50 protein-coding genes (2 of these 50 running past the window's edge) are annotated in these 56,257 nt (G+C 67.7%); 28 read left to right on the top strand and 22 right to left on the bottom strand.

From position 1 onward, the window contains the following. A protein-coding gene (locus AC0IZJ_RS02780; protein ID WP_471846428.1) for an efflux RND transporter permease subunit crosses the window boundary here: on the top strand, positions 1-2,358 show its 3' portion. The gene continues 810 nt to the left of window position 1, outside the view; 2,358 of the gene's 3,168 nt are visible here — the last part of the coding sequence; the start codon falls outside the window, past its left edge; its stop codon occupies positions 2,356-2,358. A 98-nt stretch (positions 2,359-2,456) separates the two neighbouring features. Next, positions 2,457-2,912: a hypothetical protein gene (locus tag AC0IZJ_RS02775; RefSeq protein WP_471846426.1), complete on the top strand. Its 456-nt coding sequence runs from the start codon at positions 2,457-2,459 to the stop codon at positions 2,910-2,912. Between the two features lie 208 nt (positions 2,913-3,120). On the opposite strand, the gene AC0IZJ_RS02770 is transcribed toward AC0IZJ_RS02775, so the two are convergent. After that, the gene (locus tag AC0IZJ_RS02770; RefSeq protein WP_471846424.1) at positions 3,121-3,528 is read right to left on the bottom strand and encodes a DUF305 domain-containing protein; all 408 of its coding nucleotides are present in this window, start codon (positions 3,526-3,528) and stop codon (positions 3,121-3,123) included. 64 nt (positions 3,529-3,592) lie between these two features. Beyond that, on the bottom strand, positions 3,593-5,692 hold the full coding sequence (locus AC0IZJ_RS02765) for a multicopper oxidase domain-containing protein (protein WP_471846421.1): 2,100 nt from the start codon (positions 5,690-5,692) through the stop codon (positions 3,593-3,595). Positions 5,693-6,591: 899 nt separating this feature from the next. Here AC0IZJ_RS02765 and AC0IZJ_RS02760 point away from each other — a divergent pair. From AC0IZJ_RS02760 to AC0IZJ_RS02745, 4 genes are all read left to right on the top strand, one after another. Next, positions 6,592-6,918: a four-helix bundle copper-binding protein gene (locus tag AC0IZJ_RS02760; protein WP_471846419.1), complete on the top strand. Its 327-nt coding sequence runs from the start codon at positions 6,592-6,594 to the stop codon at positions 6,916-6,918. A gap of 56 nt (positions 6,919-6,974) precedes the next feature. Continuing rightward, positions 6,975-7,670: a DUF305 domain-containing protein gene (locus AC0IZJ_RS02755; protein WP_471846417.1), complete on the top strand. Its 696-nt coding sequence runs from the start codon at positions 6,975-6,977 to the stop codon at positions 7,668-7,670. A 202-nt stretch (positions 7,671-7,872) separates the two neighbouring features. Beyond that, positions 7,873-8,022, top strand: a complete 150-nt coding sequence (locus tag AC0IZJ_RS02750) for a hypothetical protein (protein WP_471846415.1) — start codon at positions 7,873-7,875, stop codon at positions 8,020-8,022. Further along, a complete protein-coding gene (locus AC0IZJ_RS02745; protein ID WP_471846413.1) occupies positions 8,019-9,314 on the top strand; it encodes a tyrosine-type recombinase/integrase in 1,296 nt (431 codons plus the stop codon). Before AC0IZJ_RS02750 ends, AC0IZJ_RS02745 begins: the two co-directional genes overlap by 4 nt. 36 nt (positions 9,315-9,350) lie before the next feature. Here the strand turns inward: AC0IZJ_RS02745 and AC0IZJ_RS02740 are convergent, their stop codons facing one another. The 6 genes from AC0IZJ_RS02740 to AC0IZJ_RS02715 all read right to left on the bottom strand — a co-directional run bounded on the left by AC0IZJ_RS02740 (position 9,351) and on the right by AC0IZJ_RS02715 (position 16,296). Then, complete coding sequence (locus tag AC0IZJ_RS02740; protein WP_471846411.1) at positions 9,351-12,302, bottom strand: Tn3 family transposase; 2,952 nt, start codon at positions 12,300-12,302, stop codon at positions 9,351-9,353. Between the two features lie 124 nt (positions 12,303-12,426). Beyond that, the gene (locus AC0IZJ_RS02735) at positions 12,427-13,644 is read right to left on the bottom strand and encodes a response regulator (RefSeq protein ID WP_471846409.1); all 1,218 of its coding nucleotides are present in this window, start codon (positions 13,642-13,644) and stop codon (positions 12,427-12,429) included. A gap of 91 nt (positions 13,645-13,735) precedes the next feature. Then, entirely contained in the window at positions 13,736-14,236 is a 501-nt protein-coding gene (locus AC0IZJ_RS02730; protein WP_471846407.1) for a DoxX family protein, read from the bottom strand. A 17-nt stretch (positions 14,237-14,253) separates the two neighbouring features. Next, a complete protein-coding gene (locus AC0IZJ_RS02725) occupies positions 14,254-14,925 on the bottom strand; it encodes an HvfC/BufC N-terminal domain-containing protein (protein WP_471846405.1) in 672 nt (223 codons plus the stop codon). After that, positions 14,922-15,791 (bottom strand): MNIO family bufferin maturase, encoded by an 870-nt coding sequence (gene bufB / locus AC0IZJ_RS02720; RefSeq protein WP_471846403.1) that lies wholly within the window; start codon positions 15,789-15,791, stop codon positions 14,922-14,924. The genes AC0IZJ_RS02725 and bufB overlap by 4 nt, the downstream gene beginning before the upstream one ends. Before the next feature lie 238 nt (positions 15,792-16,029). Further along, positions 16,030-16,296 carry a BufA1 family periplasmic bufferin-type metallophore gene (locus AC0IZJ_RS02715; RefSeq protein WP_471846401.1) on the bottom strand — a complete coding sequence of 89 codons (267 nt, stop codon included), beginning with the start codon at positions 16,294-16,296 and terminating at the stop codon, positions 16,030-16,032. A 101-nt stretch (positions 16,297-16,397) separates the two neighbouring features. Here AC0IZJ_RS02715 and AC0IZJ_RS02710 point away from each other — a divergent pair, with 101 nt between their 5' ends. Together AC0IZJ_RS02710 and AC0IZJ_RS02705 are read left to right on the top strand one after the other, a co-directional pair. Then, positions 16,398-16,967: a sigma-70 family RNA polymerase sigma factor gene (locus AC0IZJ_RS02710; protein WP_471846399.1), complete on the top strand. Its 570-nt coding sequence runs from the start codon at positions 16,398-16,400 to the stop codon at positions 16,965-16,967. After that, positions 16,964-17,158, top strand: a complete 195-nt coding sequence (locus AC0IZJ_RS02705; protein WP_471846397.1) for an anti-sigma factor family protein — start codon at positions 16,964-16,966, stop codon at positions 17,156-17,158. The genes AC0IZJ_RS02710 and AC0IZJ_RS02705 overlap by 4 nt, the downstream gene beginning before the upstream one ends. A gap of 1 nt (position 17,159) precedes the next feature. Here the strand turns inward: AC0IZJ_RS02705 and pcp are convergent, their stop codons facing one another. After that, positions 17,160-17,804: a pyroglutamyl-peptidase I gene (pcp, locus tag AC0IZJ_RS02700; RefSeq protein WP_471846394.1), complete on the bottom strand. Its 645-nt coding sequence runs from the start codon at positions 17,802-17,804 to the stop codon at positions 17,160-17,162. A gap of 100 nt (positions 17,805-17,904) precedes the next feature. Here pcp and AC0IZJ_RS02695 point away from each other — a divergent pair, with 100 nt between their 5' ends. The 17 genes from AC0IZJ_RS02695 (at position 17,905) to AC0IZJ_RS02615 (ending at position 38,465) form a co-directional block, all read left to right on the top strand. Then, the gene (locus tag AC0IZJ_RS02695) at positions 17,905-20,427 is read left to right on the top strand and encodes a GspE/PulE family protein (RefSeq protein ID WP_471846392.1); all 2,523 of its coding nucleotides are present in this window, start codon (positions 17,905-17,907) and stop codon (positions 20,425-20,427) included. After that, positions 20,424-22,145, top strand: a complete 1,722-nt coding sequence (locus AC0IZJ_RS02690; RefSeq protein WP_471846390.1) for a GspE/PulE family protein — start codon at positions 20,424-20,426, stop codon at positions 22,143-22,145. Before AC0IZJ_RS02695 ends, AC0IZJ_RS02690 begins: the two co-directional genes overlap by 4 nt. A gap of 247 nt (positions 22,146-22,392) precedes the next feature. After that, entirely contained in the window at positions 22,393-23,622 is a 1,230-nt protein-coding gene (locus tag AC0IZJ_RS02685) for a type II secretion system F family protein (protein WP_471846388.1), read from the top strand. Between the two features lie 163 nt (positions 23,623-23,785). Continuing rightward, positions 23,786-24,184 (top strand): prepilin-type N-terminal cleavage/methylation domain-containing protein, encoded by a 399-nt coding sequence (locus tag AC0IZJ_RS02680; protein ID WP_471846386.1) that lies wholly within the window; start codon positions 23,786-23,788, stop codon positions 24,182-24,184. A 3-nt stretch (positions 24,185-24,187) separates the two neighbouring features. Then, positions 24,188-24,643, top strand: coding sequence for a prepilin-type N-terminal cleavage/methylation domain-containing protein (locus AC0IZJ_RS02675; protein WP_471846384.1), 456 nt, complete (start codon positions 24,188-24,190; stop codon positions 24,641-24,643). A gap of 38 nt (positions 24,644-24,681) precedes the next feature. Continuing rightward, positions 24,682-25,251, top strand: coding sequence for a type IV pilus modification PilV family protein (locus AC0IZJ_RS02670; protein ID WP_471846381.1), 570 nt, complete (start codon positions 24,682-24,684; stop codon positions 25,249-25,251). A gap of 94 nt (positions 25,252-25,345) precedes the next feature. Beyond that, positions 25,346-26,128: a PulJ/GspJ family protein gene (locus AC0IZJ_RS02665; protein ID WP_471846379.1), complete on the top strand. Its 783-nt coding sequence runs from the start codon at positions 25,346-25,348 to the stop codon at positions 26,126-26,128. Further along, a complete protein-coding gene (locus tag AC0IZJ_RS02660) occupies positions 26,125-26,580 on the top strand; it encodes an agglutinin biogenesis protein MshP (RefSeq protein WP_471846377.1) in 456 nt (151 codons plus the stop codon). Before AC0IZJ_RS02665 ends, AC0IZJ_RS02660 begins: the two co-directional genes overlap by 4 nt. Further along, on the top strand, positions 26,577-30,200 hold the full coding sequence (locus AC0IZJ_RS02655; protein WP_471846375.1) for a DUF6701 domain-containing protein: 3,624 nt from the start codon (positions 26,577-26,579) through the stop codon (positions 30,198-30,200). The genes AC0IZJ_RS02660 and AC0IZJ_RS02655 overlap by 4 nt, the downstream gene beginning before the upstream one ends. After that, positions 30,200-31,195 carry a hypothetical protein gene (locus AC0IZJ_RS02650; RefSeq protein WP_471846373.1) on the top strand — a complete coding sequence of 332 codons (996 nt, stop codon included), beginning with the start codon at positions 30,200-30,202 and terminating at the stop codon, positions 31,193-31,195. The genes AC0IZJ_RS02655 and AC0IZJ_RS02650 overlap by 1 nt, the downstream gene beginning before the upstream one ends. Next, positions 31,195-31,872: a hypothetical protein gene (locus AC0IZJ_RS02645; protein ID WP_471846371.1), complete on the top strand. Its 678-nt coding sequence runs from the start codon at positions 31,195-31,197 to the stop codon at positions 31,870-31,872. The genes AC0IZJ_RS02650 and AC0IZJ_RS02645 overlap by 1 nt, the downstream gene beginning before the upstream one ends. After that, complete coding sequence (locus tag AC0IZJ_RS02640; RefSeq protein ID WP_471846369.1) at positions 31,869-32,585, top strand: hypothetical protein; 717 nt, start codon at positions 31,869-31,871, stop codon at positions 32,583-32,585. The genes AC0IZJ_RS02645 and AC0IZJ_RS02640 overlap by 4 nt, the downstream gene beginning before the upstream one ends. Beyond that, positions 32,582-32,989, top strand: a complete 408-nt coding sequence (locus AC0IZJ_RS02635; RefSeq protein ID WP_471846367.1) for a hypothetical protein — start codon at positions 32,582-32,584, stop codon at positions 32,987-32,989. Before AC0IZJ_RS02640 ends, AC0IZJ_RS02635 begins: the two co-directional genes overlap by 4 nt. Continuing rightward, on the top strand, positions 32,986-34,767 hold the full coding sequence (locus tag AC0IZJ_RS02630) for a secretin N-terminal domain-containing protein (RefSeq protein WP_471846365.1): 1,782 nt from the start codon (positions 32,986-32,988) through the stop codon (positions 34,765-34,767). The genes AC0IZJ_RS02635 and AC0IZJ_RS02630 overlap by 4 nt, the downstream gene beginning before the upstream one ends. A gap of 467 nt (positions 34,768-35,234) precedes the next feature. After that, positions 35,235-36,509 carry a hypothetical protein gene (locus AC0IZJ_RS02625; protein WP_471846363.1) on the top strand — a complete coding sequence of 425 codons (1,275 nt, stop codon included), beginning with the start codon at positions 35,235-35,237 and terminating at the stop codon, positions 36,507-36,509. Between the two features lie 15 nt (positions 36,510-36,524). Then, positions 36,525-36,920: a hypothetical protein gene (locus AC0IZJ_RS02620; protein WP_471846361.1), complete on the top strand. Its 396-nt coding sequence runs from the start codon at positions 36,525-36,527 to the stop codon at positions 36,918-36,920. 36 nt (positions 36,921-36,956) lie between these two features. Then, the gene (locus AC0IZJ_RS02615) at positions 36,957-38,465 is read left to right on the top strand and encodes a methyl-accepting chemotaxis protein (protein WP_471846359.1); all 1,509 of its coding nucleotides are present in this window, start codon (positions 36,957-36,959) and stop codon (positions 38,463-38,465) included. A gap of 49 nt (positions 38,466-38,514) precedes the next feature. On the opposite strand, the gene AC0IZJ_RS02610 is transcribed toward AC0IZJ_RS02615, so the two are convergent. The 9 genes from AC0IZJ_RS02610 to AC0IZJ_RS02570 form a co-directional block, all read right to left on the bottom strand. Beyond that, complete coding sequence (locus tag AC0IZJ_RS02610; RefSeq protein WP_471846357.1) at positions 38,515-39,732, bottom strand: glucuronyl esterase domain-containing protein; 1,218 nt, start codon at positions 39,730-39,732, stop codon at positions 38,515-38,517. Then, the gene (locus AC0IZJ_RS02605; protein ID WP_471846355.1) at positions 39,732-40,145 is read right to left on the bottom strand and encodes a VOC family protein; all 414 of its coding nucleotides are present in this window, start codon (positions 40,143-40,145) and stop codon (positions 39,732-39,734) included. Before AC0IZJ_RS02605 ends, AC0IZJ_RS02610 begins: the two co-directional genes overlap by 1 nt. Before the next feature lie 20 nt (positions 40,146-40,165). Continuing rightward, entirely contained in the window at positions 40,166-42,022 is a 1,857-nt protein-coding gene (locus AC0IZJ_RS02600) for a right-handed parallel beta-helix repeat-containing protein (protein WP_471846353.1), read from the bottom strand. Between the two features lie 86 nt (positions 42,023-42,108). Then, the gene (locus AC0IZJ_RS02595; RefSeq protein ID WP_471846351.1) at positions 42,109-42,990 is read right to left on the bottom strand and encodes a DMT family transporter; all 882 of its coding nucleotides are present in this window, start codon (positions 42,988-42,990) and stop codon (positions 42,109-42,111) included. After that, positions 42,987-43,478: a methylated-DNA--[protein]-cysteine S-methyltransferase gene (locus AC0IZJ_RS02590; RefSeq protein WP_471846349.1), complete on the bottom strand. Its 492-nt coding sequence runs from the start codon at positions 43,476-43,478 to the stop codon at positions 42,987-42,989. Before AC0IZJ_RS02590 ends, AC0IZJ_RS02595 begins: the two co-directional genes overlap by 4 nt. After that, positions 43,475-44,929 carry an Ada metal-binding domain-containing protein gene (locus AC0IZJ_RS02585; protein WP_471846347.1) on the bottom strand — a complete coding sequence of 485 codons (1,455 nt, stop codon included), beginning with the start codon at positions 44,927-44,929 and terminating at the stop codon, positions 43,475-43,477. The genes AC0IZJ_RS02590 and AC0IZJ_RS02585 overlap by 4 nt, the downstream gene beginning before the upstream one ends. A 77-nt stretch (positions 44,930-45,006) precedes the next feature. Then, positions 45,007-45,771, bottom strand: a complete 765-nt coding sequence (locus AC0IZJ_RS02580) for a substrate-binding periplasmic protein (RefSeq protein ID WP_471846345.1) — start codon at positions 45,769-45,771, stop codon at positions 45,007-45,009. Between the two features lie 49 nt (positions 45,772-45,820). Then, positions 45,821-46,573 carry a LytR/AlgR family response regulator transcription factor gene (locus AC0IZJ_RS02575; RefSeq protein WP_471846343.1) on the bottom strand — a complete coding sequence of 251 codons (753 nt, stop codon included), beginning with the start codon at positions 46,571-46,573 and terminating at the stop codon, positions 45,821-45,823. 2 nt (positions 46,574-46,575) lie between these two features. Further along, complete coding sequence (locus tag AC0IZJ_RS02570) at positions 46,576-47,700, bottom strand: sensor histidine kinase (protein ID WP_471846341.1); 1,125 nt, start codon at positions 47,698-47,700, stop codon at positions 46,576-46,578. Positions 47,701-47,837: 137 nt separating this feature from the next. Here AC0IZJ_RS02570 and AC0IZJ_RS02565 point away from each other — a divergent pair, with 137 nt between their 5' ends. Genes AC0IZJ_RS02565 through AC0IZJ_RS02555 form a run of 3 tightly spaced genes read left to right on the top strand, consistent with a single transcriptional unit; the run spans position 47,838 to position 51,319 of the window. Beyond that, complete coding sequence (locus AC0IZJ_RS02565; RefSeq protein ID WP_471846339.1) at positions 47,838-49,235, top strand: phosphomannomutase/phosphoglucomutase; 1,398 nt, start codon at positions 47,838-47,840, stop codon at positions 49,233-49,235. Positions 49,236-49,286: 51 nt separating this feature from the next. Continuing rightward, positions 49,287-50,042, top strand: coding sequence for a tetratricopeptide repeat protein (locus AC0IZJ_RS02560; RefSeq protein WP_471846337.1), 756 nt, complete (start codon positions 49,287-49,289; stop codon positions 50,040-50,042). After that, entirely contained in the window at positions 50,042-51,319 is a 1,278-nt protein-coding gene (locus tag AC0IZJ_RS02555; RefSeq protein ID WP_471846335.1) for a 3-deoxy-D-manno-octulosonic acid transferase, read from the top strand. Before AC0IZJ_RS02560 ends, AC0IZJ_RS02555 begins: the two co-directional genes overlap by 1 nt. On the opposite strand, the gene AC0IZJ_RS02550 is transcribed toward AC0IZJ_RS02555, so the two are convergent. The 4 genes in view from AC0IZJ_RS02550 to AC0IZJ_RS02535 are tightly spaced (at most 37 nt apart) and all read right to left on the bottom strand, a layout consistent with a single transcriptional unit that may run on beyond the window. Beyond that, on the bottom strand, positions 51,309-52,646 hold the full coding sequence (locus AC0IZJ_RS02550; protein ID WP_471846333.1) for a serine hydrolase: 1,338 nt from the start codon (positions 52,644-52,646) through the stop codon (positions 51,309-51,311). The two genes, AC0IZJ_RS02555 and AC0IZJ_RS02550, sit on opposite strands and share 11 nt — an antisense overlap. Positions 52,647-52,683: 37 nt before the next feature. Next, positions 52,684-54,096 carry an efflux transporter outer membrane subunit gene (locus AC0IZJ_RS02545; RefSeq protein ID WP_471846331.1) on the bottom strand — a complete coding sequence of 471 codons (1,413 nt, stop codon included), beginning with the start codon at positions 54,094-54,096 and terminating at the stop codon, positions 52,684-52,686. A gap of 14 nt (positions 54,097-54,110) precedes the next feature. Next, a complete protein-coding gene (locus AC0IZJ_RS02540; RefSeq protein WP_471846329.1) occupies positions 54,111-55,694 on the bottom strand; it encodes a DHA2 family efflux MFS transporter permease subunit in 1,584 nt (527 codons plus the stop codon). Between the two features lie 10 nt (positions 55,695-55,704). Further along, a protein-coding gene (locus AC0IZJ_RS02535) for an HlyD family secretion protein (protein ID WP_471846327.1) crosses the window boundary here: on the bottom strand, positions 55,705-56,257 show its 3' portion. It continues 530 nt past the right edge of the window; 553 of the gene's 1,083 nt are visible here — the last part of the coding sequence; its start codon lies off the right edge, out of view; the stop codon is at positions 55,705-55,707.

Below are 56,257 nucleotides of genomic sequence, written 5' to 3'. Positions count from 1 at the left end.
CGCCGCGGCATCGCGGAGCTTGACGGCGAAGGCGAGGTGGCGGGGGGCGTGGTGATCCTGCGCTCGGGGAAGAACGCCCAGGAGACCATTGCCGCCGTCAAGGCCAAGCTTGCGGAACTGCAGAGCAGCCTGCCCAAGGGCGTCGAGATCGTCACGACCTACGACCGCAGCGCGCTCATCGAGCGCGCCATTCGCAACCTGACGACCAAGCTGGGCGAGGAATTCCTGGTGGTGGCGATCGTCTGCGCCATCTTCCTGTGGCATTTGCGCTCGGCGCTGGTCGCGATCATCTCGCTGCCGCTGGGTGTGATGACGGCCTTCCTCGTGATGCGGTACCAGGGCATCAACGCCAACATCATGTCGCTGGGCGGCATCGCGATCGCCGTCGGCGCGATGGTGGACGCGGCCGTCGTGATGATCGAGAACGCGCACAAGAAGCTGGAAGCCTGGCAGCACCAGCATCCTGGGGAAACGCTTCAGGGCGCCGAGCACTGGGAGGTCATCACGCAGGCCGCCGAGGAAGTCGGGCCGGCCCTGTTCTTCTCCCTGCTCATCATCACCTTGTCCTTCGTGCCCGTGTTCACGCTGGAGGCCCAGGAGGGGCGCCTGTTCGGACCGCTGGCATTCACGAAGACCTATGCGATGGCGGCGGCGGCGGGCCTGTCCGTCACGCTGATCCCCGTGCTGATGGGCTTCTGGATCCGCGGCCGCATCCCCGACGAGCACAAGAACCCGATCACGCGGGCGTTGATTGCCGTCTACCGGCCGTGCCTGGAATGGGTGCTCGGGCGTCCGAAGACGACGCTGATCGTCGCTGTGCTGGCACTGTTGACGACGGCCTGGCCGCTCAGCCAACTGGGCGGAGAGTTCCTGCCGCGCCTGGACGAAGGCGATCTGCTCTACATGCCGTCGGCGCTGCCGGGCTTGTCCGCGCAGCGGGCCACCGAGCTGCTGCAGCTGAGCAACCGCATGATCAAGACCGTCCCTGAGGTAGAGCGGGTCTTCGGCAAGGCCGGCCGCGCCGAAACGGCGACCGACCCTGCGCCGCTGGAGATGTTTGAGACGACCGTCAAGCTCAAGCCGCGCGAACAGTGGCGCGTGGGCATGACGCCGGACCGTCTGGTCGAAGAGTTGGACAAGGCGGTCAGGATTCCTGGCCTGTCCAACATCTGGATCCCACCCATCCGCAACCGCATCGACATGCTGGCCACCGGGATCAAGAGTCCCATCGGCGTGAAGGTGACCGGCAGCGACCTGCGCGTCATCGACCGGATTGCGAGCGAGGTCGAACAGGTGGCCAAGGGCATCCCCGGTGTGACGTCGGCCCTGGCGGAACGGCTCACGGGCGGGCGCTACATCGACGTGCGTATCGACCGCGTGGCGGCTGGCCGCTACGGGCTCAACATCGCCGAAATCCAGTCGGTGGTCGCCGGTGCGGTGGGCGGTGAAAACGTGTCTGAGACCATCGAGGGCCTGGCGCGGTTTCCCATCAACATCCGCTACCCCAGGGAATGGCGGGACTCGCCCGAGCGGCTGACGCAACTGCCGATCTCCACGCCCATGGGCCAGCAGATCACGCTGGGGACCGTGGCGACCGTCGTCATCACTGACGGTCCGCCGATGCTCAAGAGCGAGAACGCGCGCCCCTCCGGGTGGGTCTACGTCGACGTGCGCGGCCGGGACCTGGAGTCGGTGGCGAACGAACTGCGGACAGCAGTCGCCCGGCAGGTGAAGCTGGAACCGGGTGTCAGCGTCGCCTATTCGGGCCAGTTCGAGTACCTGGAGCGAGCCAACGCCCGGCTCAAGGTCGTGGTGCCGGCCACGCTGCTGATCATCTTCGTGCTGCTGTACCTGACCTTCGGCCGATGGGACGAGGCGGCACTGATCATGGCGACCCTGCCGTTCGCGCTGACGGGCGGCATCTGGTTCCTGTACCTGCTGGGCTACAACCTCTCCATCGCGACGGGCGTCGGCTTCATCGCGCTGGCGGGCGTGGCGGCCGAGTTCGGCGTCGTAATGCTCATCTACCTCAAGCATGCCGTTGCGGACCGGCGCCCCGATGGTGGAGCGCTGACGTTGGCTGAACTGCTGGACGCGATCCGCGAGGGCGCCGTTCTTCGGGTGCGCCCCAAGGCCATGACGGTGGCAGTGATCCTGGCCGGCCTGGTGCCCATCGTTTGGGGCAGCGGAACAGGTTCGGAGGTGATGAGCCGCATCGCAGCGCCGATGCTGGGCGGCATGGTGACGGCGCCGCTGCTGTCGCTGTTCGTCATTCCGGCGGCCTATCTGCTGATGCGTCGGCCGCGCAAGCAGGCAGCTATGGCGGGTGCGCCCGCCGGGCGAGGACGAACCACCTGAAAAGCTTCCGACCTACACCCGGTAAATGAGCAAGAAAATTTGATTCTTGGGATTTGTCGGCAACGCCCGGCCTTCCGCAACGATGCCATGGCAGTGTCATGAGCCACCAGCACCATCTGCATATGCTCAAGGACCATGCATTCAGCCCATCAAGTCGCCTGGCGCTGCTGCTGCTCGCAGCTTTGACGGCCCCGGTGGCCGGTGCTTCGGAGCTTCATCCTGCCCCCGAGTGTCAGAGCACGGTCTTGAATGACGAGGAAGCGGAGGCCGTGTGTGCGCTACCTGCGCGTGCGCCCGGCGGTAGGACAGTTCGCTTTCAGGCACATTTCCTCGGAAGCCACGACGACAGCCTGGTGTCGCTTCGCTTGGTCACGCTCAATGGCGCGGCTATTGACTGCAAAGAAGGTAGCAAGACAGAGTCGCGCTTCGAAGATGGGGAAGTGACGCTGGTCTGCGCCATCACCGAGCCAGCGTCGGGTGCCGGTGGGGAGGTCAAAGCGAAGATCTCACTCCATCACTTGCAGCTCCATAAAGTGGCTTTGCTCATCAACTGAGGAGCCCGTTGCAGCGTTTTACGGAAAGCTCGGCGCCACTCAGAATTTGCGCTTTACTTTGCGTGGTCTGGCAGCGTAAGTTTGGTCGGACGGCGACTCTGACTCGTGTCTCGGGAGACAGCGCCAGCGCACCCCAATCGTTGCGAGCGCGGAGCTGATTTTGACAGCGACGTGGTCCTGGCCGGCGCTCACGGCGCCGGCCCCAGCGTCACGGATGCTTTTTCATCCACGCGTCGAGCTGCGCGATTTCCTTGGTCTGATCCTTGATGATCTTGCGCGCCATCGCCTTCAGTTCCGGCGACTTGCCATGCTCGGCTTCGGGCTTGGCCATCGCGATGGCCTGCTGGTGGTGCATCTTCATCATCATCGCGAAGTCCTTGTCGAGGTCACCGCTCATCGGCATGTTCTTCATGCTCTCCATGCCGCTCATCATGGTGCTGTGCATCTCCTTGGCCGCGTCGGCGTGCGAGCCCGTCATGGGCTTGTCCATCGATGCGCTGGCGGATGCCGCCGGTGAGGCGGTGCTCTGTGCGCTGGCGCCGCCAGCGGACAGGGCTGCGAGAACTGAAACGCTCAGGCCGACGGCAAGGCGGGTACAACGGCGGGTCGGGTTCATGGTGCTCTCCTGGGGGGGTGGAAAAACTTGGCCAGGAACCTGCTGCGCAGCCTGGCCGGGATGCTCAGCTTGCGGGATTGCCTTCGACGTCGATGTGCATCATCAAACCGCCACCGCCTTTGGTTTCCACGTTGTTGTTCGTGGTGTGGTGGGAGATGTGGCAATGGATCATCCACTTGCCCGGCTTGAGCGCGGTCCAGATCACGTCGTAGCGCTGGCCAGGACCGACGTTGACGGTGTCGGCCTTGTAGCGGGCGGCGGGCGGTAGGGTTTCGCCGTCCCGAGCCACCACGACGAAGGGGCCGCCGTGGATGTGCATCGGGTGGATGAAGCCGCTGTTCGAGCCGATGAAGCGCACTTTGAGCGTCTCGCCGACCTTCATCTTGATCGTGTCGGTCTCCGGGTAGGCGCGCCCATTGATGGTGAAGTAGTTCGGCATGCCACCTTCCATCGGCATCGCCGGGTAGGTCAGCCCTTCGCGCTTGAGCCACTCCTGCAGCATCAGGGTGTACTCGTGGTCCGCGGGGATCTCGTCCTTGGGAGTTGCCGGGTCGATGATGAGCGCACCGTACAGACCCAGCCCCTGCTGCCGGTCCACGTGGTCGTGCGAGTGATAGAAGTAGGTGCCGGACTGGACGGCAGTGAACTCGTAGCGGTAGAGCTCGCCGTTCTCGATGGGCTTTTGCGTGACGTGCGCCGGGCCGTCCATGACGTTGGGGAGCACCAGGCCGTGCCAATGCACGGTGGTCGACTCGGGCAAGCGGTTGGTGACGTTGATGCGCACCCGGTCCCCCTGCTTGAAGCGCAGTCGCGGGCCCGGGACTTGGCCGTTGAAGGCGAAGGCCTCCATCGAGACGTTCGGCAGGATCTGCCAGCGGATAACGGAGGTCTCCAGGTCGAAGACCTTGACGCCGTTCTCGATGCGAGGCGTGAGCTCCTGGTCACCGCGCTTGTCGAGTCCGTAGGTTGCCGTCACGAAGCGCGGCGGCACAGCGGCCATGTCGCGCATCGCTTCGCCCGGCGTGTCGCGGTCCATGATCATGCCCGGCGGCATGATGGCGCCGCCCACGTCGCGCGCACTGAGGCTCATGTTGACGAAGTTCGCTGGAGCCGCCATGCCGGTGAGGAGCAGCAACACGGAGATCCCGCCCACCGCCGCGAGCTGCGGGCGGGTCAAGTCGCTGGACATGCCGCCGTCGTGCCCGCCATGCTGGCCACCGCCGTGCTGGCCACCGCCGTGCTTCATGCCCGCATGCTCGCCAGCAGGCTTGCTTTTATCTGCGCCGTCGTGCGGCTTGTCAGCCTCGGCCATGGCCATGGCGGGCGCGCCCGAGTGACCGTGATCGGCCGAGTGCGGCGCAGGAGCGGCGCTCGCAGCGTCGTGAGCCGCGTGGGCGGGCATGGCGCCCTGGTGCCCATGGGCAGAGTGGCCCTCGTGCTCGACTTTCTTGCTCGCACTCTCGCCGGCCTTCTCGCCCACCTCGAACCGGCTGCCAGGCTTGCGCTCGGTCATCAGGCCGTGCTTCATCTTCTGGGCGACCATCCAGACGTTGACCGGGTAGGCCAAGGCAAAGCCGGCCATCACGCCCAGGGACATGACGCCCCAGAACAGCAGCTCGGTCGGCTCCATCGCGCGCATGTCGCGGCCCATCATCAGCAGGCTCATGACTGGCGCCATCCCGGCCATCATGAAATTCATGCTGATGAACTCAGGGACGAAGCTCTTGCGGACGTTCTCCCAGTAGGTGCCGCCCATCATGCTTTTCATGAAGAGCGACTGGAAGATGAAGAGGCCAAATGCAAAGCCGGCGACGTACTCGACGATGAGGTCCACCCACATCGGCAAGCCAAGGGCGGCGGTGATGACGGCGGCGAGGATGATGCCGGTGGCGTCTCCGGCGACGCAGTGGATCGTCGATCCGACACCCTGTCGCCATAGAGGGGCCACGAAGGTTTCGTGCGTGCCAGGCCGGGGCTCCTTGTCCGCCATCACGTACAGCAACAGGCCGAAGGGACCCATGTACAGCGTGACGAGGATGAAACCCCACCGCATGACGGTCGGCTCGGGGTTGTTGCGGAACTGGTCGAACGCTACGTAGAGCGTGGATGCACCGGCCAGAACGAACCAGACAACAAGGAAGTAGTCGATCGGCTGAATCAGCATGGGTCGCCGGTCCGGTTGTTTCGAGTGAGCGCAGCGCGGCGCCGGATGCGCGCGTCACGCGGTTCACGCGGTTGGCGTGAACTCCGCCAATGCTAGGAGTCAGGGTCACACGCACCGAAGTGCTGGAAGTGCTGCTGCGACGTAGGAACTGTCTGATGCGCTGACTGCCAACGGCGTGACGCGGCGGTGGAGCGCTGCCAGGTCTTCCCGGAATCCACAGCGGCCAAGCCGGTAGCAAGAGGCGGAATACCGATTGCCCAACTCGCGGACTGTGGCCTGCGCGGCCTCTTTGCAGCGACTTATCAGACGAGCAAACCCCGGGATGACTGGACAGCTTCTACGGTCGGCGTACGGCGCAGGCAGCCTCTGCAGGCGAGCTGTGGCTGTGCCCCCGAAGCTCGGTGCTCTGCGAATGTGGTTGGCGCTTTCTGGGCACGCAACCCAGATGACGCGATTGGCGGGCCACGGTTTGCACGTTTTACTGCAACTGGGCGTGCAGCGGGTACTGATTGCGCTCGTCTTGGCAACTTACTTGCCAGCGTCTTTTGCAGCGATCACGTGTGAGGCTGATTGCGCCGCGCACGAGGTGCTCGGACTCGGCATGGGCCACCACTCGGAGCGCATCGGCGGTGAGGACCACGCCATGGACGAGGGGGCAACGCCGCTGCAGCACAGCGGACCTTGCCATTTGATGTTCGTCCCTGGCGTCGTCGACGGAGATGTTGCTTGGGCCCCGGAAGGATCTGCATCGGTCTGGTCGCCCAGGTACTCCACCGCCTACGTGTCTGTCGTGTGGCCACCACCCAGGCATCCGCCAAGGTCCTAGGGTTCTTCGCACGAAGCAGGCGCTGCCAACCACGGCGGCGCCATAGACCCTCGACCTCATGATGGAGAAACCTATGCAACAGACCCACGAATCCTGCGTCAAGGCTTGCAATGAATGCGCCGACGCCTGCGATCACTGCGCTACGGCGTGCCTGCGAGAGCAGGACGTCAAGATGATGGCGCGGTGTATCGCGCTCGATATGGACTGCGCGGCAATCTGCCGTTTGGCTGCCGGCTTCATGGCGCGAGGCAGTCAGTTCGCCAAGAGCGTGTGCCAGCTGTGCGCCCAGGTGTGCGACGCGTGCGCTGAGGAATGCGCCAAGCACGAGCACTCGCATTGCCAGGCTTGTGCCGAGGCGTGCCGACGTTGTGCCTCCGAGTGCCGCCAGATGGCTGCCTGAGCACTCTTTCCATTCAACCGCCCGCGCAGATGCGCGGGCCATCCTTGGAGATTCCGATGAAATTCACCGCCTCACTGGTGGCGCTGGCCGCTGCCGCCTTGACGACCCCTGTCTTGGCTGAGGGTCCCGGTCAGGGACTGACGGCCCGGTTCGAAGTCGAGTTCATGCAGATGGCCATCGACCACCATTTCGCCGCCTTGCGGATCACTGAGCTGGCCGCTGGCACGGACGTTCAGCGCAGTGCCGACATCAGCCCACAGGACGGCACCTCACCGACCATGGGCTTCCCGGCGACGCAAGCCAAGGCGACGCTCGACGACCTCAAGTCCATGGCCCGGCGCAACAACCGCATGCAACGGGAAGAGATCCTGACCCTGCAGGGGTTCCTGCGCGACTGGTACGGCATCCGATACCAGCCCAGGGTCCGCCCAGAAAACATGGGCCAGATCGCCATCCTGGAGCGCGCACAACCCGGCGCGGACTTCAACCACTCGTTCTACGAAGTGCTGAGCCGGCACCACTACACCCTGATGGAACCCGTCAACGCCTGCATGACCGGGACGGATCTGATGCACGACGAACTCCGGCGCGAATGTCAGGGTATGTGGCACAGCCAGATCTCGGACATCGAGATGATGCGCATGGAGCTCAAGAAGCATTTCGGCATCGTTGACTACCAGCCGTTCAGGCAGTTGGAGCCACTGCGGGGATCGCACGGGTCGCCGCGGGGAGAGCACAGCGGCGGTCAGTGATCGGGCACCGGGCTGCAGCGGGAGCTGCAAGCCCGGCTTCGCACCTCGCGGGCCAGGCGCGTTTCGGCCCTGGCGCCCCTCACATGCGATCCTTCAACCCGTCGCGGTATAGCGACGCGCATGCAGGCGCCGCTCCTGGGCTTGTGTGTTGCAAATCTCTATCATCACGACCTACCTTTGCAGACGTCTCTTCAGCCAGCCGATGCATCAACTTCGCGCGCTCCAAGTCCTGTTCAAGGCGGCCGAACTCGACGGCCTTAGCGGCGCGACAGCCGGGCAGGTGATCGCGCTGCAGGACACGTCGAAGTCGCTGCTGCACCCGGAGCTGCAACTGGGCGTGCGTCTCGGGTGACCGGCCCTGGCGCCATCGAGGACTACGTTCTTGCCGCGGACCGAGAAAACACGGTCCGCAGCTATGCCAATGCCCTCAAGCATTTCGAGACGACGTGGAAAGGCCTGCTGCCGGCCACCAGCGACAGCGTCGCCCGCTACCTGGCCGAACACGCCACGACGCTGAGCATCAGCACACTGCGGCAGCGCCTGGCCGCGCTGTCCCGGTGGCACGCCGACCACGGGTTCCCCGATCCGACGCGGTCTGCGCTGGTCCAGCGGGTCTTCAAGGGGGTTCGGGTCAAGCACGCCACGCCCCAGAAACGGGCCAAGCCCCTGGAACTCAAGATCCTGGAGCAGGTGTCAGACTGGCTGTTGGCGTCCCAGGCGACGGCCGGCGAACTTGGCCGCAAGACTGAGGTGCTGCGCCGCGCTCGCGACCGTTCGCTGTTGCTGCTGGGCTTCTGGCGCGCATTTCGCGCCGACGAGCTCACCAACATGCGCATCGAGGAGGTGCAGGCCAGGCGCGGCGTCGGCTGGACCTGGCGGCCCCGGCGCACGAAGACGGTAGCGGAAGGGGAAGACCGCGAGTTCACGTGCCCAGCTTTGTCACGGCTTTGCCCGGTTGATGCGTACGTCGACTGGATCCAAGCCAGCGGACTGAAATCGGGCCCCGTGTACCCGGCCATCGACATGTGGGGCAACGTCTCGGACAGCGCGATGCAACCTCAGGCCGTGATTCCGCTGCTGCGCCGGATCCTGGAAGACGCCGGCGTCGATGCGGCCAGCGCCTATTCGAGTCACTCGATGCGGCGTGGCTTCGCGAACTGGGCGACGTCCAGCGGCTGGGATGTGAAGGAACTGATGGAGCACGTGGGCTGGCGTGATGTTGGCACCGCCATGCGCTACATCGACGCGTCCCAGGACAAGTTCAAGGCGAAGTTCGAACAGGGCCTCGCGAAGTCGGCGCCTGCGGCTCCAGTCACAACAGCACCGGCGCCCGCAGAACCCGCGCCGTCCGAGCAGGTCGCCGTCGTTCACCTGCGAATGCTCCTGACCAAGCCGGGCGGCTCGCGCAAGGGCACGGAGCGCGTGCAGCAGCAGATCGAAGCAGTGCACCTCAAGAAGTACGGCGTGCGGCAGATCGACCGGGATGGCAGACGTTTTGAGCTTCGAGTGCCTTTCCATGACCGAGGTGCGCTGGACGACACCATGTTGGAACTCTTGGACGAGCTGTTCCGCACCGCAGGTAGCTGCAACTGCCTCCTCGAGGCGTCGCTGCACGAGCAGGCAACCGACACGACCTGGGACTGATCTCGGCAAAGGCCTTGGCTGACCGCCGAGGCGCCCCTAGGCGGCGGCGCGGGCGCGCCTCTTCGACTCCTTGGCCAACAGCGCGTCCGCAAAGGGGTCGAAGTTGAACGAGATGATCCCCCGAAAGTTGATGTGTTCGAAGTGCACCGGACCCATGCGCCGAATCCAAGCGTCCTCGGTCGGCTCCTTCCTCGCGCGCCACGTGTCGACCACCTCCTGCATCTTCATGGTGTTCCAGGCGATGACGATGTTGGTGAGCAGCGTGTGGGCGCCGGAGATAGCCATCAGCTCATCGCTGCGGCGAGCGCGCGTGACGCCGATGCGGCCGTGATAGACGGCGCGCGCCAAGAAGTGAACCGACTCGCCACGGTTCAGCAACGCATGCATCTCCCGCCGGAACTCCGGGTTGGTGAAGTAGTCGCAGAGGAAGATAGTGCGCAGCAGTTTGCCCAGTTCGTCGGCGGCCGCATGCACCGGGTCGCCTTTGGCCGCGCTGCCGAGCCGCGAGAGCGCCTCCCGGGCGGTCAGCTTGCCTTGGCGGATCGAGGCGATCAGTCGCAGCAGTCCGTCCCAACCCTCACGGATCTTCTTCAACGACACCTTGCCGACGTTCAGCCGCTCCAGGTCTTCGGGCACCTGGGTGCCCCAGGGCAAATAGATCTTGCGCTCAGACAAGCGCTGCAACCGAACGCACAGATCGAACCCAAGCAGCTTGGAGATCGACATCGCTGCATTGGTGTATCCGTGGGTATCCACCGCCAGCAGTTGGAGTCGGATCTGGTCCTCCCGGCGGGAGACGTTGTACGCCTCAGCACCGTGCACGGCGCTGCCGGCCTGGCGATCATTGAGGACGATGGGCTGGTCGTAGAAGAGGCTCCATGTGTCGCTCATGTGGACGTAGATGCCGATGCCGTGCGTCTTGCGCCGATGCTCGACCCGTGCACTGTGCAGGTGGCGCGATGTATCCAAGGTCATGGCGTCCGCCGAGGCCTTCTCGCCGCTGCCCCACAGTGAAGCGATGGGGAAGGACTGCTGGAACTCGACGACGACGTTGTTGCCATCGCGCAGCCGGCCTCGGGCTTCCATCGCCCGCATGGCCGCCGTGATCTGGGGCACCTGCAGGCCCGGGATCATGGCGCACACTCCCTTGGCAGTGTTCTCGGTGCCATGCGCGAACAACGCGCCGTACAGCGCCTTGAGTTCGTCCAAGGTCTTTGCCCGGCGGCCCAACAGGACCTCGCTCAACCCGGTTTTTGCGTCGACCTCGACAAGCATTTCGGCGAACTGCTGGTTGCCAATTTGCTGGAACATGGTGTCACGCGTCCGCGTGACCTCCGGCTCGACCTCCAGCGCCTGGATGGGGTCGATATGCATCTCCCCCTTGTTGTCGACGGTGACGATGCCATTCCTGATCGACTCGCCAAGCTGCTTGATACATTCGTTCAGGCGGGCGAGAACGCGCTCCAGGTACTTGTCCGGGTCATCGGTCAAGCTCAGCGCTCGGATCAGGGATTTGGAGTTTTCTTCCCATTCCTTGGGCGGGATCAGTTGCTGCTCCTTGCTCTGGTGCTTGGTGCTATGGGCGATCCAGAGCTTGCCGGCGTTGACGCCTTTGCGGATGGAATTCATCGCACATGCCCTGAGGGCGGCCAGTGCCTTCTTGCGATCGGGGTCCGCCAGCAGGTTGTGCCACGAAGGATCGGCCATCGACAGGTCGAAGTCGTCGGGCAGGGTGGTAGCGCCGCGCTCGTTGAGAGACTTCAGCATTTGAAGCTGCTGCATCGCCTTCTCGTCGTCGGCTCCGCGGATGTTCAGGATGGACAGCGAGTTCAACAGCGCGGTGACGCGCGGCGCATCGTCGTTCACGAGGGATTCGCGGATCAGCGATGCCCGGGTGCCGGAGAAATCCGGCTCATCCTTCGGCATCAACTCGCGCAGGGCGGCGACGATCTCCTTGTCCTTGAGCTGGCCGTCGTAGAGGATGGACTTGACCTTCACACGTTCGGCACGAAGGTCGACGGCCGTGCCGGCTTGCTTTTGCATCACTCGGCCGGAGGCCTTGCGATTGAGGTCGACGGCGCAGCGGCCACCGACATCGGTGGCCATGTCGTTCAGGTCGAGCAGCGTGACGTAGATGAAAGCGCACAGCTGCAAGGCCTGTTGCTGTTCACTGAGGCGCTTGGTGTCGGACGGCGCGCGAGCGACCACCTCCTGGCTATAGGCCCGTAGCCGGGCCAGTGGCACACCGTCGAGCTTCCACTGTTCGGTGTCCCATTTCTTGACGCACTGGATCTTCTCGATGATCTCTTTGAGCGTGGCGCGGCCGTGCTTGCCAGGCGGGGTGCGCAGCCATTCGAGGATGGTGACGCTGCCGGGGCCGGGTCGCTTGGTAAACAGCTCCCGTATCGCGGCGCTGCGGTTGGCGGCCGGCACGCCGGTCAGCACGGCCTGAATCGCTGCGGCTTCATGGGCTGCGAAGGCCTCGCGCCCGAGGTCTCGGATCACGCGGTCGCTGGGCAAGACTCGCCGCTTCTCGTAGAGCCACATCTCGCCTTGCTTGACCAGGTCGTCGACTGAGATCGCAGTAGCCGACAGTTGGTGCAGCGAGTCGAGCAGGGTAGCCTTGACGTCGTCGTCGACAAGCTGGAAGCCAGCGCGAGTTCTGGCCCATTCCTTGTGCTGACCGCTGGTGTGAGCGTCCTTGTACAAGGAAGCGAGTGAGGCGATGTCCGTCGCCCGCATGCCCATGGCTGAGGTCATGTAGGCGAGAAGCGCCTTCGGGATGCCGGTCAGCGCATCAGGGGAGCGGCCTGTGGCTCGCAGCACCACCAGCTGATAGGCGGCGCCGATGCGGGCGTTGCCCCGAAACCCGTTTTTGAGTTCGAGGAGGTCGTCAGCGCTAAGGCCAAACGACTCTTCAACGTCGCGCGCGGACAGAGTCTTGGGAAGAACATCCCGGCCGACGAACCGCAAGTGAAAACTGGGCAACCTCGTCTCCTCACGGCCCGGGCGTTGTCAGGCCTGGCGCAGGAGACTACCTAACGCGTTTGTGACGCCCGAGACGGGAAACAATTACGGGAATACCCGCGGCCCTTAACCCCAGTCTGTGCACCTAAACCGAGATCACCCCGAGGAAGCCATCCATGCCGGCCCTCAGGCAGGCATTGCGCCGCAGATCCGTGTCGCCGGCAGTGGCGGCAACGATGGGGAACGGCGGCAAGTTGCCGACGCGCTGCAAGGACCGCAGATGCTCGCTGGCTTCGAGCCCGTCCATGACCGGCATGTCCACGTCCATCAGCACCATGTCTGGCGGCTCGTCACAGCAGGAGTCGAGCGCCTCGATCCCGTCGCCGGCCACCACCACCTCGTAGCCCAGGGCCTCGAGCTGACCCCGCGCGACGATCTGGTTGACGACGTTGTCGTCGACGACGAGCACGCGTCGGCTCTCCTGGACGTACAGCGGGGCGGGCGATGTCAGCCGCGAAAGGGCAGTCGACGTCCGGGTGTCGACATGCGCGGTGAAGCACTCCAGCTCCAGCGGGCTGAACGGCAGCACACGGATGTCGACGGAACACTGGCGCCGAAAGCGCAGGGTGTCGGAGCCAGAGACCACGGCAAGCACGGGCCAGAGGCTGGGCAGGGCCTGGGCGATCTGCTCGAGCTGAGGCAGATCCTGGCCACCGTGCTCAGCAGCGATCATCAGCATCGGTGCCGGAGCAACCGATATCGCCGCCGCGGCCTCGTCCAGCCGCTCGAACGACACCACGTGCCAGCCCAGGTGCCTCAGTCTCGTCTCGACCGAGTCCAGTGCGCCGGGCAGAGGGCTGACCAGCCACGCCACCGAGCCGGCGGCGTCCGGTGCGTGTTCAAACGGCATTTCCTCCGCCGCTACTTCACCGCTCAGTGAGATGACCAGCCCGTCCAGTCCTGCATCGACGAACTGGACCAAGCCTGCTGTGGCCGGACAAGGTGCCTGCGCTCGCGCAACGAGCCCCTGGCCCACGTCGGCATCCTCGGCCAGCAACTGCAGGCGCTGAAGCACGCCCACGACATCGGATGGGCGATGCGCCCCCGTGCCGGCGGCGTGGATGACGATGCTGCTGCGGCCAAAGACCGGTGGCTCGACTTCCGCGCTGAACATGACGAAACCCGACTCGAAGCAGTCGACGATGCCGAGCAATATCCGATGGATGCCGGCGCGCAGGTAGGGCCCAGGATCATGAAGCTCGATGCGCGGTCCGCGACAGTCGAAGTAGCCGATCAGCCCCTTCCTTCTGGCATGCGGCAGCACGTCGCGCGCGCTCTGGGTGAAAAGCTCTGAAAACTCCATGGCCGGCCATTGCTAACTTTCCGCGAGATTAGGGCCAACCCTGCTACCAGGCCGTTTCCAAATGTGGCGCCTGCTTACATCGTGCAAAGTTTCAATTCGCCCGGCCGGTCGCGGGGTTCAGCACCATGCGGTCGACGGACCAGCGGCCCGACCCCCACAGGGCGATCACCAAGGCCAATACGCCCCAGAGAATGTGCTGCGCCTCGCCGGCGGCCGAAAGGTCTTCCGCCGGCAGCGAAAGCGCCGCCATCAAGTTGACGACAAACAGCCCTGCCCCGGCGAAGCGCCCCGCCAGGCCGAGCACGAGCAACACCGGTATCGCCAGCTCGCCGGCCGTGCCCGCGTACGCCGCCAGCGCCGGCGGAAGCAGCGGAACCTGGTAATAGTCGTTGAACAGTGCCAACGTGGATGACCAGTCGCGCAACTTGACCAGGCCGGACATGAAGAAAATCTTGGCCACGTAGAGCCGCGCGGCCAGCAGGGCCAGCGACTGAAGGTGGCTGACCACTGTGTCGAGCGGTGCCGGCAGGCGAGTCGGCTGCAGGCCGGGGTCGGTAAAGGCGCGCAGTGCGGCAGAGGTCAGAGATTTCATGGTGTCGTCCGGGGTGTTCAGGGAAGGGGTGTTGACCTGACCCCTTGCAGCCAGGCATGTTGCAGCGCGGCTTGCAGCCACACGCCGAAGTCAAAGTCGCCCAGCGCGCCGGAACCTTTCACCAGCGCGTCGGCAAGATTCACTTCGTCCAGCAGGGCCTGCATGAAGGCCGCCTCTCCGGGAGACATGGCCTGCGATCTCGCAGCCCAGCCCTCGCGCCAGACCAGCACCGAGCCGTTGTTCTGGGCAATCAAGGCGACGCCAGGGCGCAGACGCAGCCACAGCTGATCGGGCGCTGTCGTGCCCAGCAGCGCCAGCGATGAGGCGTCCAGTTCGGCGTCGGCCGCGCGCTCGGCCTGATGCGAGGCCCAGTCCAGCCGCGCCAGGTCAGGCAGGCCGGACGCCTCGCCGGCACGCTCGATGAGAAAGCCTGCAAGCGCCCCGCCCCACTGCGCCAGGTCGCCGCGTTGGGGCGGTTGCGCGCGCCAGAACGTCCAGGCCAGCGCGGCGAACTCGTCCTCGCCCAGCGCCTCGCGCAGCCTTCCGAAGGGCACGGCCAGGGCTTGGGCGGACAAGGCCATCAGATTGTTGCGGTAGGCCGCGAGGCCGCGCTCGGCGCCGGTCAGGCCCAGGGGTGCGGCGCCGCGACCCAGCAGCGCGTCGACCAGGGCTTGTTGATCGGCCTTCATCGCTGGACCGCCCTCGCCCGCTCGGCCTCGTCCAGCAGCACGTCCAGCGCGGGCACCGCCGTGTCCCACTCGATCAGCGTCGGTACGGCGCCGAGTCGCGCGATGGCGTGCGCGTAGACCCGCCAGACCTCATCGCGCACGCGACTGCCGTGGTCGTCGATGACGAGGCCGCTGGCCAGATCGCAATGCCCGGCCAGGTGAATCTCGCCGACGCTGCCGGGCCGGATCGCATCGACCCAGCGCATGGCCTCCTGCGCGGCCTCTTGAGGAGCCAAACCGGCGTTGCGCGCATTGACGAACAGGTTGTTGACGTCCAGCAGCAGGCCGCAGCCACTGCGCCGTGTCAGCTCGTTGAAGAACTCAGGCTCAGCCAGCGTGTCACCGGCCCAGCCGACATAGGCGCTGATGTTCTCGACAAGCATGGGGCGGCCCAGGCGCTGCTGCACCTCGTCGACATGAGTCGACATCAATGACAGTGATTGGTCGTTGAAAGGAATGGGCAGCAGGTCGGCCGCATGCAGGCCGGAGCCCACGCGGGCGAAACAGGCGTGGTCGGACACCCAGCGCGGCTGCACGCGCTCGACAAGGCGGGCGAGCCGCTCCAGGTGCCAGCCGTCCAGGCCGGCTGCCGAGCCCAGCGCCAGGCCGACGCCGTGCAAGCTGAGCTCGTAGGCCTCGCGGCCCGCCTCCAGCACCGCCAGCGTGATGCCGCCGTCGGCGAAGAAATTCTCCGAATGGACCTCGATGAAGCCGAGCGCGGGGCGCCCGGCCAGCAAGGTCTCGTAGTGAGGCTGGCGCCAGCCTATGCCGACGCAGGGGTCTAGGAGCCTGTCGGGCTTTGGGTCGGGTGCGCGTTGGGCCTGCAAGGGGGCTCAGCCTAGGCGCAAAGCAGAGCTGGGCGCGATGCCCAGCGAGCATTTGCAACGACGGATCAGCCCCCTTGCACGCCCAACCCGAAGGGCCGGGGTGATTTGCGGGGCGATTCGGCGTTGCCGACTCGTTGTGGGAGATGGATCCCACGCCTCGTCGGCGCCTTGCCTCGCCCCGCAACTCACCCCGGCGCGCACCCGACCCAAAGCCCGACAGGCTCCTGGCATGCCGCGCTTACTTCTTGGCGGGTGCCTTGGTCGAGCCGCCTTCCTTCTCGCACGCGCCCTTGGCGACGTACTTCCATTCATTGGCATCCTTGTCGGCCTTGGCTTGGCCGGCGCAGGAGTGGCTGCCGTTGGCGCTGGCGCAGTCGTTCTGGCCGGCCTTGGCAATGCCGTAGCACTTTTCCTTGGCGGCCTTGTCCTGGGCTTGAGCCTGGGCGACGAGACCGAGGGACAGGGCGGCGGCCAGGGCCGAGGACACGAGGGCTTGGTTCTTCATGAGACAGGTCTCCAAAAGGTTGGGAGGTGAAAGGCGGCCGATCATCCGGCGGCGAGATTGAAGTCGCAAGACATCGCCTACTCCTTACACTGCGCGCCGCCATGACCGCCCCGCCCGACTATTGCCGCCAGCTCGAAGCCCTGCGTCCCGTGCTGCTGAAATACGCACGCCTGCAGCTGCGCAACCCGGCCTGGGCCGAGGACGCGGTGTCCGAGGCGCTGCTGGCCGCGCTAGAGAAGCCGCAGTCATTTGCGGGCAACAGCCAGCTCAAGACCTGGCTCATCGGCATCCTCAAGCACAAGCTGATCGACCAGATTCGCAAAAACAGCCGCGAGCTGTCGACGACGGCGGCCAGCGACGAGGGCGAGGACCTGGACGACCTGCTGTTCTCCAGCGATGGCCACTGGCGCGAGACCCAGCACGACTGGGGCAACCCGGAGGATTCGCTCCGGCAGGTCGACTTCATGAAGGTGCTGGAGGCGTGCATGGAGAAACTGCCCGGCCAGCAGGGGCGGCTGTTCATGATGCGCGAATGGCTGGAGCTGGAATCCGATGAGATCTGTAAGGAACTGTTGATCACGCCGACCAATCTGTGGGTCATGCTGCACCGGGCTCGGCTGAGGCTGAGGGAATGCCTGCAGATGGGCTGGTTCGCTGGAGGGGCGACTTGATCAAGCTGAACATCACCTGCAGGGAAGCCACGCAGATCACGCTGGAAGCCGAAGACCGCAACGTGCCCCTGGCCGAACGGCTGTCGCTGCGCCTGCATCACCGGGTCTGCGGCAACTGCCGACGCTTCTACCGGCAGGTGGAGCTGATGCGCAAAGCCAGCGCGCGCTGGCGCAAGTACACGGACGAGTAGCTCAACTGGTCGGCGCGCCTTCGTCCGGCCCGCCGCCGTCCTCGCCCCCCATCGCCACGGCGATGGCGAGACGAATCGCATCGATCTGCGCCGCCAACCCCATGCTGGGCACCGCCGGCTGCACGCGCGCCGCCTGCTCGGGCAGGGCCGGCAGATGGATGAAGCCGCTGCGCACGCCTCGCCCGGCGAGCTGGTGCTGCAGCTCGAAGAACAGCTGGTTGCAGACGAAGGCACCGGCCGACAGCGACAGCCCGGCCGGATGGCCTGCGGCGCGCAGCGAGTCGCGCATGGCCTTGATGGGCAGCGTCGAGAAGTAGGCCGCCGGGGCCTCGGCGCGCACCGGTACATCCTGCGGACGCCGGCCGGCGTTGTCGGCGATGCGGGCGTCGATGAGGTTGACGGCCACGCGCTCGATGGAAATCTCGCTGCGGCCGCTGGCCTGGCCCAGCGCGATGACGAGGCCGGGCCGCAGCGCGGCCAGCGCCTGCGCAAGTTCGCCTGGCGCTTCGCCGAAGCTGGTGGGCAGGCAGCGCGCGTGCACGGTCGCGTCGCCCATGACCTGGTTGTGCAGTGCGCGCGCCACCTCCCAGGCCGGGTTGATGGTCTCGCCGCCGAAAGGCTCGAAGCCGGTGAGCAGGATGTTCATGCCTTGATTGTCCGGAATGCTGCCGCAGCGCCCTGTTTTTGTGGCGCTGTTACGCGCCTCCAGGCCTCCATAATGGCTCGCACCCGCAGCACCCGCATCCATGACAGACCCGTCCGAGCCCCTGCCCTGGACCCCTGACGACGCCGAGGCCACCGCCGGCCCGGCCTCGGGTTTCCTCTGGCCCTGCCCGCCCTACGCGGCCTATCCGCAGCCCCAGGTGCAAAAAGGCGCCGAGGCCTGCGAGATCCTCGGCCTGAACAACAGCCGCAGCGTCGGCCAGCTGCTGGCGGTGGATGCCAGCGACCGCATCGTGCGCATCACTGTGCCGCCGGCGCGCAACAGCATGCCGCTGAAGTTCAGCCAGTTCCGCGCCGTCAAGCTGATGCGCGCCATTGCCGTGCCGCCGCGCGAAGAGAGCGATGTGAACGCGCCGCTCAGCGTCGACCAGCGCCCGCGCAGCGACTTCCGCGTCGTCTTCAACGGCGGCGACGAGTTGAAGGGCGTCACCATCGGCCACCAGCACGACAAGCTCGGCCTCTTCCTCTTCCCGCCGCTGTCGGACACCGACGACTCGGTGCGCCGCGTCTTCATCCCGCGCGAGGTGCTGGCGCATTTCGAGATCGGCGAGCGCATCGGCGACCTGCTGCTGAAGGACCAGCTCGTCACGCAGGAGCAGCTCGCGGCCGCAGCGGTCGAGCAGACCGGCCTGCGCCAGAAGCGCGTGGGCGACATCCTCGTCGAGCAGCACATCGTCAGCGCCGAGCAGCTGCTGAAGGCCATCGAGCAGCAGGCCAAGATGCCCATGGTGCGCATCGGCGAGGCGCTGCTGGCGCTGGACCTCGTCACGGCCGAGCAGTTGGAGCTCGCCCTCGTGCAGCAGCGCGACGACCGCTCCGTGCCGCTCGGCGAGCTGCTGGTGCGCAAGGGCGTCATCAGCCGGGGCCAGCTTCAGTCGGCCCTGGCGCGCAAGATGGGCTACCCCATCGTCGACGTGGAGCGCTTCGCCATCGAGCCTGACGCCGTGCGCAAGCTGCCCTTTGCCGTTGCCAAGCGCCTGGAGATGCTGCCGCTGGTGCTGCGCGATGGCCGCCTCGTCGTGGCGATGGAAGACCCGACGCGGCGCGAGGCCATCGACGAGGTCGAGTTCATCACCCAGCTCAAGGTCGTGCCCACGCTGACCAAGCTGGGCACGCTGCAGTTCGCTGTCCCGAGCACCTACGACCGCTTCGGCGCCGAGGCGCTGCCACGCGGCAACGTGGACGCCCTTCCCGACTTCCAGCCCGACTTCTCGCTCGAAAGCTCCAACAAGCTCATGGAGAGCCTGGAGCGCGACAGCAGCGAGCGCACGGCCAAGGAAGACGAATCGCCCATCGAGCAGAGCGACAACAGCCTCGTGCGCCTCATCAACACGATGATCATCGAGGCGCACAACCAGGGCGTGTCCGACATCCACATCGAGACCTACCCGGGCCGCGAGAAGCTCAAGATCCGCTTCCGCCGCGACGGTGTGCTGCAGCCCTACCTCGAGCTGCCGCCCACCTACCGCAACGCCATGATCGCGCGCATCAAGATCATGTGCGACCTCGACATCTCCGAGCGCCGCAAGCCGCAGGACGGCAAGATCAACTTCTCGCGCTTCTCGTCGCAGCACAAGCTCGAACTGCGCGTGGCCACCATCCCGACGAACAACGGGCTGGAGGACGTCGTGATGCGCATCCTGGCCAGCAGCCGGCCCATCCCGCTGGAGCGCCTGGGCCTCACGGTGGCCAACAAGGACGCTTTGCTGGCCGCCGTCGCCCGGCCCTACGGCATGGTGCTGTGCGTGGGCCCCACCGGCTCGGGCAAGACGACCACGCTGCACTCGGCGCTCAGCCACATCAACACGATCGGGCGCAAGATCTGGACGGCCGAGGATCCGATAGAAATCACCCAGGCCGGCCTGCGCCAGGTCCAGGTGAACCCCAAGATCGACTGGACCTTTGCCAAGGCGCTGCGCGCCTTCCTGCGCGCCGACCCCGACGTCATCATGGTCGGTGAGATTCGCGACCAGGAGACCGCCGAGATCGCCATCGAGGCGTCCCTCACCGGCCACCTGGTGCTGTCCACACTGCACACCAACAGCGCCGCCGAGACCATCACGCGGCTGCTGGACATGGGCATGGACCCGTTCAACTTCGCCGACTCGCTGCTGGCCGTGCTGGCCCAGCGCCTGGTGCGGCGCAGCTGCACGGCCTGCCAGACGAGCGAGCCGCTGACCGAGGCCGAACTCGGCGAACTGCTGGACGACTATCTGCACGTCTTCGCGACCGACACCCGCCCCAGCCGGCTGGCCTTGATGGCCGACTGGATCAAGAGCCACGGCAAGGACGGTCGACTGATGAAGTTCACGAGCCCCGGCTGCCCCAGCTGCGGCCACAGCGGCTACAAGGGCCGCGCCGGCCTGCACGAGCTGCTGCCCGTCTCCAAGAACCTGCGCCGCATGATCCAGACCGGCGCCCGCGCCGAGGAGCTGCACAACGCCGGCCTCGTCGAAGGCATGCGCTCGCTGCGCCAGGACGGCATCGTCAAGGTGCTGCAGGGCGTGACCACCATTGCCGAAGTCCACGCGACCAGCAACGCATGACCGAAGAAACCGCCGCCGCGCCCCGCCCCAAGCTGCGCCTGGGCGATGTGCTCGTCGAGCAGCAACTGATCTCGGCCGAGCAGCTGACGCAGGCGCTGGAACTGCAGCGCGCCACCGGCAAGAAGCTGGGCCGCATCCTCATCGAAGCCAACCTCATCACCGAGGAGGCCCTGGCCCATGTGCTGGCGCGCCAGCTGCGTGCGCCCTTCGTCAACCTCAAGACTTTCCCGCTCAAGACCGACCTTGTGCGCCTGCTGCCCGAAACGCCGGCCCGGCGCTTCCGCGCGCTGGTGCTGGAGGAGCGCGGCGACACGCTGCTGGTGGCCATGGCCGACCCGCTGGACCTGTTCGGCTTCGACGAGCTGGCCAAGATCCTGAAGCGCCGCCTGGCCATGGCCGTCGTAGCCGACAGCCAGCTGCCCGCCGTCTTCGACAAGCACTACCGCCGCAGCGACGAGATCTCGGGCCTCGCCAAGGCGCTGGAGCGGGACATCGGCGATGCGGTGGACTTCGGCACGCTGCAGGCCAGCGTCGGCCAGGAAGGCGCGCCCGTCGTGCGCCTGCTGCAGAGCGTGTTCGAGGACGCGACCCGTGCCGGCGCCTCCGACGTGCACATCGAGCCGCAGGAGGGCGAGCTGCTGATCCGCAACCGCGTCGACGGCCTTCTGCAGACGCTGACGCAGGCCGACAAGCGCATCGCCCCCGCGCTGGCCCAGCGCCTGAAGCTGATGGCCGGCCTGGACATCTCCGAGAAGCGCCTGCCGCAGGACGGCCGCTTCACGCTGCGCCTGAGCGACCGCACGCTCGACGTGCGGCTTTCGACCATGCCCAGCCAGTACGGCGAATCCGTTGTCATGCGCTTGCTGGGCCAGGGTTCGGCGCTGCGCCGGCTGGACCAGATCGGCATGCCCGACGACATGCTCAAGCGCTTTCGCGAGCTGTTGGGGCGCGACTCGGGAATGATCCTCGTCACCGGCCCGACCGGCTCGGGCAAGACGTCCACCCTCTATGCCGCGCTGGCCGAAATCGACGCCGAGCAGCTGAAGATCATCACGGTGGAAGATCCGGTCGAGTACCGCCTGCCCGGCCTGACGCAGGTGCAGGTCAACGACAAGATCGAGCTCGACTTCGCCCGCGTGCTGCGCGCCGCGCTGCGCCAGGACCCGGACGTCATCCTCGTCGGCGAAATGCGCGACGCCGAGACCGCCGAGATCGGCCTGCGCGCCGCCATCACCGGCCATTTGCTGCTGAGCACGCTGCACACCAAGGACACCGTCTCCACGCCCTTCCGCCTGCTGGACATGGGCGCCCCGCCCTTCATGGTGGCCACCTCGCTGCAGGCCGTGCTGGCCCAGCGGCTGCTGCGCGGCGTCTGCAAGCACTGCGCCGAGCCGCACCGCGCCACGCCGCAGGAGCAGGCCTGGGTGGAGCAGGTGATGGCGTTGAACGGCGAGACCGCGCCCGTCACCAGCGTCAAGGGCCGCGGCTGCGCGGAGTGCAACGGCACCGGCACGCAGGGCCGGCGCGGCATCTACGAGATGCTGGAGCTGGACCCCGACATGGCACTGGCCATCCAGAACAGCGATGCCGGCGGCTTCCTGACCGCCGCGCGCAAGGCGCTGAAGGGCAAGACGCTGGCCGACCGCAGCCTGGCGCTGGTGCGCGAGGGCAAGACCTCGCTGGCCGAAGCCGTGCGCATCAGCGTCGACGCCGAGTGAAGCAGCCCCTCGCCCAGCCTCGCGCCGCTGAACGCGGGCGAGTCCAGTCGGTCTTGCAGACGGCGCTGCGGCTTGAGCCGCAGCCCTTCGGCAGGCACAGCGTGCCCACTGGGCACACTGTGTCCGGCCTCAGCCCCCGAGGGAACGGCGATGCTTGTGGCATTGAGCCCCAAGCACATCGCCTGCGGTCCGGCTTGGGGCGGCCCGGCGCTCGGCCCGCAGTTCCAAGCCATAGCAGGCTGCCGGGATGAACTTCGCCTTCAAGGGCCGCAACGGTCGCGGCGAGCTCGTCGAAGGCATCGTCGATGCCGTCACCCCCGACGCCGTGGCCGCCCAGCTGATGGCCGGCGGCGTCGTGCCGGTCAGCATCGAGCCGACCCAGGACGCCGTCAGCACGGCTGGCGGCGGCGGCTGGCTGCAGGCCTTGCTGGCCAAGCCCGTGACGATGGAGGACTCCCTCGTGCTGACGCGCCAGCTCTACACGCTGCAGAAGGCCGGCGTGCCCATCCTGCGTGCGCTGGCCGGCCTCGAGGCGTCAACGACCCACCCCGGCATCGTCAGCCTGCTGCAGGACGTGCGCGCCAGCCTCGACCAGGGGCGTGAACTGGCCACCGCATTCGCTCGCCACCCCACTGTGTTCAGCGCCTTCTTCATCGCCATGACGCGTGTGGGCGAGCTGACGGGCAAGCTGACTGAAGTCTTCAAGCGCCTGGCTGAGCACCTGGAGTTCGAACTCGACATCCGCGCCCGCATCAAGCAGGCGCTGCGCTATCCCATCATGGTGTTCATCGCCATGGGCATCGCGCTGGTGGTCATCAACGTCTTCGTGCTGCCCAAGTTTGCCGACGTCTTCGCCCACTTCAAGACCGACCTGCCGCTGATGACGCGCATCCTGCTCGGCTTCTCCGCCTGGACGCTGAAGTGGTGGCCCATGGTGGTGGCCGGTGGCATCGGCCTGGCACTGGCCTGGCGCAACTGGATCGCCACGGCCAGCGGCCTCTACACCTGGGACCGCTTCAAGCTCAGGTTGCCCATCGCCGGCAACATCGTGCTGAAGGCCACGCTGGCCCGCTTCGCGCGCAGCTTCGCGCTGGCCAACAGCTCGGGCGTGCCCATCAGCCAGGCCATGACGGTGGTGGCCCAGACCGTGGACAACGCCTACATCGGCGCCCGCATCGAGCAGATGCGCGACGGCGTGGAGCGCGGTGAAAGCATCTCGCGCTGCGCCACGGCCACCGGCGTCTTCACGCCCATCGTCCTGCAGATGATTGCGGTGGGCGAGGAGACCGGCGAGCTGGACTCGCTGATGACCGAGATCGCGCAGATGTATGAACGCGAGACCGACTACGCCATCAAAGGCCTGTCGGCGGCCATCGAACCCATCCTGCTGGCCGTCATCGGTGCGCTGGTGCTGGTGCTGGCGCTGGGCGTGTTCCTGCCCTTGTGGAACCTGGGCCAGGCGGCGCAAGGGCGCTAGCGGCCCGCGACCCATTGGCGTGTGAAGCCTGCAACGGTTTGCAGGCTCGTTTCAAGCCGCGAGGGTCAAGCCGTGCGCTATTCACTTTCAGTCTGACGGGTGCCGGCCGATAGTCCTGTCATTCCCGGATGTCAGCGCTCAGCGCAGGAAGGCTCTCTCTCCCATGAACAAGTCCCAACAATCTGGCTTCACCCTCATCGAGCTGGTGATGGTCATCGTGATCCTCGGCGTGCTGGCTGCCGTCGCACTGCCCAAGTTTGTCAACGTCGACGACGACGCCAAGATCGCTGCCGTCAACGGCGTAGCTGGCGCGCTCAGCTCGGCCTCGGCCATCAACTACGCCAGCCGCAAGGCCAAGGGCGAATCCGGCACCACGGCGACCAACAAGACGGTGCAGATCCTCAAGTGCTCGGACATCGTTGCCGCGTTGCAAGGCGGCGCCCTGCCCACCGGCTACTCCGTCACGACGGACTCCACGGCAGCCAACGACGTCACCGTCTCCACCTGCGTGCTGACCGGCAACGGCAAGACGGCGACCTTCACCGTCACCGGCAGCACCTGACCCATGAAACGAATCCCGCGTATTGACGCGGGCTTCACGCTGATCGAGCTCATCCTCGTCATCGTGATCACGGCCGCCCTGGCGGTGTTCGCCCTTCCAAAGGTGCTGGACACGACGCTCTGGCGGCTGCGTTCGTTTGGCGACGACCTGATGGCCCGCCACCAGGGCATGCTTCGACTGGCCTTGCAGCAGCGCCGGCCCATCGTGGCCACCATCTCCGGCACCGGCGTCAGCTGGGCCTACGGCAGCGGCGCCAGCCTCGGCGCCCTCGCCTGCCCGCCGACCGAGTCGCCCTGCATCGCCGAGGGCGGCAGCCGCACGGTCACCTTCAACAGCGGCAACGGCGGCAGCACGGTGACGAGCACGGCCGCGAGCCTGACCGTCACCGTGGCCTCCGGCAGCTACAGCCAGGCCTACCGTGTAGAGACCGACACGGGCCTGATCTACCCCCTTCCTTGAAGCTTGGGCCACACAGACCCTGGGCTAGCATGAAGCGCATGCACCTCCCCCGCCGGGCCCAGGGCCTCACGCTGATCGAGCTGCTGATGTTCATCGTCGTCGTGGGCATTGCGCTGGCCGCGATGCTGCGGGTCTTCACCGCCGCCACGATGGCCAGCGCCGACCCCATGATCCGCCGCCAGCAGCTCGCCATTGCCGAGTCGCTGCTGCGCGAGGTGCAGTTGATGCCGTTCACCTGGTGCGACCCGGACGACGCCAATGTCGAGACGGCGACATCGGCCGTCGTGTCGGCAACAGGCTGCGCCAGCATGATCGAGAACCCCGTCGCCGAAAGCGGCGAGAGCCGCTACGGCCCGACCAACTACATCGACAACGTCAACGACTACGCTGGCTTCTCAATGACCGGCATCCGCGATCTGTCGAACGCGGCCGTGAGCGGGCTGTCTGGCTACACGGCCAGCGTGGCCGTCGCCGCCGCCGCGCTGGACTCGCTGACCGTCGGCAGCGGGGACGCGCTGAAGATCACCGTCACCGTCTCAGGCCCCGGCAGCAGCAGCATCGCGCTGCAAGGCTGGCGAACCCGCTATGCGCCCAATTCACCATTCTGAGCGGCGTTCTGACGCGGTGTCGGCGCGTCGGCAAGCCGGCTTTCCTTGCCGCGTCGGCGTCCCGACGGGCCGCACGCGCGGTTTGTCGAACCGCATGCGCGGTTTCACGCTGATCGAGGCGGTCATGGTGATCACCATCACTGGCGTCGTCATCGCGATGGTGGCCATCTTCATCGTGCCATCCATCACGGCCTATTTCGCCAGCGCGACGCGTGCCCAGCTCGGCGACGAGGCCGACACCGCCCTGCGCCGCATCAGCCGCGACCTGGCTGCAGCGCTGCCCAACAGCGCGCGCATCACCGGCATGAGCCTGGAGCTGATTCCCGTCAGCGGCGCCGCACGGTATGCGGCCGGCACTGAGACCGGCGACCCGCTGCTCTTCGGTACGCCGGACACCAGCTTCGCCATCGTCGGCCCGGCGCTGCGCCTGGCCAGCGCCAGCCAGCGCCTGGCCTGGTACAACCTCGGCCCCGGCGTGCCCGATGCCGACGCCTACACCCAGGCCAACGTGCGCGTCTCGTCCACGGCGGCCGGCAACGCCACCAGCGTGACCATCGCCGGTGCGGCATTGCCGAACGCTCTGCAGGCGCCGCCCTACCGCGTCTACGCCATCGAGCAGCCGGTCACCTACCGCTGCGACACCACCGCCGAAACGCTGACGCGTTACAGCGGCTACGGCTTCGTGAGCAGCCAGCCCAATCCGCCCGCGGGCGGCAATGCCGCAGTGCTGGCCCGCCATGTGAAGAGCTGCTCCTTCAGCTACGACGTGAATGCCATCGCATCGCGCTATGCCCTGGTGACCTTGAGCATCCAGCTCGGCGCCCAGAACGAGACGGTGACGCTCTATCACACCGTCCACGTGGACAACCTGCCATGAATCGCCTGCGTGCCGTTGGCGGCTTCACCATGATGTCGATGCTTTTCATCCTGGTCGCCCTGGCCGCCTTGGGCGTCGCACTGGCATCGCTGAGCCAGCGCCAGCAGATGGGCTCGGCCGGTGAGCTGGCAGCGGCCAAGGCCTATCAGGGAGCGTTTGCCGGCCTGGAGTGGGGCAGCCACCAGATCCTGCGTGCGGGCGGCCAGCCGGCCTGTTTTGCGACGCGCAACATTGCGTTGCCCGATCAGTTGACCGGTTATACCGTCACCGTCACCTGCACCCGCACGCCCGCCGCAGGCAGTGCGGCGGACGATGGCCAGAACCATGCCTTCTACACCCTGCTGGCGACCGCCTGCAACATCCCGACCGGCGGCGCCTGCCCCAACGCAGGCACGGCCGAGCAAACCTATGCCGAGCGGCAACTCACCCGCAGCCTGAGCCTGAGCCAATGAAGCACTGGCTGATCTCGTTCCTGGCCATCGCCGCCCTGGCCCTGCCCTCGCTGGCGGGTGCTGCGGCCTACACCTTTCCGGGCACCCTGCCGGCGGGGTGCAGCGGCACTGGCGGCAACTACACCTGCTCCGCACTGAGCCTGGGCTACAACGACACCGTGGCCATTGCCGGCACCAAGCCGGCCACCATCACCGTCAATGGCAACCTCGACACCAGCAACGCACTGATCAACCAGGCCGGCGCCACCAGCGATCTGAACCTCGTCGTCAATGGCACCCTGACCTTCGGCTACCAGGCCAAGGTCACCGGCAACATCACGGCGACCAGCGTCAACGATGCCGGTGGCGGCGGCGTGGTCGTCACCGGCAACCTGACAGCCACGGGCGGCAACGTGACGCTGGCCTATCAGACGTCCGTCACCGGCAATGTCTCGACCAGCGGAACCGGCACACTGTTGACGGCGGGCTTCGGCACGATTGGCGGCAACGTGACGGCCGGCTCGGGCACGATCACCATCAGCGAAAGCGGGACGGTCACGGGCAGCGTCACGGGCAGCGGCAGCATCACGGTCGTACAGTTCGCCACCGTTCAGGGCAACCTCAGCGCTGGTTCAGGCGCCGTGTCCGTCGGCGAGAGCGCCAAGGTCAACGGCAATCTCTCGACGACGGGAACCATCACCCTGGGGCAGAGCGCACGGGTCGGCGGTACGCTGACCGGCGGCGCCGGCGCGGTCTCGGTGGGTTACGCCGGCACGGTGGTCGGGGCGCTCACCACCAGCAGCGGCACCATCAGCTTCGGGCAGAACGCTGTCGCCTCGGCCTGCGTCAAGTCCACTTCCAGCGCCAGCATCACACTCGGCGTGACGAGCAGCATCAACAGCGTCTGCTGCGGCGCCAGCTGCACCAACAGCTGCGTCGTCAACAACAGCACCTATGCAATGCCCGCCACCTGCGCGGGCCCGGCGCCAACGCTGGTGTCCGGGGCTCGCTACAGCTTCGAGTCCTACGACGTGCCGGGCTCCTACATCCGCCACAGCAACTACCTCGGCTACATCTCGCCGGTATCGGCGAGCAGCAATTGGCTGACGCGCAGCGACAGCACCTTCATCGCCCGCCCAGGCATCACGAACTCGGCGTGCTGGTCGTTCGAGTCGGTGAACGCTCCGGGCTACTACCTGCGCCACAACAACTTCATCCTCAAGCTCAACGTCAACAGCGCGACAGCGCCCTACCCCGCAGACGCCACGTTCTGCCTGCGCAGCGGGCTCGCCAATTCGACGGCGATCAGCTTCGAGGCGTCGAACTACCCCGCCTACTACCTGCAGCACCCGGTGGACAACAGCATGATCCTGGCGACCAGCGACGGCAGTGCTGCCATCAACGGCCGCGCCACCTTCTATCCGCGCGCCGGCCTGGCGCCGCCGGTCGACCACTACGAACTCTCCGCGCCCAGTGCCAGCCTGTCCTGCCAGGCGTCGACGCTGACCGTGACCGCCTGCGCAGACAGTTCCAGCCCATGCACGAATCCCGTCGCGAACTTCAGCGGCGAGACGGCGACGCTCGCCACGACGGCCGGGACCCTGGGGTCGGGCACCGTCACCTTCAATGCAAGCGGCAGTGCGACGACGACGCTCAGCCACGGCACCGCCGGCAACGGCAGCACGGCAACGGTGACGCTGTCGGGCGAGGGCACCTCGGCCACATCGGCGCGCCGCTGCTGCGCCGACGGCACGAGCTGCAGCGCCGCCAACAGTTGTTCCACTACGTTCAGCACCGCCGGCTTCATCATCGCCAGCAGCCTCAACGGCGCTGCCACCACCGTGCCGACGCAGACCGCCGGCACGTCTTCCGGCAGCTGGGTGCTGCGGGCGGTGAAGACAAACACGACGACCAAGGCCTGCGAAGCCGCCTTGAGCGGCGCGACGAACGTGAACTGGGGCGTGCAGTGCAACGACCCCACGACCTGCTCCAGCGGCAGCCGCATGACGGTGACCGGCAGCAGCGCGGTGGCGGTGGCCGGCAACGCCAACGGCAGCAGCAGTGCCAGCACGGCGGTGCCGATGACCTTCGATGCCAACGGCAATGCGCCGTTCAGTTTCAACTACGCGGACGTCGGCCGAGTGACGCTGTTGGCAAGCAAGGCCGCAGGCGGCTCGCTGGCGGGCGCCTTGAGCGGCAGCAGCAACGCCTTCGTCGTCAAGCCGGCGGGCTTCGTGATGTCTGCCATCCGCTGTACCACCTACGCGGCCGGCTCCTGCGCGACCGCCGCCATCGCCAATCCCGGCAACAACCCCGGCGCGACGTCGGCCGCCGGCGGCGCCTTCATGCCGGCCGGCCGGCCGTTCTCGGCCACCGTCACGGCCGTAGACGCAAGCGGCAACGCGACCCCGAACTACGGCAGGGAGACGACGCCGGAAGGCGTGACGCTCACCGCCGCGCTGGCGCAGCCGGCAGGCGGCAATGCGCCCGCGCTGACCAACCCGAGCGCTTTCGGCACTTTCAGCGGCGGTGCGGCCACAGGCACCACCTTCGCCTGGCCCGAGGTCGGCATCATCACGCTGACGCCTGCGGTGGCCGACGGCAGCTACCTCGGCGCCAGCAACAGCAATGTCACCGGCACGACCAGTGGCAATGTCGGCCGCTTCATTCCGGCGGGGTTTGATGTCGGCAGCTTTACGGTCACCCACCGCAGCTCGATGGCATGCAGCCCCGCTTCGACGTTCAGCTACATGGGCGAAGGCATGACGTTCAGGTTCACGCTGACGGCCCAGAACGCGGCCGGAGCGACGACGCAGAACTACACCGGCGCGTTCGCCAAGTTCGATCCCACCAACACGGCCAGCATCAACCTGGCCGGCATTTCGGGCAGCACCATGTGGAAGCCAGGCGGGCGCATGACGACGGCCTTCGGCTCCGGCACCTGGAGCAACGGCGCCGTCAACGTCAGCATGACCGCCAACGGCCAGCGTGGCACCAGCCCCGACGGGCCCCATCCCAACGCGCAGTTCGGCATCGCGCCTGTCGACAGCGACGGCGTCGCTATGCTGGCGTTCAACCTGGATACCGATTCCCCGGCCGACGGCGCCGACCGGACCCTCCTAGGGCAAGTTCCCCTGCGCTATGGGCGGCTGCGCCTGCAGAATGCGCTGGGCGCCGCCAACCGCGTCCTCAGGCTGCCGCTGACGGCCCAGTACTGGGACAGCAGCACCTCCACCTTCAAGACCAACGACTTGGATTCCTGCACCCGCATCACCTCTGCCAACGTGAGCTTCGGAAACTTCCGCCGGCAGCTGACCGCAGCCGATGCAGTGATGAGCCCGAGCAGCGTCACCGTCAGCCCCACCACGCCCTCCTTCATCACGCTGGCGGCACCAGGCAGCGGGCGCGTGGGCAGCATGGACATTGCACTGGCGCTGGGCTCGACCAGCACCGACGCCTCCTGCCTGAAAACTGCAGCCGGCTGGACGCCGACGGTGGCCGCGACGGCAGGCGCCAACCTCAGCGCAATGCGCGGGTCGTGGTGCGGCGGCACGGCTGCCGCCAGCGACCCCGGCGCCCGCGCCACATGGGGCCTCTACCGCGGTGCCGACGGCGTGCTCTACCAGCGGGAGAACTACTGATGCGCTGGCCTTGGCAACCCCGCCGCAGCGGCCAGCGCCTGCTGGTGCGCCAGGCCGGCGCGCAGCACGCCTTCGTGCTGACCGACGGCGCGCCCGGTGACGAGCCTGCGCGCCTGCTGCGCTGGGGTCTGCTGCCCGAGGCAAGACCCGTCCCCGCCGGCGAGGCCATCGCGCTGCTGGACCCGGTCGACTATCAGATCCTCAAGGTCGACACGCCCAACGTGCCGCAGGAGGAGCTCAAGGCAGCCGCGCGCTGGCAGATCAAGGAGATGGTGGACGTGGACGTTGCCGAGCTGACGCTCGACGTCATGCACGTCGGTGGCGCTGTCGAGCGGCCCGGCACTACCGGCTCGCGCCAGCTCTTCGTCGTGGCGGCCCGCAACAGCGCCATCAAGGCATTGACCCGTGGTGCTGCGACTCTCAACGACCAGATCGCCATCGTCGACATCTGGGAAACGGCGCTGCGCAACCTGCTGGCCGCCCAGGCCCGCGCCGACGACCTGGCCGCCCGCGCCTGCGCCGCCGTGCTTATCGACGAACAGCACTGCCTGCTCGTCATCTGCGCCGGGGACGAGCTCTTCTACACGCGCCGCCTGGAGGGCGACCCCACGCTGCTGGCGCGCGCCCGTGGCGAGCAGGCGGAGCCGGCCTCGGCCGATCTGCCGCTGGGTTTCGAGTACCAGCCCGGTGGCACCTTCGACGGCGGCAATACGCAGGAGTCGCCGCTGGTCGTCGAACTCCAGCGCTCCATCGACGTCTGGGAGCGCAGCTGGCCCGACCTGCCGCTGGCGCGGCTCTATGTGCTGACGGCTGCACATGGCACCGACGTCGCGGCGCTGATCCAGCGCGAGCTGGGCCAACGCACGGTGGCGCTCGACCCGCTCGCAGCCTTCGCCGCAGATGCGCCGCCGCCCGAGGGCGACGCAACCCAGGCCCTGGCCGCCTGCCTGCCCCTGCTGGGCGCCGCACTGCGCACGGAGACAAGAAAGCTCTGATGGCCCAGCAGATCAACCTCCTCACGCCCATCCTGCTGGCCCCCAAGCGCTATTTCTCGGCGCTGACGCTGGTGCAGGCGACCGGGCTGCTGCTGGCCGCGGGCCTGGGCGCCGCGCTGTGGCTGCAGCAGCGCGACCGCCGCGCCGACGCTGAGCACCAGGCCTTGCTGGCCCAGTACGCGACCGAGCGCCAGCAGCTCGCCGTGGCCCTTGCCGGCCTGCCCGTGCCGGTCGACGGCGCCGCCGCACAACAGCAACTCCAGCAGCTGCTGGCCGGCAACGGCGAGCGCCGGGCCTTGCTTCAAGCCCTGGGTGCCGAGGGCGGCACCAGGCCCGGCCAGCGTCATTCGGACCTGCTCGCCCTCATCGCGCGCAGCCTGCCGGAAGCCGCCTGGCTGGGCGAGCTGCACTACGCGCCGGGCCGGGTGGAACTCGTCGGCGGCACGCTGGACACTGCCGTGCTTCGGCCCTGGCTGGGCCGGCTGGCCGGCCACCCGCTGCTGGCCGGGCAGGCGCTGTCGACGCTGCGCGTGGAGCGCCTGGGCGCGCCGGGCACGGCCGCTGACGCCAACGCGCTGCTGTCGAGCACCAGCCCGGTCGCCCGGGCGGGCCTGCCGGTATGGGCGTTTCGCGTCGTCAGTTCACCGGCCCAGGCGGCCTCGGAGGCCGCGCGATGAAAGCCTCCACGCCCATCAATCTCGCGCCGCTGAAAGCACGCTGGGAACGCCAGGGCAAGCGCATCGACGCCCTCAGCCTGCGTGAGCGCGCCATCATCTTCATCAGCATCGCGGCGGTGCTGGCGGCGCTGTTTGACAGCCTGGTACTGACGCCGCTGTCCGCCCGCAACAAGCTGCGTGCCGAAGCCCAGGCCAGCCAGGCGGCCGAGGTGACGCAACTGCGCGAGCAGTTCGTGGCGGCCAGCAGCAATGTGAACGACCCGGCCGGCCAGTTGCGCGTCCAGCTCGACGCCGCCCAGGCCGAGCGCCTGCGGCTGGACGGCGAGTTGCGCAAGGCCGGCTCGGTCGGCGGCGGCGAGGGCCTGTCCGCCGTGCTGCAGCGCCTGCTGGGCCAGCAGCCCGGCCTGGTGCTGGAGCGGCTGGCGCTGCTGGGCGACATGCCCGTGGCCATGCCCTCAACGTCCATCGTGTCCGCGGTTGCCGCCTCGGCGCCGTCTGCCCGTCCCCCTGCTCTGCCCCAGATGCCGGGCATGAGCTGGCAGGGCGTCGAACTGCAGGTGCTGGGCCGCTACGGTGACATCCAGCGCTATCTGCAGGCGCTGGAGCGCGAAATGCCCGGGCTGCGTTGGGGCGACATGCAGCTGATCGCCTCGGGCAACAACGAGCCACCGCGACTGCGCGCGCAGCTCTTCCTGCTGAAGGTGCAGCCATGAGACGGATCGCCCTGCTGCTGGCCGCGCTTTCGGGCCAAGGTCATGTTCAGGCCCAGGACGCAAGCCGTGACCCCACGGCCCTGCCCGCCGCGCTGCGCAATGCCATCACTGCCGCCGAGGCCGCGTCCGCACCCGGCCCGGGCGCCGAGCCGGCACGCGACGGCATCCGCCAGATCGTGTTCGCCAACGGCCGAGGCTATGTGGTGCAGCGCGGTCGGCGCTTTGCCGTGGGCGAGCTGCTCGACGGCGCCCGCATCGAACGCATCACCGAGCAGGCCGTGTGGCTGCGCGAGGCCGGCCAGGTGCGCCGCGAACCGCTGTACGGCGGTGTCGAGAAGCGCACGCCCCCCACACCGGCGTCGCCCAAGCCGGCGCTCAAAAATTCCAAGGAGAAGCAGCCATGAAGGCCCCCGCCCCTCGTCTTCTGCTGTTGAGCGCGGCCATGGCCTTGCTTGCAGGCTGTGCCGACAAGCCCCTGCGCGTGGCCCAGCCCAGCCAGTCGCTGCGTGACGAGCTGCAGGCCCAGCGCGCTGCGGCGCCGGCACCTGTCGCCTCGGCGCCCGAAGCCCAGGCGATTCCGGTGCCGGCACCGGCGCCTGCACTGCCGCCCGAGCCGCGTTTCGACCTCATCGTCAACGGCGCCCCGGCGCGCGACGTCTTCCTGTCCCTGGTGAGCGACACGCGCTACAGCATGCTGGTGCACCCCACCGTGTCGGGCCAGCTGTCGGTCACGCTCAAGGGCGTCACGCTGCGCGAGTCGCTGGACGCCATCCGCGACGTCTACGGCTTCGACTACAGCATCGACGGTCGCCGCATCACCGTCTTCCCGCCCACGCTGCAGACACGCGTCTTCACCCTCAACGCGCTGGCCCTGCAACGCAGCGGCCGCAGCGAGGTGCGCGTCAGCTCCGGTGCCGCGCCGGCAGGCAGCCAGGGCAACGGAAGCAACGCGGGCAGCAGCAGCGGCAACACGTCCGGCGGCAGCGCCACCACCTCGCAGCAGCAGGAGAGCAGCCAGCTCAGCACCAAGGTCGCGAGCGACTTCTGGGGCGAAACGGCCGCGGCGCTGAAGGCGCTCGTCGGCACCGGCGAAGGCCGCACCGTCATCACCAGCCCGCAGACCGGCACCATCGCCGTGCGCGCCATGCCGGAGGAGTTGCGCCACGTCGAGGCCTGGCTGAAGGCCACGCGCGTGGCCGTGGAGCGCCAGGTCATGCTGGAGGCCAAGATCGTCGAGGTGGAACTGCGCGAGGGCTACCAGAGCGGCATCGACTGGTCGCGCATCGGCGACCGCGGCGCCATCGGCCAGACCAGCGTCAACCCCTCCACGCCGACCGGCGTCAACAGCATCATCAACCCGCTGGTCAGCAATACGCGCGGCCTGCCGACGCTGTCTTCCGGCACGCAAAGCCCGAGCTGGCCCGACCTCATCCCCCTTCCATCGGCGGGCGGTGGCACCTTCGGCCTGGCGCTGGCGCGCGGCGGCTTCCAGGCGCTGCTGAGCTTCATCGAGAGCCATGGCGACACGCAGATCCTGTCCAGCCCGCGCATCGCCACGCTGAACAACCAGAAGGCCGTGCTCAAGGTCGGCACCGACGACTACTTCATCACCGGCATCAGCGGCAGCAACAGCGGCAGCAACAGCAGCAACACCGGCACCAACGGCACGACCAACCAGATCCCGACGCTGACACTGACGCCATTCTTCAGCGGCATTGCGCTGGACGTGACGCCGCAGATCGACGGTGCCGACATGGTCACGCTGCACATCCATCCGTCGGTGTCCAACGTGACCGAGAAGGTCAAGCAGGTCGACCTGGGCTCGGTGGGCAACTTCCGCCTGCCGTTGGCCAGCGCGAGCGTCAACGAGACCGACACGGTGGTGCGCATTCCCGACGGCCATATCGTCGCCATCGGCGGCCTGATGCAGATGGAGGCCTCGCGCCGCGGCTCGGGCGTGCCGGGCGCGGACGGCAACCCCCTCACGTCGCTGCTGTTCGGCAACCGCGCCAACAACGGCCGCAAGCGGGAGCTGGTGGTGCTCATCAAGCCCAGCATCATCCGCACGGCGGAGGACTGGGAGCAGCACAACCGGCTGGTGAGCGAATCGCTGGACGACACGGCGCACCGGTCTCGCCGCGTGATCCGGCTGGACGGCACGGCGGAGCAGCGGCCGAAATAGCCGTTGATGGCGGCGGGCCGGGCGTGGAGCTTCTCGCCGGCTCGGTCAGTTGCCCCTGCCGAACGCCTTGGCCAGGGGTTGCTTCGTGACGGATTGCCTTGACTTTCGGCGTCGTGGTTTTTCCACGTTTCGCGCAGTTAGCAGGCACGCAACGGATTGGTGATTACCAGCATAAGCGTGACGCAATCGTCTTGCGGTCAGGCGATGCGGGGCCGATCATTCAATCACTTTCACGGCGGGCGAGACCCCGCAATCTGTCAGTCGCAACAGCGCCGCACGAGGCGCTCCGCGATCTCGGCAACGCCCCAATCCCCCGCGCATTCGTTCTCGATCCGCCACGCGAACCTGCTCAAGCCCACCTGAAATCGGCCGATTTCAAATGTGTTTGCCAGCCGCTTTGGAGTGCGTCATGACTGCTGTCGTGGCCGACCCTTGGGGCGTGCGCAACCTACACCGCAAGGAAATACATGACTTTGAAACTTACTGCCGTCGCGTTTGCCGCTCTCGCGTCGATGGCGACATCTGCCAGCCATGCCGAAGGCATCGACTTCAAGTTCAGCGGCTTCGGCACGCTGGCCGGCGTGCATTCCAGCGAGCGCGGTGCAGACTATGTCGCGACGCGCTTCCAACCCAATGGTGCGGGCCTGACGCGCAGCACCGATTTCGGCACCGAGACCAAGCTCGGCGCCCAGGTGAGCGCCAAGCTGGGCGACAAGGTCTCGGCCGTCGTGCAGGTGATCTCCCAGCACCAGGCCGACAACTCGTTCAAGCCGCTGCTGGAGTGGGCCAACGTCAAGTACCAGTTCAACGAGGCGCTCAGCTTCCGTGCCGGCCGCATCGCGCTGCCGTCCTATCTGCTGTCCGAGTCGCGCTTCGTCGGCTATGCCAGCCCCTGGGCGCACGCACCGAGCGAGGTCTACAGCGTGCTGGCGGTCACGAGCAACGACGGCGTCGACGCGACCTGGCGCCAAAGCTTCGGCGAAGCCAACAACACCTTCCAGGTCTTCTACGGTCAGGGCAGCAGCAAGCTGCCCACCGGCAAGGCCAAGTCGAAGCCGACCTGGGGGTTCAACGACTCGATCGAGATCGGTTCGCTGCTGGTGCGCGCCGGCTACACCAACGTCAACCTGGACCTGCAGATCGGCAACCTGACGCCGTTGTTCGCTGGCATGACGCAGTTCGCTGCCGGTGCCGGCGCAGTGCCGGTGCCCGCCTTCCAGAACTCCGCCGCGCAAGCGCTCGCGCTGGTCGAAAAATACCGGCTCGACAGCATGAAGCTGTCGGCGGTGGTGGTGGGCCTCAACTACGACCCGGGTGAGTGGTTCGTCATGAGCGAGCTGGTCGCCTTCAAGGGCGACGGCTTCCTGGCGGACAGCACCTCCTGGTACATCACCGGCGGCTATCGCATCGGCAGCTGGACACCCTACGTCACGTTCGCCAGCACCAAGGCTCACATCGATGCCGAGGCGGGCATCACTGCGGCCGAAGGCACGCCGTTGGCCACCGGTGCTGCGGGCATCAACGCGGGCCTCAACGCCACGCTGAAGCAGTTCAACGGCTCGCAGGATTCACTGTCGGCTGGTGTGCGCTGGGATGTCGTGCGCAACGTGGCGCTGAAGCTTCAGGTCGAGCGCATCAGCAACAAGAATGAATCCAACGGCCGCTTCGCCAACGTGCAGCCGACGTTCCCGGTGAATGCCAAGGTCAATCTCGTGACCGTGGCCGCCGACTTCGTCTTCTGATCACCTGGAACCGCCATGAAAGCAAGCATTCTTTTCCCTGTGGCACTGCTCGCATGCGCCACGGTGCAGGCGGCCGATCTGGTCGTCATCACACACCCCAGCGCCGGTGCGCTGACCAAGGATCAGGTCGCTCAGATCTTCCTCGGCAAGAGCGAAGCCTTCACACCCATCGACCAGAACGAGTCCTCGCCGGTCTACGCGGAGTTTTACAAGAAGGCCACCGGCCGCGACGTGGCGCAGGTCAAGTCGACCTGGTCGCGCATCGTTTTCAGCGGCAAGGGCGAGGCGCCCAAGCAGCTGGCCGATTCCGCAGCGGTCAAGAAGGCCGTCGCAGCCAACCCCAAGAGCGTCGGCTACATCGAGAAGTCCGCAGTCGACGCCACGGTGAAAGCTGCCGTGTCATTGGACTGACCTGCCCACGCGCCTCTCCCGGTTGAAGGTTCGCACATGAAGTTTCGAAGCAAGATCTGGATGCTGCCGCTGGTTGCGGCAGCGGTGTTCGTCGTTGGCATGGCGATCAGCTATGTCGTCGGGACTCGCACCTCGGCGTCGTTGCATCAACTGCGCGTCGTCGACAACCCGGTGCTCGACCACATGCAACGCGTGGATCGAGGCGTCGAGCAGTTCCGCCTGACGCTGCAGTCCGCTGCTGCCGAAGGGGACATCGACAAGCTGACCGAGGTACAGGCCGTCGTCGCCAAGACGAACGAAGTGCTGGCCTCGATGGCGAAGATCGAGGGCAAGGCCGATCTCGCCCGCGAGATCCAGTCGGCCTTCGACCCCTATCAATCTGCAGCGCTGGGCGCCACGCGCGCGATGCTCGGCAAGGGCGAGGTGGGCGACCAGGTCAAGCGCATGCAGGCCTCCCAGGTCAAGCTGACCGAGGTCTTGAAGCAGCGCAACGACGAAGCGCTGCAGGCCACGCTGGACCGCCAGGCCGAAGCCGACCGCGGTGTGCAGAAGGCACTGTGGGTCAACCTGGCCACCGGGCTGGCAGTGCTGGCAGTGCTCGGCTTCGCATCCAGGGCGGTCATCAACTCGGTGTGGCGCGATCTGGGCGACGAACCCACCGCGCTGCACGAGACGATGCGCCACATCGCCGACGGCAATCTGCAGGTGCATGTCGCCGTGACGGCCGGTGACGATCATTCGCTGAACGCCGCCCTGGCCGAGATGGCCGGCAAGCTGCGCGAGACCATTGGCCAGATCCGCCAGGCGACCGATTCGATCGCCACGGCCTCGAGCGAGATCGCCTCCGGCAACCAGGACCTGAGCGTGCGCACCGAAGCGACCGCGTCAAGCCTGCAGGAAACCGCGTCCTCGATGGACACCCTGACGGAAAGCGTGCGTCACAGCGCCGAGTCCGCTCAACAAGCCACGCAGATGGCCGGTGCCGCAGCCGAAGCCGCACACCGGGGCGGTGGCATCGTCGCCAAGGTCATGACGAGCATGGAGGAGATCAACACCTCCTCGCGAAAGATTGGCGAGATCATTGGCGTGATCGACAGCATCGCCTTCCAGACCAACATCCTGGCGCTGAACGCCGCAGTCGAAGCCGCGCGCGCCGGCGAACAGGGCCGCGGTTTTGCCGTGGTGGCAGCGGAAGTGCGCACCTTGGCCCAGCGTTCGGCACAGGCAGCACGCGAGATCAAGACCCTGATCGTCGCCTCCGGCGAGAAGGTCGAGAGCGGCTCGAGGCTGGTGCAGGGCACCGGCGAGGCAATGAAGGAAATCGTCAACGGTGTGCAGCGGGTGACCGACATCATTGGCGAGATCAGCGCCTCGGCAAACGCGCAGTCCGGTGGCATCGGCCAGGTCAACCAGGCCGTGGTTCAGCTGGATCAGATGACGCAGCAGAACGCCGCCCTCGTTGAAGAGTCCGCCGCAGCCGCTGCCAGCATGCGCGAGCAGGCAGCCACGCTGGCCAGCGCCGTAGCGACCTTCCGCTTGAACTGAGCGGCGGCGGCAGGGGCGGCCGGCTGGCCTCAGCGCGAACCGGACAAGCTCAGTCCAACGCCGGCGTCTTCCAGTGCATCCACCGGTTGCGCTCGACAGGAAAGCGGCCGTCGCTGTGCACGACGTCGGTATCGACGCCGGTCTGGCCCTTGAGAAAGCGGTCGACGAAGGCATTCACCTCGACGGCCTGAGAGGCCGGCAGCACGCAGTGGTTGTGCCCGCCGACCTGCGTGATGCCCATGCTGTCCGCAGCGCCCAGCGCGGTCCAGATTTCGCGGGCGGCCAGGGCGGCGGTGTAGGCGCTCTGGTTGCCCAGCCATTCCATGGACGTGTTCTCGATGACCAGCAGGCCACGCGGCGCCACCAGGCCCAGCACCTGATGGTGGTCGTAGGGCAGCCGCGCCGCGCTGGCGCCGAACTGGCCGAAGCTGCTGCGGAACCAGACGTTCTCCTGGACGATCTGGCCCAGGGTCTGCACGTTCTGGCCGGCGGCTTTCTGGGCATCCGAGACGCGCCAGGCCGCCGCGCCGCCCGAGCCGCTCTCCTGCACGATGGTCAGCGCCAGGCGCTCGTCCAGCGCTCCCGCCATCAGCGCGCCCTTGCCATTGCGGGAACAGCCAGTCACGCCGAGGCGGCCGGCGTCTATGCCCGGCAGGCCACCCAGTTCTATCGCGTCGATCAGCCGGCTCACGCCCCAAGCCCAGCCCACCAGCGCACCGGCGCCTTCGCTCTGCGGGTGCAGCGTGAAGAAGCTGCCCAGGTTGCGCGAGGCGCCGCCCGCTTGCTGGGCAATGTCGTCGTTGGGGAAGTTGATGAGGGCAACGCCGCGCTGCAGCAGTTCGGCGTTGTTCAGCGATGAGCGGCCGATGCCGATCAGCGCGGGATAAGGCGGCGTGCCGACGGTGGGCCACTGGACGCTGGCCACGAAGCGGATGCTGCGGCCCGCATCCTTCACGGTGACCGTCAGCAAGGCGCCATCGCTGCTGGAACTGACACTGCCCGCGACGGGTGCGGGCTTCTGGCCCAGTTCGTAGGCCTGCAGTTGCTGGCTGACTTCCCGGCGCCGGCAGGGCCAGTCGGCCTTGCGCGTCAGGGCAGCGCCGCTGCGGCTGAGGAAGGGGTCGGGCAACGCGGTGACGGCGGGCAGGTCGGCATACGCCGCGACGGGCATCGGCACGCAGCCGGTCGCCGCGTCCTCAGGCAGCGGCGCGGCGGACGCTGCACCGCAGGCCCATGTCGCGCAGACGGCCAGCGTCGCGCCTTTCATCACCAGTCCGCCTCCATCGTGCCGCCGTGCACCTGCATGCTCTTGTCGGTGTAGCAATGGACTTCGAACTTGTTGCCGTCCGGGTCCTCCAGCCAGATCTGCCAGGTGAAGTCGCCGCCCAGCTTGGGGGGCGTGTAGGCCACGCCTTGCGCATCGAGGAAGGCCATCAGGCCTGCCAAGTCTTCGGTTTCCAGGCAGAAGTGAACGATGCCGTTGTTCACCACCGGGCCGCGCGCGGGCTCCTCGAACAGCTCGAGGTAGCAGGCGTCTGCGATCTGCAGGTAGCGGCCGAAGTCCCTGCCCTTGCGGGTGAAGTCGAAGACCTCGGTGAAGCCCAGCTTCTTGTAGAACGCCAGCGAGCGCGGCAGGTCGCTCACGTGCAGGCAGACATGGGCAATGCGCTTGAAGTGCATGACAGCTCCTGAAAACAGTCTCAGCGCACGGCCGGCAGTGCGCCCGGCAGGTGGGTGACCCCCCAGCCCAGAAGCTTGCGCACCTCGGGCGCCACCGGCAGGGGCTGCACACCCTCGGGCACCCGCGCCAGCTCGAAGCGGCGCAGCTCCGGACTGCTGAACACGGCGCCCTCATAGGCGAGCAGCGCCCTGCCCTTGGCCTCCATGCCAGGCACGGCCTGGCGGAAGGCGTCGAGCGTGGCGAAGTTCGTCTGGCAAGGCGTGCCCGCTGCCCCTGCCATTGGTGCCCAGCTCACCAGAGGCTGGCCGCTGCCCGAGCGCACGTAGACATTGCCGTCGACACGCGTCGTCATGGCCTGCGTGACCTTGCCGCAGGTGACCGGCGCCTGCTCGAAGCGCAGCAGCGGGCCCTTGACGCCGGCATCGGCCACCAGCAGATTGCCCTCGAAGACATGGCCGACGCGCTCGTTCACGTCCGGCCCCGTCTGCGGATGCCAGCCGAAGTGGTCGCCCTGGGCGCTGCGCTCGTTGCGATCGATCAGCACGGGCGAGTTGACGAAGGTGTTGTGATGGAGCTTGGCACCCGCGCTGTTGAGGATGCGCGCGCCCTGCTGGTTGTTGACGAACACATTGCCGGCCACTGTCAGGCCCTTGGAGATCTCGAAGAAGACGCCGGCCATCGTGCCTTCGACATGGTTGTTGACGAAGACGCCGTCGTGGTTGCCGACGTCCCACCAGACGCCGTTGGAATACGGCTGCTCGACAACGAGGTTGTCCCGCACAACGACGCGGTGCGACTGGTTGAAGATCTTCACTGCGGACGGGTAGTAGCCAGTCAGGCGCTCGACGTTGTTGCGCCGGATGATGTTGCGCTCCAGCAGTACGTCCGCCGAGCCGATGACGTAGATGCCCTCGGTGCTGGTGTCGCTGACCAGCGAGTTGCGGATGACCAGCTTGTCGCCGCGGAAATAGCCGGCCACGCGCGAGCAGTGCGTGATGGTGACGTTCTCCAGCAGCGTGCCGACGACCTCCTTGCCGTGTTCGGATTCCGGCGACGGGCCGACCGGGTCATCCGTCGGTTCTTCAGACACCAGCGTGGACGGCTTCTTGCCTTCGATGTCGATGGCGCGATAGGCGTACTGCGTGAGGGTGATGCCGCGCAGCGTCGGGCCCTTGCGGTCGGACGCCTTGCCGTGCACCGGCCGTGAAGGGCGGTGCAGCGCAATGTCGTGGGCGGTGATCTCGACCTGCTTGCCGGTCGGGTTCACGCCGATGTAGACATGGCCCTTGGTGTAGTCGATGTAATAACCCTTGCTGCCCATCTCGCCCGGCCAGCCGGCGGACTGGAGCGCCTCGCCGTCGATGAAGACCATGTCGTTGTTGAAGCGGTGCAGCGGCGTCAGCGCGCCCTCGCGCTCGGGCCGCCACCAGCCCATCGGCTGCGCGGGGAAGAGCGTCGCCCATTTGGTGCGCCAGACGTTGTTGGGCAGGCTCTCCCACTCGGTGGCCACGCGCGTGCCCTTCAACACGGGCGTCTCGTCCAGGTAGGGTTGGATCGTGATGCCCTGGTTGAGCTGCAGCCCGCCGGTGCGGTAGGTGCCGCCGCGCATGACGATGGCGTCGCCCGTGACGACGCGGGCGATGGCCGCCTCGATGGACGTGGCCTCGCTGATGGACGCGCCGGAGGCCTCGGCCTTGCCGTCCGGTGCGACGAAGTAGACATGCGCGGCATTCGGCACGGCGTAGCGCTGCGGGATGGGGCCATAGGGGCCGCCGGAAGGTTGCGCAACCGCGGCGGCGCCAATCAGCTGGGCCATCAGCAGGCCAAGGGCAGCAGCCCAGCGCTGCGGGCTGTAGGAAAGGAAATGGCTTGTCATGCAGTCTCCGTGCGGGTCATTTGCGGCAGCAAAGGTAGCGCTACCAGTCGTTGTGCCCGCACGCTACCATGACTTGCAGGGTGGAGTCAGCGTGCCTTGCTCCCAACCAGTCCCAGCGCCAGCGCGATGCCCACCAGCACGATGGCGCCGCCGGCCACCATCTGCGCCGTGACGGCCTCGCCGAGAAAGAGCGCGCCCCAGACGATGGCGAACAGCGGGATCAGGAAGGTGACCGACACCGCATTGGTCGGCCCGACACGGCTCATCAGCCGGAAGTAGAGGATGTAGGCCAGCGCCGTGCACAGCGCCGCCAGCGCCAGCACGGCACCCCACGCCACCGCGCCCGGCGGGACCGCCGGCCAGAGCCAGGCGGCGGGCAGCGCCAGCATCAACGCGGCGGCGAACTGGCTGCCGGTGGCGACGACCAGGGGCGCCGCGCCCTGCAGAAACCGCTTCGTCGCGTTGGCCGCCAGCCCGTAGCAAAGCGTGGCACCCAGGCAGGCCAGCATGGCCCAGAAACCGCTGTGGTCCGCTCCCGGCTTGAAGCTGGCCTTGTCCCAGGCCAGAAAGGCCACACCGGCAAAGCCGATGACGAGGCCGAGCACGCGCAGCCGGGTCAGCCCCTGGCGCAGCCAGACGAAGGCGACCACGGCCGTCCACAGCGGCGTGGTCGCGTTGACGATGCTGGACAGGCCGGCCGTGATGGACAGGGCCGCGAAGGAGAAGAGCACGAAGGGGATGGCGCTGTTCAGCGCCCCGACGAGCAGCAGCGCCTTCCAGTGCCGGCGCAGTTCTTCCAGTTGCCCGCGAGCGGCCAGCAGCGGGATCAGCAGGGCGCTGGCCAGGCCCACGCGCATGGCGGCCAGTGCGATCGGACCGAACTCGTGCGCACCCAGGCGCATGAACAAAAAAGACGCGCCCCAGAGCGCCGCCAGCAACACCAGCTCGCCAATGTCGAAAGCCTTCATGCGGCGGCACCTTCCAGCGTCAGCAGGGCCTTCTTGCGCTCCAGCCCTCCGGCATAGCCGGTCAGCGAGCCATCGGCGCCGACCACGCGGTGGCAGGGCACCAGCACCGAGATCGGGTTGCGGCCGACGGCCGCGCCGAGCGCGCGCGCGGCGCTGGCCCGACCGAGCCGCCCGGCCAGTGCGCCGTACGTCGAAGGCTGCCCGGGCGCGATGGCCAGCAAGGCCTGCCAGACCTCGCGCTGGAAGGCCGTGCCGGCCGGGTCCAGCGGCGGCAGCTCGAATGGCCTGCCGCTGAAATAGGCCGTCAGGGCGTCGGCGGTGGCAGACAGCAGCGCGTCACTGCCATCGTCTTGAGGCACGGCGAGTGCGCCGGGGTGGTGCTTCTGCCCGTCGAACCACAGGCCCGAAAGGCCTGTCGCGCTGCGGGCGGCGGTCAGCGGGCCAAGGGGCGTTTCGATGCGGCGTTGCAAAACATGGTGGTGGTTCATGAGTGTCTCCACAGGTGAAGGACGGCGTAGCTGCGGAAGGGCCGATAGGGCTCGGCTGCTTCGAGGTAGGCCTTGGGTGACAGCAAGGGGCCGTTTTCGTCAACGGCAGCGCTGAGGGCCTTGCGCAGCACCACATCGCCGGGCGGGAAGGCATCGGGCCAGCTCCAGCCGCGCATCAGCATGTAGCCGGCCGTCCAGGGGCCGATGCCGGGGATCTGCGTCAGCTCCTGCGCGGCCGCTTCCGCGCTGCCCTCGAAGCGCGCAAAGGCCAGCGTCGGCCACGCCGTGGCCAAAGCGATGAGGCTGTCGGCACGGCGGCCGATGATGCCCAGCGAGGCGATGTCATCGCGGCTTGCGGCGGCAATGCGTTCGGGTGTCGGAAAGAGGCGCTGGCAGCCTTCGGGTGCGTCAGTCAACGCCTCGCCGAAGCGCTCGACGAAGCGACCCGCCAGCGTCCGAGCGGCGGCCACCGTGACCTGTTGGCCCAGTACCGCGCGCACCGTCAGCTCGAAGCGATCCAGGCAGCCCGGCAGGCGCTGGCCCGGCACGCCGCACTCGCCCAGGGCGGCGGCGATTGCCAGCGGGTCGGCGTCAAGGTCAAGCCAGCGGCGCAGCAGCGGCAGCAGCGAGCCGACCGCCGGCCAGAGCGTGGGCGACAGCTCGACGGCCACCTCGCCGGGCTTGTCGAAGCGCACCCGCAACCAGCCGGCATGGCGGTGGCCCGCGTGCGTCAGGGCCAGGGAACGGGTGATGGCGCCCTCCTCCACTTTCTCGACGCCAGCGACGGCGCGCGGTGCGAGGAAGGCGAGGACACCGGCCACGTCATACGGCTCGCGATAGCTCAACCGCAACTTCGATACAGGCGCCGTGCCGCCGCCCTCGCGACGAAGCGCCGTCGGCTGCAGCCGGTAATGCTCGATGAAGGCCGCGTTGAAGCGGCGCAGGCTCGCAAAGCCGGCCGCGTAGGCCACCTCCTGCACGGGCAGCGTGCTGTCGGTCAACAACGCCTTGGCGAGCAGCAGGCGGCGCGTCTGCAGGTATTGCAGTGGCGACACGCCGTGCGCCGTCTGGAAGATGCGGCGCAGGTGGCGGCTCGTGATGCCAAGGTGTTTGGCCAGGCCCTCGACGCTGGCCTCGGCGTCGTCGCAGGCGTCCAGCCAGGCGGCGGCCTGCTGGGCCAGCGTGCGCGAGGCGTCCATCGTCGTCCACGGCAGCGCGCGCGGAGCCAGTTCGGGCCGGCATTTCATGCAAGGACGAAAGCGCTCCGCCTCGGCTTGGGCGGCGGTCGAGAAGAAGCGGCAGTTCTCGCGCTTGGGGCAGCGCACGCGGCAGACCGGGCGGCAGTAGATGCCGGTGGACGTGACGCCTACATAGAGCCGCCCGTCGAAGCGCGCGTCATGCGCCTGCAGGGCGGCATAAGCGGCGTCGGGCGCAAGGGTTTCGGACAGCATGCAGCCAGTCTAGGTGCCGACCGTCGCTGCGGCTGGCCGTTTTCGGACACCCAGACGCGGCATGCTGCCACGCGATGTCAGTGCTTGTCGGTGGGGAAGTAGCGGCGGCGCAGGCGGGCGACGCTGCCGTCCTCCTCCAGCTGTTGATAGGCCTTCTGCCAGAGCTGGGCTTCCTCGGGCGCCAGCCCGAGCGACGCAGCCATGTAGAGCCTGGCGTCGCCGAGGGCCTGGTGGGTCGTGAACTGGTGGCGGCCGTAGCCGTACTCGCCCATGGCCGCCTCGATCATCGGCGCTCCGGCATAGACAGCATCTAGGCCACCGCCGACGAGCATGCGCAGCAGGTCCCGGTAGTCCTTGCCCTCGACGATGCTCTTGAACTGCTCGGCCTGCAGATTGCGCAGGATGGGTGACCCGCGCAGGACGCCCACGCGCAAGGGACGCAACTGGACCAGGCTCAAGCGCTCGTCGGTGGCTGGCGTGATCAGCACGTAGCGCACCCTCATCAATGGCACCAGCCACTGGAAGCGGGTCTCGCGGTCCGGCGTGCGGGCCAGCGGGAAGACGCCGACGCGGTCGCTGCGCTCGACCAGCTGCACGGCACGCGCCCAGGGGTAGTAGCTCACCTGGGTGGACCGGCCGATGCGCTGCGCCATCAGCAGGACCAGCTCATGTGCATAGCCGCGCGGGCCGGCGGGCGAACGCCAGGCAAACGGCGGGAGATCGCCGGCCACCCATTCGAGCTGAGCTGAGCGGTCTGCCACCTCGTTGGTGTGCTGGGCTCGCGCGGTCGCGGGCGTCAATCCCGTGACGGACAGCATCAGCAGCAGATGGCGGCGCAACATCATCGGCAGGGCTTTCGTTGCCCCCCGACTCTAGCGCCGCGACACGAACCTACATCGCCTTGAACAGGTGGACGTAGGCGCGGCTCACCGGCAGCTCGTTGCCCTTGCCGCGAATGCGCACGAACAGCCGGCTCTGCTCGTCGCGGCGCGTGCCTGCCAGGTGATCGAGGTTGATGATGGTGGAGCGATGCACCTGCCAGAAGCGGTCGGGGTCGAGCTGGCCGGCCAGCTCGAAGATGGGCGTACGGATCAGGTGCTCGGCCGCGGCCGTCTGCACGATGGTGTATTTGTCGTCGGCATGGAAGAACAGCACCTCGTCCACCGGGACCTGGTGCGTCAGTTCGCCCTGGGCGGCGCGGACATAGCGCAACCGTGCGGGCGCGGCGCCGGCGGTCGAGGGCAGCAGGCGCTTGAGGGTCTCGGCCAGCGAACCATCGGCCGTGGCGGCGGGAGCCGCACGAAGGCGCTCGACGCAGCGTGCCAGGCGGTCGGCCTTCAGCGGCTTGAGCAGGTAGTCGACGGCTCGAGCCTCGAAGGCGTCGACGGCGTACTGGTCGTAGGCCGTCACGAAGACGACGCGCGTCGCGCCCTCGATGCCCTGGGCCACCTCCAGCCCCGTCAGGCCGGGCATCTGGATGTCGAGAAAGGCGATGTCGGGCTCCAGTTCGGCAATCGCCTCGGCGGCCTCTATGCCGTGGGCGGCCGTTCTGACGATCTGCAGTTCCGGCCAGGCCTGGGCCAGCTGGGCCTTGAGGTACTGAGCCAGATGGGGTTCGTCGTCTGCGATCAGGGCGGTGGTCATGGCTAGGAGCCTGTCAAAGGAATCTGGATGGTGGCGAGCGTGCCGCCACCTTCGCGGGGCAGCAGTTCAAGGGTGGCGCCAGGGCCCCAGCGGGCCGCCAGCCGGGCACGGATGTTGTCCAGGGCCAGGCCGTTGCCGCCGCGCCGCCTGGGTGCATCCAGCCCCTGGCCGTCGTCCGCGACGGTGATGCAGAGCCGGCCGGCCTCGCGCCGCGCGCTGACGCTGATCCCGCCGCCGCCGACCTTGGGTTCCAGGCCATGGTGGATGGCGTTCTCCACCAGCGGCTGCACCAGCAGCGGCGGCAGCTCGAAGCCGGCCAGTTCGGCAGGCAAGCTCAGGTTCACGCGCAGCCGCTCGCCCATGCGCAGTTGCATCAGGCCGAGATAGGCCTCCAGCATGCCGAACTCCTGGGCCAGCGTCGTGCTGTCGCCGCGCAGCTGGCCGAGGCTGGCGCGCAGATAGTCGGTGAAGCGCTCCAGCATCAGCTTGGCCCGGTCCGGGTCGAAGTCGATGAGGCTCTGCACATTGGCGAGCGTGTTGAACAGGAAATGCGGCTCGATCTGGCCCTGCAGCAAGCGCAATTGGGCCTCGGTGATGCGGGCCTGCATCGCCTCCTGCTTCCAGCGGGCCCGGTAGCGCAGGCCGATGAAAACGGAGATGACGGCCGAGATGACGAGGAACTCGGCCCAGAACGCCGGTTGCGCGAGCGCCCTGTTCCAGCTCTGCGTCATCCAGACCTGGTCCACCGCCGCAAGGCCGATGACGACGCCGATGGCCGAGCAGGCCACCGAGGCCGAGGTGTAGAACAGCCCGGCGCGCCAGTCCCGCCAGCCGACGATCGTGTCGATCCAGCGCTGCGGCGCGAGCTTCTCGAAGCCGCGGAAGATGAAGAAGAAGCAGGCGGTCACGCAAGCGCTGACGAGCAGGTGGCCGGGCAGGTCGCCGGCCCACCAGCGCGCCGAGCCCAGTCGGCCGCTCTGCAGGCCGTGGAAGGTTGCGAAGAAGAAGCCGAAGAACAGGAACCAGAGCAGGTAGATCAGCAGCCGCACATGCAGCCGGTCCGGGCGGTGCTTCATCAGCACGCGCTGGTGGCGCAGGGCCTGGGCGAATTCCTCGGAGAAGGTCATGGGGCGCGAGTGTAGGAAGCACCGGCGGCATGCCCCTTGCATAAGCGACGGATCGACAGCCGGCACGACAAATGGCCAGTCATGGGCCGTGCCTACAATCCGCCGCGATTTCAAAACCCAGTATTCGAGGGCATTTCATGCAGGTTCACGCTTCCATCTTCAAGGCTTATGACATCCGTGGCGTCGTCGGCCAGACCTTGAACGAGGAGCTCGCAGAGCACCTGGGTCGCGCATTCGGCACCGAGGCCAAGGCCCTGGGCGAAAAGGCCGTCGCGGTTGGCCGTGACGGTCGCCTGTCGGGCCCCGGCCTGGTGGCGGCACTGGTGCGCGGCCTGCGCTCCACGGGCCTTGACGTCGTCGACATCGGCGCCGTGACGACGCCCATGCTCTATTACGTTGCCGCCACGCGCGCCAAGCAGGGTTGCAGCTCCGGCATCATGGTCACGGGCAGCCACAACCCCAAGGACTACAACGGCTTCAAGATGGTGCTCAAGGGCGCCGCCGTCTACGGCGACCAGATCCAGGGCCTGAAGCGCCGCATCGAGGCCGAGGACTACGCCAAGGGCCGCGGCCGCGGCGCCAAGATGGACATCGTCCCCGAGTACGCCGCCCGTGTCGTCAACGACTGCAAGCTGGCCCGGCCGATGAAGATCGTCGTCGACAGCGGCAACGGCATCCCCGGTGCGTCGGCCCCGGCCATCCTGCGCGCGCTCGGCTGCGAGGTCATCGACATCTTCTCCAAGGTCGACGGCGACTTCCCCAACCACCACCCGGACCCGAGCCGCCCCGAGAACCTGGAAGACCTGAAGCGCGTCGTCCACGCGACCGGCGCCGAGCTGGGCCTGGCCTTCGACGGCGACGGTGACCGCCTCGGCATCGTCACGAAAGACGGCGAAATGATCATGCCGGACCGCCAGATCATGCTGATCGCCGCCGACATCCTCAAGCGCAACAAGGGCGCGCAGATCATCTTCGACGTCAAGTGCACGCAGCGCCTGGCGCCGTGGATCAAGAAGCACGGCGGCAAGCCGCTGATGTGGATGACGGGCCATTCGCTGGCCAAGGCCAAGCTGAAGGAAACCGGCGCGCCGCTGGCCGGTGAGCTGTCGGGCCACATCTTCTTTGCCGAGCGCTGGTACGGCTTTGACGACGCGATGTACACGGCCGGTCGCATGCTGGAGATCCTGTCCCGCGCCAAGGACCCGAGCGCCGTGCTGCAGGCCCTGCCCAACAGCTTCAACACGCCCGAGATCAACGTGCCCTGCGCCGAAGGCGAGCACCACGAGGTGGTCAAGCAGCTCAAGGAACTGGTGTCGCTGGCCGACCTGCCGGGCGCTCTGGAGATCAACACCATCGACGGCATGCGCTTCGAATACGCGGACGGCTTCGGCCTGATCCGCCCGTCCAACACCACGCCGGTGCTGGTGCTGCGCTTCGAGGGCCACACGCCAGAGGCGCTGGAGCGCATCCAGCATGACGTGCTGGCGCAGCTCAAGCGCGTGAAGCCGGACGCGCAGTTCGCCGCAGGCCACTAAGGACAGAGCGGCCGCAGAGCCGCCTTATCTACGAAGACAGGGAGAAACGACATGCCAATCATCGGAGGCCTGCACATCCTGATCGCGCTGCTCTGCGCGGTCCATGTCGTGCGAAGCGGCCAGCAGCTCTACTGGCTCTTCATCCTCTTCGCCTTCCCCTTGCTGGGCAGCCTGGTGTACTTCTTCGCCATCTACATGCCTAACTCGCGGCTTGACCACGGCGCCCGCAAGGCCGTGACCGCCGCAGCACGGGCGATGGACCCGGGCCGCGATGTGCGTGAGGCGCGCGTCGTCTACGACGTCTCGCCCTCGGCCCAGAACCAGATGCGTCTGGCCGAGGCGCTGCTGAACGCCGGCGAGGCCAGGGAGTCGGCCGAGTTGTACGAAGGCGCGCTGAAAGGGCCGTTCGCCAGCGACCCCGACCTGCGCTTCGGCGCCGTGCGCGCCTATGTCGAAAGCCAGCGTTTCGACGCGGCCCTGAGCCATCTGCAGGTGCTGAAGGCCGAGCGGCCCGACTACCGGCCCGACCAGATCCTGCTGCTGCTCGCGCGCAGCTTTGCCGGCACCGGCCGGCAGGCCGAGGCGCGCGAGAGCTTCGAGGCGGCGGTGCGCCAGTACGGCAGCTTCGAGGCCCACGCCGAATATTCGATCTGGGCGCTGGCCACGGGCGACGCCGCCACGGCCGCCCGCCTGCAGACCGAGATCGATCGTCAGGTGCAGCTCTGGACGCCCGCAAGCCGGCACCTGAACGAGCCGGTCATGCGCCGCCTGAAGGCCGCGCATGACCTGGCACGTAAGGGTGGCTGATGCCTGAGGGCCTGGCGCTGGCCCTGTACGCGGCACTGTTGCGTCTGCTGACGCCTTTCTACCTGCTGCGACTGTGGCGGCGCGGTGCCAAGGAGGCGCTCTACCGGCAAGCGCTGAGCGAGCGCCTCGGCTTCTCATCTGGCTCGACCGAGCCTGGCCGGCTGTGGATCCACGCCGTGTCGCTCGGCGAGACCCGCGCCGCCAGCGCGTTGATCGCCGCGCTTCGTGCCCGCGAGCCATCGCTCAAAATTCTGCTGACCCATTCGACGGCAACGGGCCGCGAGGCCGGCCATGCCTTGCTGCGCGATGGTGACGCCCAGGCCTGGCTGCCCTACGACACGCCCGGCGCCGTGCGGCGCTTCCTGCGCCACTGGCAACCGAGGCTTGGCGTGCTGATGGAAACCGAGGTCTGGCCCACATTGCAGCGCGAGGCCGAACATGCGCGCGTGCCGATGGTGCTGGCCAATGCGCGGTTGTCCGAGAAGAGCCTGCGCCAGGGGCAACGGTTCGCCGCGCTGATGCGGCCCGCTGCACGACGCATGACGCTGGCGCTCGCACAGACCGAGGCTGATGCGGAGCGCATCCGCGCCATCGGCACGGCGCGTGTCGAAGTCGCCGGCAACCTCAAGTACGACATCGCCGTCGACCCAGCGCTGATCGCACGCGGCCAAGCCTGGGCCGAGCGAGTGAGCCGGCCAGTGCTGATGCTGGCCGTCAGCCGCGAAGGCGAAGAGGCCGCGCTGCTGGCCGAGTGGCTGAAGCGCCCTGCCCCGCGCCCGCTGCTGGCCATCGTGCCGCGCCATCCGCAGCGCTTCGACGAGATCGCCGCGCTCATCGAAGGCGCCGGCTTCAAGCTCGCACGCCGCAGCGCCTGGGCCGACGAACCGCCCGCGCAAGCGCTGCAGGCCGATGTCTGGCTCGGGGACTCGATGCGCGAGATGCCGCTGTACTACGGCCTTGCCAGCGTCGCGCTGCTGGGCGGCAGCTTCGAGCCGCTGGGCGGCCAGAACCTCATCGAGGCTGCCGCCTGCGGCTGCCCGGTGCTGGCCGGGCCGCACACCTTCAACTTCGCCGAGGCCGCCGAACTGGCCCTGGCGGCCGGCGCGGCCGTGCGTTGCCCGTCCCTGGCCGAGGCGGTCATGCGCGGCCTGGCGCTGTGCGCCGACGATGCCGAGCGGCGCGCGATGAGCGCCAACGCCCTCGCCTTCTCCACCGCCCATCGCGGTGCGGCTGCGCGCATGGCGGCCGCGCTGCTGGCGCTGCGAACTATTCCCTGACGAACCGCAGCGTGGCGGCGCCCTGGAACAGCGTCAGCCCCTTCAGGTCGGCATCGAACTCGATCTCCAGCGATGTGACCTTGGCGAAGAAGCGGCGAGGCGCCTTGGCGAACAGCTCGAATTCGCCCTGCCCCGTGGCCTGCGCGAACAGGCGCTGGCCATCGGCACGGATGGTCAGCTTGAACTGCGGGTTCAACGCGTAGACGCCGGTTAGCGGCTGCAACTGCTCGGCCGCGAGCGTGATGCTGGCCTGGCGTGTGGCCGACAGGTCGCGCAGTGGCACGCCGCTGTCGAGGAGGTGCAGGGCCAGGTCGCCCACCGGCACCTGGGCATTGGCCAGCACGACGGTGGCGCTGCGGCGATCTGGGTCCAGCCACAGCGAACTGCTGAAGCCACCCGTGCCGCCGTCGTGGTTGAGCAGCGCGCGGCCGTTCACCGTGGCCATTCCCCAGGCCAGGCCGACGGGACTGTTCGAACCGTCGCCGACCACCCGGCGCTGCAGGCACAGCGCGAATGCCTCGCGCAGCGGGTGCTCGTAGCCGCCCATGGCCGCCTCGGCATAGCGCAGCAGCCCGCGCGCCGAGCCGTGCAGCGCACCGGCCCCGGCAGTCGGGCTCTGGAAATGCCAGGCCGACACGGGCTTGCCTTGCATGTCGTGGCCCTGCAGCAGCGAGGGCCGGCCGAAACCGATGTGCGGCGTCAGCCCGAGCGGCTTTAGCACGCGGTTGGTCAACAGCGTGGCGTAGTCAGTCCCCTGGCGCAACGCGAGCGCATGGCCCATCAGTCCGTAGGCGAGGTTGGAGTATTCGAAGCGGCTGTCGCGCGGGACGCTGGGCTGCCAGTCTTTCAGGAACTGCCGCAGCGTGACCCAGCCGTAGTCGGCATACGGGTCGTCCGGCTTGGCAGGTGCGAAGTTGGGCGGCAGGCGCGGCAAGCCCGAACGGTGCGTGGCCAGGTCCACCCAGCGCAGCGGCTGACCGGTGCTGTCGCGCAGCTTGAGGCCGTCCCGCAAGGCCGCCTCGACCGGATCGTCGAGCTTGAGTTCACCGCGCACGACGGCATCGGCCAGCAGCAACGCCGTGAAGGTCTTGGTGATGGAGCCAATCTCGAAGACGCTGTCGGCGTCGGGGCGAGCGCCGGTCTTCGCTGCACCGGCAAACTGGGTCTTGCCGCCACTCAGCCGGCCGGCGGCCAGCGCGACACCGTCGTCCTTGAGGCGGGCTTCCAGCAGCGTCTGCAACGCGGCGGCCTCGGTCTGGGCCAACGCAGGGATGGTGGCGCTGCCTGCAGCGGCCAGCAGGCAATGACGTCTTGTGATGCGGTCCATGGGGGTCTCCTCCAGGGGCCGCAGCATAACGACGCGGTCAGCCGCCGCTGGGTGTCCAGCCGCCGCCCAGCGCCTTCACAAGCTGCGCCGTCGCCGCCCACTGCGCGCCGCGCAGTTGCGCCAGCGCACGCTCCGTCGCCAGCGGCGTGCGCTCGGCTTCCGTTACGTCGAGGTAGCTGACGGCGCCCTTGTCGTAGCGGCTCCTGGCCACGCTCAATGCCTGGGCAGCCGAGCTCAGCGTGCGGTTCTGCGCGTCCACCGTGGCGGCGCGGCCCTGCAGTTCGGCGAGTGCGTCGTCCACCTCGCGCAGGGCCTGCAGCATGCGGCCGCGGAAGGCGGCGAGCGACTCGTCGACCTGGGCCTTGGCTGAGGCCAGGTTGGCCTTGTTGCGGCCACCCTCGAACAGCGGCAGCGAGATGCTGGGGCCGACGTTGTAGAGACGCGCCGGCGCCGAGATCAGCGAGCCGAGGTCTTCGCTGGAGTAGCCGAAGCTCCCCGTCAGCTTGATGGAAGGGTAGAAGGCCGCCTCGGCAATGCCGACCTGGGCCGTGGCGGCGTGCAACTGGGCCAGGCTCTGGGCGAGGTCGGGACGTCGCTGCAGCAGCTCGGACGGCAGGCCGGCGCGCAGCAGCGGCGGCGCGGCCATGGGCGAGGCCTGCAGCTTCAGCTCGGCGGCAGCCTGGCCGGTCAGCGCGGCGATCTGGTTCAGCAGCAGAGCCTGGCGGCGCGGCAGGTCGGTGACGTCGGCGTCGGCGGCGGCGAGTTCGGCGCGCACCCGTTCCAGGTCTTGCGTGGTGGACGAGCCGGCGTCGAAGCGGGTCTGCGCCACCTTGAACGCGTTCGCGCGGCTGTCGCGCAGGCGTTGCAGCGCAGCGTTTTCGTCGGCCAGCGCGCGCCATTGCCAGTAGGCGTTCGCAACGTCCGCCGTCAGTGCGACGCGGGCGGCAGCGGCGTCCAGCGTGGAGGCGTCGAGCTGGGCTTGCGCCGATTCGCCCTGGCGCTTCACTCGGCCCCACAGGTCCAGCTCCCAGCCGATGCTGGCCGAGAGGCCGAAGGTCTCGCCCTCGAAGGTGACGGGATGGCCATTCAGCACCGGCGTCGTCGTCGCCTTGGCGGAGGTGCGCAGGCCGCCTGCATTGGCGCCGAGGTCGACGCGCGGCAGGTGATCGGCCTTGGTGGCGCCGAAGACGGCGCGGGCACGTTCGATGCGCGCGGCGGCGGCAGCCAGCGTCGGGCTGGCCTGCAGGGCCTGGGCTTCGAGCGCGTTGAGCTGGGCGTCGTTGAACATCAGCCACCAGTCGCGCTGCAGCTCGGCGCCGGCCACGGGGGCTGCCGCGCGGTAGGCGGCGGGCGCATTGGCGGCGGGCGCCTGGTAGTTGGGGCCCAGCGTCGTGCAGGCGGTAAGCGCGGCCGCGCTGACGAGGGTGAGAACAGTCTTGAGTTGGATCATGTCGATCTCCCGATTCAATGTGCGGCTTCGGCGGCGCCGGCGCCGCCGAGCACCTTCTTGCTCATCCAGACGATGGCGACGCAGCTCGCGAGCGCGATGCCGAGGATCAGGAAGGCATCGTTGTAGGCCATGACGAAGCTGTCGCGGCGCACGACGTTGTCCAGCGCCTTGAGGGCCATGTCCTGCGCCGTGGCGAGGTCAAAGCCCTTGGTCGCGAAGTTCTGTGCGAGCTGGTCCAGGCGCAGCTGCGTGGCCGGGTCATAGAGGCTGACGGACTCGCCGATGCGGGCGCTGTGCAGATGCTCGCGGTTGGTCAGCAGCGTGGCCAGCAGCGCGATGCCGACCGAGCCACCAAGGTTGCGCATCATGTTGAACATGCCCGAGGCGCTGGACAGCAGCTGCGGCGGCACGCCGTTCACGGCGAAGTTGGTCAGCGTGATCATGATCAGCGGCTGGCCCAGCGCGCGGACGATCTGCGCGGCAATCAGCTCGGGGCCGGCCGTTTCGGCGCTCATGTGGGTGTTCATGAAGCACGACGCGGCGAACAGCGCCAGGCCGACGCTCATCATCACGCGGTTGTCCAGCTTGGTGGACAGCTTGGCCGCGAAAGGCATGATGAACAGCTGCGGCAGGCCCATCCACATGATGACCAGGCCGATCTGCATCGGCGTGTAGCTGGCGATCTGCCCCAGGTAGAGCGGCAGGATGAAGGCCGAGCCGTACAGGCCCATGCCAGTCGTGAAGGCGATGACGCCGGCGATCAGGAAGCTCGGGCGGCCGAGGATGTGCAGGTCGATGAAGGTGTTCTTGCGGGTCAGGCCGCGCCAGGCCCAGCCGTAGATGCCGCTGACCGCCAGCACGGCGGCCGTGATGATGAAGGGGCTCTGGAACCAGTCCTTGGCATTGCCCTCCTCCAGCATTGCCGTGAGCGACCCCAGGCCGATGGCCATGCAGGCGATGCCGAACCAGTCGACGTCGCGCAGCAGCCGCAGGTTCATCGGCTCTTTCTCAAGGCCGATGCTGACGCCGAGCAGCAGCAGGATGCCGGGCACCCAGTTGATGTAGAAGATGCTGGGCCAGCCGTAGAGCTCGGTCAGATAGCCGCCAATGGTCGGGCCCAGCGTGGGCGCCAGCGTGGCCGTCATGCCGAACAGGGCCAGGCCGATGGGCCGCTTGTTGAGCGGCAGCTTGCGCGTCACCAGCGTCATCGCCATCGGGATCATCACGCCGCCGGTGAAGCCTTGCGCGGCGCGGAAGACGATCATGCTTTCCAGGCTCCAGGCCATGCCGCAGAGCGTGCTGAAGATCAGGAACAGCGCGACGTTGACGACGAGGTAGCGGCGCGTGGAGAACACCATCGACAGGAAGCCCGCCAGCGGGATGACGACGATCTCGGCGACGAGGTAGGCGCTGGAGATCCAGGAGCCCTCTTCCTGCGTGGCTGAGAGCGCGCCGAGGATGTCGCGCAACGACGAGTTGGTGATGGCAATGTCCAGCACGGCCATGAAGGCGCCCAGCAGGCTCGCCAGCACGGCCAGCCAGGTGCGGCCGCTGACCTTCTGGTCGGGCGGCGGGGGGAGGTAGTTTTCGTTGCCCATGGCCTGGGCCTCAGAGTTCGACTTCCACCTGCACCGACAGCCCCGGCACGATGCGCGTGGCGGCCTCGCCCAGTGCCTTCAGGCTCTCAGGCTCAAAGACCACCTTGACGGGCACGCGCTGCACGATCTTGGTGAAATTGCCTGTCGCGTTGTCCGGCGGCAGCAGCGCGAAGCTTGCGCCCGAGGCGGGGGCGAAGCTGTCGACACGCGCCAGCAGTTCCTGGCCGGGAAATGCATCGACGTGCACGTGCACCTTCTGGCCCGGCTTCATCTTCGCGAGCTGGGTCTCCTTGAAGTTGGCGACGATCCAGACCTCGGGCTCGACGATGGCCGCAAGCTGCTGGCCGGCCTGCACGCGCTGGCCCACCTCCACCGTGCGCTTGCCGATGCGGCCGTCGCTCGACGCCTTCAGCTCCACATAGCCAAGCTGGTTCTGCGCGTCCTTCAGCAGCGCCTGGGTCGCGCCCTTCTGCGCATTGGCGGATTGGCGCGCGCTCTCGGCGGCCACGATGGCCTCCCTGGCGGCAGAGGCGCCGGCCTTGCGGGCGGTCAGGTCTGCGCGG

The sequence above is a fragment of the Roseateles sp. AC306 genome, assembly GCF_979253795.1.
The sequence above is the reverse complement of the archived record's forward strand: the minus strand, read 5'-3'. Positions and strand labels throughout refer to the sequence as shown.

Coding starts and splice junctions, on each gene's coding strand:
- AC0IZJ_RS02775 (WP_471846426.1), top strand. CDS start 2,457: ATGAGCCACCAGCACCATCTGCATATGCTCAAGGACCATGCATTCAGC.
- AC0IZJ_RS02770 (WP_471846424.1), bottom strand. CDS start 3,528: ATGAACCCGACCCGCCGTTGTACCCGCCTTGCCGTCGGCCTGAGCGTT.
- AC0IZJ_RS02765 (WP_471846421.1), bottom strand. CDS start 5,692: ATGCTGATTCAGCCGATCGACTACTTCCTTGTTGTCTGGTTCGTTCTG.
- AC0IZJ_RS02760 (WP_471846419.1), top strand. CDS start 6,592: ATGCAACAGACCCACGAATCCTGCGTCAAGGCTTGCAATGAATGCGCC.
- AC0IZJ_RS02755 (WP_471846417.1), top strand. CDS start 6,975: ATGAAATTCACCGCCTCACTGGTGGCGCTGGCCGCTGCCGCCTTGACG.
- AC0IZJ_RS02750 (WP_471846415.1), top strand. CDS start 7,873: ATGCATCAACTTCGCGCGCTCCAAGTCCTGTTCAAGGCGGCCGAACTC.
- AC0IZJ_RS02735 (WP_471846409.1), bottom strand. CDS start 13,644: ATGGAGTTTTCAGAGCTTTTCACCCAGAGCGCGCGCGACGTGCTGCCG.
- AC0IZJ_RS02730 (WP_471846407.1), bottom strand. CDS start 14,236: ATGAAATCTCTGACCTCTGCCGCACTGCGCGCCTTTACCGACCCCGGC.
- AC0IZJ_RS02725 (WP_471846405.1), bottom strand. CDS start 14,925: ATGAAGGCCGATCAACAAGCCCTGGTCGACGCGCTGCTGGGTCGCGGC.
- AC0IZJ_RS02715 (WP_471846401.1), bottom strand. CDS start 16,296: ATGAAGAACCAAGCCCTCGTGTCCTCGGCCCTGGCCGCCGCCCTGTCC.
- AC0IZJ_RS02710 (WP_471846399.1), top strand. CDS start 16,398: ATGACCGCCCCGCCCGACTATTGCCGCCAGCTCGAAGCCCTGCGTCCC.
- pcp (WP_471846394.1), bottom strand. CDS start 17,804: ATGAACATCCTGCTCACCGGCTTCGAGCCTTTCGGCGGCGAGACCATC.
- AC0IZJ_RS02695 (WP_471846392.1), top strand. CDS start 17,905: ATGACAGACCCGTCCGAGCCCCTGCCCTGGACCCCTGACGACGCCGAG.
- AC0IZJ_RS02690 (WP_471846390.1), top strand. CDS start 20,424: ATGACCGAAGAAACCGCCGCCGCGCCCCGCCCCAAGCTGCGCCTGGGC.
- AC0IZJ_RS02685 (WP_471846388.1), top strand. CDS start 22,393: ATGAACTTCGCCTTCAAGGGCCGCAACGGTCGCGGCGAGCTCGTCGAA.
- AC0IZJ_RS02680 (WP_471846386.1), top strand. CDS start 23,786: ATGAACAAGTCCCAACAATCTGGCTTCACCCTCATCGAGCTGGTGATG.
- AC0IZJ_RS02675 (WP_471846384.1), top strand. CDS start 24,188: ATGAAACGAATCCCGCGTATTGACGCGGGCTTCACGCTGATCGAGCTC.
- AC0IZJ_RS02670 (WP_471846381.1), top strand. CDS start 24,682: ATGCACCTCCCCCGCCGGGCCCAGGGCCTCACGCTGATCGAGCTGCTG.
- AC0IZJ_RS02665 (WP_471846379.1), top strand. CDS start 25,346: ATGCGCGGTTTCACGCTGATCGAGGCGGTCATGGTGATCACCATCACT.
- AC0IZJ_RS02660 (WP_471846377.1), top strand. CDS start 26,125: ATGAATCGCCTGCGTGCCGTTGGCGGCTTCACCATGATGTCGATGCTT.
- AC0IZJ_RS02655 (WP_471846375.1), top strand. CDS start 26,577: ATGAAGCACTGGCTGATCTCGTTCCTGGCCATCGCCGCCCTGGCCCTG.
- AC0IZJ_RS02650 (WP_471846373.1), top strand. CDS start 30,200: ATGCGCTGGCCTTGGCAACCCCGCCGCAGCGGCCAGCGCCTGCTGGTG.
- AC0IZJ_RS02645 (WP_471846371.1), top strand. CDS start 31,195: ATGGCCCAGCAGATCAACCTCCTCACGCCCATCCTGCTGGCCCCCAAG.
- AC0IZJ_RS02640 (WP_471846369.1), top strand. CDS start 31,869: ATGAAAGCCTCCACGCCCATCAATCTCGCGCCGCTGAAAGCACGCTGG.
- AC0IZJ_RS02635 (WP_471846367.1), top strand. CDS start 32,582: ATGAGACGGATCGCCCTGCTGCTGGCCGCGCTTTCGGGCCAAGGTCAT.
- AC0IZJ_RS02630 (WP_471846365.1), top strand. CDS start 32,986: ATGAAGGCCCCCGCCCCTCGTCTTCTGCTGTTGAGCGCGGCCATGGCC.
- AC0IZJ_RS02625 (WP_471846363.1), top strand. CDS start 35,235: ATGACTTTGAAACTTACTGCCGTCGCGTTTGCCGCTCTCGCGTCGATG.
- AC0IZJ_RS02620 (WP_471846361.1), top strand. CDS start 36,525: ATGAAAGCAAGCATTCTTTTCCCTGTGGCACTGCTCGCATGCGCCACG.
- AC0IZJ_RS02615 (WP_471846359.1), top strand. CDS start 36,957: ATGAAGTTTCGAAGCAAGATCTGGATGCTGCCGCTGGTTGCGGCAGCG.
- AC0IZJ_RS02610 (WP_471846357.1), bottom strand. CDS start 39,732: ATGAAAGGCGCGACGCTGGCCGTCTGCGCGACATGGGCCTGCGGTGCA.
- AC0IZJ_RS02605 (WP_471846355.1), bottom strand. CDS start 40,145: ATGCACTTCAAGCGCATTGCCCATGTCTGCCTGCACGTGAGCGACCTG.
- AC0IZJ_RS02600 (WP_471846353.1), bottom strand. CDS start 42,022: ATGACAAGCCATTTCCTTTCCTACAGCCCGCAGCGCTGGGCTGCTGCC.
- AC0IZJ_RS02595 (WP_471846351.1), bottom strand. CDS start 42,990: ATGAAGGCTTTCGACATTGGCGAGCTGGTGTTGCTGGCGGCGCTCTGG.
- AC0IZJ_RS02590 (WP_471846349.1), bottom strand. CDS start 43,478: ATGAACCACCACCATGTTTTGCAACGCCGCATCGAAACGCCCCTTGGC.
- AC0IZJ_RS02585 (WP_471846347.1), bottom strand. CDS start 44,929: ATGCTGTCCGAAACCCTTGCGCCCGACGCCGCTTATGCCGCCCTGCAG.
- AC0IZJ_RS02580 (WP_471846345.1), bottom strand. CDS start 45,771: ATGTTGCGCCGCCATCTGCTGCTGATGCTGTCCGTCACGGGATTGACG.
- AC0IZJ_RS02575 (WP_471846343.1), bottom strand. CDS start 46,573: ATGACCACCGCCCTGATCGCAGACGACGAACCCCATCTGGCTCAGTAC.
- AC0IZJ_RS02570 (WP_471846341.1), bottom strand. CDS start 47,700: ATGACCTTCTCCGAGGAATTCGCCCAGGCCCTGCGCCACCAGCGCGTG.
- AC0IZJ_RS02565 (WP_471846339.1), top strand. CDS start 47,838: ATGCAGGTTCACGCTTCCATCTTCAAGGCTTATGACATCCGTGGCGTC.
- AC0IZJ_RS02560 (WP_471846337.1), top strand. CDS start 49,287: ATGCCAATCATCGGAGGCCTGCACATCCTGATCGCGCTGCTCTGCGCG.
- AC0IZJ_RS02555 (WP_471846335.1), top strand. CDS start 50,042: ATGCCTGAGGGCCTGGCGCTGGCCCTGTACGCGGCACTGTTGCGTCTG.
- AC0IZJ_RS02550 (WP_471846333.1), bottom strand. CDS start 52,646: ATGGACCGCATCACAAGACGTCATTGCCTGCTGGCCGCTGCAGGCAGC.
- AC0IZJ_RS02545 (WP_471846331.1), bottom strand. CDS start 54,096: ATGATCCAACTCAAGACTGTTCTCACCCTCGTCAGCGCGGCCGCGCTT.
- AC0IZJ_RS02540 (WP_471846329.1), bottom strand. CDS start 55,694: ATGGGCAACGAAAACTACCTCCCCCCGCCGCCCGACCAGAAGGTCAGC.